Here is a 41853-nt window from a genome sequence, read left to right as displayed (position 1 = left end):
CCCCCCCCGCCCGGCCCCGCCGGGGGGGGTGGGCCCGCCCGGGGGCGCGCCCGGCGGGCGGGGTCGGGGGCTACCGGGTGCCCGCCTCTGCCGAGCTGGGCGCCCCACTACGGAATCCGCATGACACGCTTGCCGCTTGTCGCTGCGAAGTTGCTCGCAGAGGCTGGCCGGGCTTCGGGCTACGAGCTAGAAGCCTGCCCTCACGCAAAAGAAAAAGCGCCGGCATGCCGGCGCTTTTTCCAAACCCAAACCCTGAAAAGTCAGGCCTCCGGTGCGGCCGGTGCCACTGCTTCCACAGTGCCTGCTGCATCGTCTTCCAGCACCTCGTCCTCAGCATCGAGCGATGCATCCAGGCGTTCAACCGCCTGCAGCTTCTCTCCCTTGGACAGACGGATCAGGGTCACGCCCTGCGTGTTACGGCCGACGCGCGAGATCTCCGAACCACGGGTACGCACCAAGGTGCCACCGTCGGAAATCAACAGCACTTCATCGCCGGTACCCAGCAGCACCGCGCTGACCAACTTGCCGTTGCGCTCGCTGGTCTGGATGCCGATCACGCCCTGCGTGCCGCGACCCTTGCGCGGGTAATCCGCCAGCGGGGTGCGCTTGCCGTAGCCGTTCTCGGTCGCGGTCAGGATGTACTGCACGCCAGCATCGTCCGCAGCTTCGACGATCTCGCCGCCGTCCACTGCCACTTCCTCGACGCCATTGTCATCCTCGTTCTCATCCTCAACGCCGCCGGCACTTTCAGCGACGATCAGGCTGACCACTTCCTCGCCCTTGGGCATCTTGATGCCGCGCACGCCGGTAGCGGTACGACCCATCGAGCGGACCTTGTCTTCGCCGAAGCGAACGGTCTTGCCGTTGGACGCGAACAACACGATGTCACGCTCACCGTCGGTGAGGCCAACGCCGACCAGCGCGTCACCGTCATCCAGATTGATGGCGATCTTGCCGCGCGCCAGACGGAACGCGAACTCGCTCAGTGGGGTCTTCTTGACCGTGCCGTTGCGGGTAGCGAAGAACACGAAGTGATTCTCGTCGTACTCGCGTACCGGCAACACCGCCTGCACGCGTTCACCGTTCTCCAGCGCGATCCAGTTGATGATCGGACGGCCACGCGCATTGGAACCGGCTTCCGGCAACTGATGCACCGGCAACCAGAACACCTTGCCCGAGCTGGTGAAGGTCAGCAACGTGTCGTGCGTGTTGACCAACCACAGCTGTTCGATGAAATCCTCGTCCTTGGTCGCTGCGGCGCTGCGGCCACGGCCACCACGACGCTGGGCACGGTAGGCACTGACCGGCTGCCGCTTGACGTAACCGGCACGCGACAGCGTCACCACCACGTCTTCCGGCGCGATCAGATCCAGGATGTCCAGGTCTTCTTCGCTGTGACGGATTTCGCTGCGACGCGCATCGCCGAACTCGGAACGCACGTTCTCCAGCTCTTCGCGGATCACCTGCAGCAGTACATCCGGGTTCTCCAGGATGCGGATCAGGCCAGCGATGGTTTCCAGCAGCAGCTTGTACTCTTCGGTCAGCCTGTCCTGCTCCAGCCCGGTCAGGCGGTGCAGGCGCATTTCCAGGATCTGCGTGGCCTGGACTTCGCTGAGCTGGTAGTTGCCATTGACCAGGCCGATGCCCTTGGGCAGGTCTTCCGGACGCGATGCCTCGGCGCCGGCCGCGCCCAGCAATGCACCTACCAGGCCCGGCTGCCACACCTTGGAGAGCATGCGCTCCTTGGCTTCAGCCGGATTGGCCGAGGTCTTGATCAACTCGATCATTTCATCGATGTTGGCCAAGGCAACGGTCAGACCTTCCAACACGTGCGCACGCGCACGCGCCTTGCGCAGTTCAAAGATGGTGCGGCGGGTGACAACCTCACGGCGGTGGCGGATGAACGCCTCCAGCATTTCCTTGAGGTTCAACAGCTTCGGCCGGCCATCGACCAGCGCCACCATGTTGATGCCGAACACCGACTCCATCTGGGTCTGCTGGTACAGGTTGTTGAGCACAACCTCGGCCGACTCGCCACGCTTGATTTCGATGTAGATGCGCATGCCGTCCTTGTCGGACTCATCGCGCAGCTCGCTGATGCCTTCGAGCTTCTTTTCCTTGACCAGCTCGGCGATCTTCTCGATCAACCGCGCCTTGTTCACCTGGTACGGAATCTCGGTGACGATGATCGACTCGCGACCATTGTCGGCCACTTCGATATCAGCCTTGGCACGGATGCGCACGCGACCACGGCCGGTACGGTAGCCGGCGATGATGCCGGCAGTGCCATTGATGATGCCGGCGGTGGGGAAATCCGGGCCCGGGATATGCTCCATCAGGCCGTCAACGTCGATCGACGGATTGTCGATCAATGCGATGCAGGCGGTGATGGCTTCGGTGAGATTATGCGGCGGGATGTTGGTCGCCATGCCCACCGCGATACCGGCAGAACCATTGACCAGCAGGTTCGGGAACCGGGTCGGCATGACCGTCGGCTCCAGTTCCTTTTCGTCGTAGTTGGGCTGGAAATCGACGGTTTCCTTGTCGATATCGGCCATCAGCTCATGCGTCAGGCGCGACATGCGTGCCTCGGTGTAACGCATTGCTGCTGCCGAGTCGCCGTCGACCGAACCGAAGTTACCCTGGCCGTCCACCAGCATGTAACGCAGCGAGAATGGCTGCGCCAAACGCACCAGCGCGTCGTAGACCGACTGATCGCCGTGCGGGTGGTACTTACCGATCACGTCACCGACGATACGCGCCGACTTGAAGTACGCCTTGTTGCTGTGAGCACCCAGCTCATTCATCGCAAACAGGACGCGGCGATGAACTGGCTTGAGGCCATCGCGGGCATCGGGGAGTGCGCGGCCGACGATCACGCTCATCGCGTAATCGAGGTAGCTCTTGCGCATCTCGTCTTCCAGGTTGACCTGGATGATTTCCTTGGCGTTTTCTGCCATTCGGGTTCCGTTGTCAGGTAGCGATCCCGTCCGACGACAGCACCTTGACGGGCCACCTTGCCGGAAACTCGGATCAACCTGCGGAGTCTATCACAAAGGGCGGTTTTTCGCCTCCATTTAAGGGGCTTTTACCGGAAGAAATCAGGAACTTAGGGGCAGCCAAAGGGTAGAGCCGAGCCATGCTCGGCTGATGCCGTACCCGTAGCCCCTGCAGGAGCGGCGTAAGCCGCGAAACCACAGATCCAGCAGGCCGCAGCCCGATTCAACCTGTAGTGCCGAGCCATGCTCGGCTGGGGCCTTACCGGGAACGCCCTCTGCCGAGCATGGCTCGGCACTACCATCCAAGCTTTACCGGGAAAGCCTCTACCGAGCATGGCTCGGCACTACCATGCAGGCCTTGCCGGGAACGCCCTTGCCGAGCGTGGCTCGGCACTACAGGGTCAGTCGTTGAAGGCGGCGGCCATAGTGGCCAGGTCCGGCTTCAGGATCACGCCGCGTTCGGTGACGATGGCGTCGATCAGCTCGCCCGGGGTCACGTCGAACACCGGGTTCCAGGCAGCAATACCTTCGGCCACGGTGCGGACACCGCCCACGCCAAACAGTTCGCCCGGGTCACGCTGTTCGATTTCGATCTCGTCTCCATGGGCCGTACCCATGTCCACAGTCGAAGACGGGGCAACGACCATGAACTTCACGCCATGGTGGCGGGCAGCAATAGCCAACTGGTAGGTACCGATCTTGTTGGCGGTGTCCCCATTGGCACAAATACGGTCGGCGCCCACGATCACCCACTGCACCGCACCGGTCTTCATCAGGTGCGCAGCCGCCGAATCAGCAATCAAAGTGGCGTCGATACCGTCCTGTTGCAGCTCCCAAACGGTCAGGCGCGCGCCCTGCAACCACGGCCGGGTTTCTCCAGCAAACACCTTCGCTATGCGGTCCTGCGCCACACCCGCGCGTATCACGCCCAAGGCGGTGCCGAAGCCGGCGGTGGCCAGCGAACCGGTGTTGCAATGGGTCAGCACGCCGCTACCCGGTGCAATCAACGCTGCGCCCAAGGCACCCATATGACGGTTGGCAGCGAGGTCTTCATCAGCGATTGCCTGCGCTTCAAGCGCGGCGGCCAACTTCCAGTCCGAACCGGCGGCAGCGATAGCGCGGCGCATGCGTGCAAGCGCCCAGGCCAGGTTGACGGCAGTAGGACGCGAGGCATTGAGTCGATCCAAGGCCGGTGCCAATACCTGCAATGCAGCAGCACCGTCATCGGCCTGCACCTCGCGCGCCGCGAGCACTACCCCCCAGGCGGCAGCAATACCGATGGCGGGCGCACCACGCACGGTCAAGGCATGGATTGCTTCTGCAACCGCATCACTGTCATGGCACAGCACGTGCTCGACGATGAACGGCAGTTTGCGCTGATCCAGAAGCTCCAGGGCTTCGCCGGTCCAGCGGATCGGGCGGATATGGTCGTATCGAGCGTAATCAATGGCGGAGGTATCGTTCATCCGCACATTGTAATCGGCGCTGCCCGGCGCGGACCAATAGCCTTGAATCCGCCAGCGCTGCTCAATCGGCGGAGAACTCGCCGCGGCAGCCCTTGTCCACCCATATCCCGTTGTGGTCCCAGCCCCAGCTGTCCCCTTCCCGGCAGGCGGCTTTGGAAAGCTGCTCGACCAAGGTAACCCGGCGCGAAACGCTGACTCCGCATTCGCGTCGCAGCTCGCTCTTCGATTCGCAGGTCACCCGCCGCGGGACATCGACAAAGCCAGAGCCATCCTCGGCGCCGACCTCGAACACCCCTTGGCACCCCCGACTGACCCAGATCTCCTTGCCGCTGTATCCCCAGCTACGCCCTTCGCGACACGGCAACACCGACTGCTGCCGCAGCAAACGCACAGGCGCCCCGCGCAACACCACCGGGCAAACCTCCGTCCGTCCCTTCGATTCGCAACGTACCACCCGGCGTGTAGTACGGGTGGAAGCCTGCAGCCGCGCGAATTCAGCGCTGCAACCCCGGCTTACCCACACCGCGTTGCCTTCGATGCCCCAACTGGTCTCACGGATGCAATCACGCCTGGACAGCTGCCGCACCAGTTGCACGCCAGCACTGGTATCCATCGGGCAGAACACCCGCAGCTGATCACCCGATTCGCAGCGCACAACCTGCCGGTCCGCCGCTGTTGGCGCAGATTCCCGGGCTGCCAGTACGGTCGGCGCCAGCAATAGCAGCAAGCCGCAGACCCGCTTCATCAGACGCTCCCCTGTTCGGTCATGATGGGTTCCGATGATCACACACTGCCTGAGTCTTTGTGAGCAAAGCATCATCATCGTCTTTGGCAACATGCAGATCCTTGATCAAGCGCAAACCAGTATCAGGCGTTGGCGAAATCAAACGCCAATACATCGCCAATACGCGCCGTACCGGCCAAGGCCATCAGCAATCGATCCACACCAACCGCAACACCGGCGCAGGCAGGCAGCGCTGGCAGTGCAGCAAGAAAGGCCTCATCCAAGGGCGGCTGTTCAGCTCCGCGCGCCGCCCTGATCGCCAGGTCACGTTCGAATCGCTGACGTTGTTCAAATGCATCATTCAGCTCGTGGTAGCCATTGGCCAGCTCAAACGGACCCAGGTAAAGCTCGAAGCGTTCAGCCAATGGCGGCGTACCTGGACAAATCCTGGCCAGCGCGGCCTGGCTGGCCGGCCAGTCATGAATCACGGTAATGGCATCGACTTCGAACTGCGACTGGATGCGATGGCTCATCAGCAGATCCAGCCAGTCATCGCGGGTCAGGCCATCGGGCTGGATACCGACTTCACCCAGACCCGCTCGTAGCTGCACTTCGTCGGCCAGGAACGGATCCAGCGCCACCGCCTGCATGAACAGGTCGCGGTAGCTGACGATGCGTACCGATGCAGGCGGCCGCTGCACCAGCGCCAACGCTTCCTGCACCAGCGCAATGGTTTCTTCGATCAGCCGGTGATGATCCCAGCCAACCCGGTACCACTCCAACATGGTGAACTCGGGATTGTGGCGACCACCGGCCTCGCCGTTGCGGAATACCCGGCCCAGTTCATAGCAATCACCAACGCCGGCAGCCAGCAGCCGCTTGAGTGGATACTCCGGCGAAGTGCGCAGCCAACGCTGTGGCGAACCGGCATCGACGTGACCACTGAAGCGGGTATGGAAGCCCTCGATATTCGGCTCGGTATTGCCGGCAGCCGACATGATTGGCGTTTCCACTTCCAATACATCGCGCTCGGCAAAAAAGCCGCGGATCAATGCATTCAAGCGTGCGCGCTGACGCAGAGCCTCGATCACGAGTGCAAACGCCCGGAGTGCCCGTCCAATGACAAGGTCAGGATGTCGCGTTCATCGTCGCGGTAGCCAGCCGACAGATACAACGACTTGGCCTTGGCATTGTGGTGATTCACTTCCAGCCGGATCACCGCAGCGCCCTGCCCTGCAGCCCAGTCACGGGCCAGCGCCAAGGCCTGTCGACCCCAGCCACGACCACGCGCTGCCGGGCCCAGGTACAGCTCGTCCAACAATACGAAACGGCCGCCCTGCTCAACACTGAAGCACCACCCCAAGGTGATGTAGCCGACCACGCCGTCACCATCAAGCATCAGCAACGCCGCGCCACAGCTTGGCTGCTCCAGCAACGTGTGCAGGCCCGGCTCCACCCGTTCGGCGATATAGGGAATCTGATCCTCCACATAGAACTCGCGCACCATCGCGATCAGCTGCGGGAAGTCTTCCGGTTGCGCCAAGCGCGCCTTGATCTCACTCATGCCTGTTCTCCATGCTCGGCGAGGAAGGCAAGCAGACGCGCTTCGTCCCATACCTCCACACCAAGCTCATTTGCCTTGTCCAACTTGGAGCCGGCTTCGGTGCCGGCCACCACGAAACTGGTTTTCTTCGAGACGCTGCCGGCGACCTTGGCGCCCAAGGCCTCCAGCTTGGCCTTGGCCTGGTCGCGGCCCATCTGAGTCAGCGTGCCGGTCAGCACCGCCGTCTTGCCATCGAGCACACCGGCTACCTGTTGCTGTTCCACTGGCGTGATCGCCAGCAAACCTTCCAAAGCTGCACCAGCAGCACTGAACAGCTGCGCATTGGCATCGATGTTCAGCCAGGCGACCAGCGCATTGGCGGTTTCCGCCGGCAGACCAGCGGTCATGAAGTTGTGCGCTTCCTCATCCAGGATCGCCGCCGTGGAGCGGAACGCCTCGGTCAGCTGGCGCGCGCGCACCGGCGTGACCTTGGGAATTTCCAGGTCCGCCAACAAGGTCGCCAGATTCAGATCAGCACGCAGCTTTGCATTGGGCGCGTGCGTATCGCTGATCTGCACGCCACGCTCCAACAATGCATCAATTGCCTGCTGGTTACCCGGTTGTGCCATGAAGTGGCCAATCGAACGAGCCACTTCGCCACCGATGTCCGGCACGCGCTTGAACATCGGCCACGGCAGGTGACGGATCAACTCAAGATCACCGAACCATGCCGACAGGGCCTTGGCTGTGCTCTCACCCACGTGTTCGATACCCAGCGCAAACAACAAACGCTCCAACGTGGTGTTGCGGCTGGCAGCAATCGCAGCGATCAGGTTATCGGCCCACTTGGTGGCGATCTTCTTGGTGTTCCACTGGAAGCTGGCTGGCACCGACAAGGCCTGCGCACGCCAGGATGCATCGCTCGCATCCAGCTTGAGGATGCGATTGAGGGTGTCGCCGCTACCTTCGGGCTGCAGGTGCTGGCCGAGTTGCGAGGCGAGTGTTTCAGGTGAGTCGGCATCCAGCGCCAGCTTCAGCACCAACAACTGGTCGCGGTTGAGCGCATACAGATCGGCGACGCCGCGCACGATACCCGCATCAACCAGCACCTCGATGTACTTGTCACCCAGCCCGTCGATGTCCATCGCCTTGCGTGAGGCGAAGTGGGCAATGGCTTCCTTGCGCTGTGCTGGGCAGCTGAGCTCACCGGAGCAGCGCCACGCCGCCTCACCTTCCTCGCGCACGATTTCCGAACCACACACCGGGCAGGCGCGCGGCATCTGCCATGGCGTCGTGCTTTCCGGGCGGCGATCAACAATGACGCTGACAACTTCCGGGATCACATCACCGGCACGGCGCACGATCACCGCGTCGCCGACGCGCACGTCCAGGCGCGCGATCTGATCGGCGTTGTGCAAGGTGGCATTGGTGACGACGACACCAGCCACGTGCACCGGCTTCAACCGTGCAACCGGTGTCGCCGCGCCGGTACGACCGATCTGGATCTCGATGGCTTCGACCGTGGTGGTCTGTTCCTGCGCCGGGAACTTATGCGCGATCGCCCAGCGTGGCGCACGTGCGACGAAGCCCATTTCCTGCTGACCCTCACGGTCATCGAGCTTGTAGACCACGCCATCGATGTCATAGGCCAGACTGTCACGGCGCTCACCGATATCACGGTAATACGCCAACAGGCCTTCGGCGCCCTGCACTACCTTGCACAGGTCGCTGACCGGGAAACCCCATTGCGCCAGCTGCGCCAACGTTGCCGAATGCGTCCCGGGCAGCTCGCCACCGGACACTTCACCGAGCCCATAGGCATAGAAACTCAGTGGTCGCTGGGCGCTGACCTTTGGATCAAGCTGGCGCAGCGAGCCGGCCGCGCCATTGCGCGGATTGGCCAGCACCTTGCCGCCATGCAGGCGCGCCTGCTCGTTGTAACGCTCGAAGTCGGCGCGCGGCATGTAAACCTCGCCACGCACCTCCAGCACCTCGGGCCAACCCTGACCACTCAGCTGCTGCGGAATCACCTTGATCTGGCGCAGGTTGGCACTGACGTCTTCGCCGGTGGCACCGTCGCCACGGGTCGCGCCCTGCACGAACACGCCGTTCTCGTAGCGCAGGTTGATGGCAAGGCCATCGAGCTTGGGCTCTGCGGAGAAGAACAGTTCGCGGCGATGCAGACGTTCATCGATGCGCCGCACGAAGTCATGCACCTCGGCATCGCTGAAGGCATTACCCAGCGACAGCATCGGCACGGCATGCACGACTTCCGGGAAGCGCGATGACGGCTTGCCACCGATCTGATGGCTGGGCGAGTCGGCGCTGTCCAGTTCCGGGTGTGCGGCTTCGAGCGCTTCCAGCTCGCGCATCAACCGGTCGTACTCGGCGTCCGGGATGATCTGCTCGTCGTGCTCGTGATAAGCACGCGAGGCGTCGGCCAGCTGGCGGCGAAGTTCGCTGATGCGCTGGGTGGCGGCGGTGTTTTGATTCATGCGGCGATTTTACCTGCGCGGAGTGTTGGCGCGGTAAAAGCGGGGTGCTTGTGATTGATGCTTGCTGCGAACAGCACCCCACCCCGGCCCTCCCCTTGCCTGCGGCAAAGGGAGGGAGCCAAGCTCTGCCCCCTCCCTTTCGCGTAGCGAAGGGGAGGGTTGGGGAGGGGTAGCTCTTAGAGCTTCACCAACGCGGCGACTTTGTCAGCGGCGGCGCCTGATGCTGGCGATCGTATGCGCGCAGATCATCACGGATATGCGCAATGCGCTGACGGCCGAGGGCATTGCGGCTGTCATCCAGCACCACGCCATCCAGCAGTTCGCCCATGCGCTGCACGGTCGGCAGCATTTTCTCCCAGGCATCGAGCGCGGTCATCGGTGCCGGCAAGGTCAGGAAGAACGCGATGGCAGGGGTTTCCATCTCGCGGATGTTGGCCATGTCGAAACTGCCCGGCTTCATGATGCTGGCCATCGAGAAGATCGGGCCGCGCTCCGAATGCCCTTCCACCAGACGGTGGAACACATTCATGTAGCCGAAGACCAGACCGGTCTTCTCCGCCGCCACCACGATGTCCTCGCCACGCAGCACCTGCCCGGAACGGGCAGCCACGTACAGCGAGACGATCTTGTCGAAATCCTGGGTGGGCCGCTTACCGAGCTCACTCAGGTTGCCTTCGTCCACGTCAGGGAGGCCGAGCTCGGGCTGGCTGACGCTGTCGCCTTCTGCCCCGCCCTCACCCAGCTCGGCACCAACAGCGCCATCGCCCCCACCGAGCACCGGCTCGCGACGCGGCTGCTCGCCATTTGCAGGCTCCTTGCGCTTGCCTTGCGCCAGCCGCTTGGGCCGGCTGAAAAAGAAAATGGCCGCTACCAGCAAAACGCCGGCAACCAGAATGCCGATACGCAACAGTGCCGTGTCAGACATGCGCTGCAGTCTCCGGATTAATCGTTCAGGTGGTTAAAGGATGGCACGTCAGGCCGCGCCCGCCAATCGGGCAGCCTCTTCAAGATCAACACTGACCAGTCGGCTGACACCCGGCTCACGCATGGTGACACCCGACAACTGGTGCGCCGCCTCCATCGTCGCCTTGTTATGGCTGACGAACAGGAACTGCACCTTCTCGCTCATTTCCTTGACCATATTGGCCAAGCGACCGACGTTGGCCTCGTCCAGCGGCGCATCCACCTCGTCCAGCAGGCAGAACGGGGCCGGGTTGAGCTGGAAGATGGCAAACACCAGCGCCACCGCGGTCATCGCCTTCTCACCACCGGACAGCAGCGAGATATTGGATACACGCTTGCCCGGCGGGCGCGCCATGATGGTCACGCCGGTATCGAGCAGATCTTCGCCGGTCAGCTCAAGATAGGCATGGCCACCACCGAACAGGCGTGGATACAGCGCCTGCACGCCGGAATTGACCCGGTCAAAGGTGTCCTTGAAGCGGCCCCGGGTCTCGCGGTCGATCTTGCGGATGGCGTCTTCCAAGGTTTCCAGCGCGGTGTTCAGATCGGTGTTCTGAGCATCCAGATACTCCGAACGCTGCGAGGCCTCGCCGTATTCGTGGATCGCGGCCAGATTGACCGGCTCCAGCCGACGCATGCGGCCATCGATCTGGTGCACCGTCGACTCCCAATCCGACAGCCGCGCATCTTCGGGCAGCGTATTGATCACGTCCTGCAGCACGAAGCCGGCTTTCTCCACCGCTGCCGACAGCTGCTCGGCGCTAAGCACCAAGGCCTGCTGATCCAACTTGCGCTGCGAAATACGCTCGCGCTGCGCCAGCGACTGTTCGTCGCGCTGATGGCGGGTCTGCTCCAACCCACGCAACTCATGATCGATACCATCGAGCAAGGTACGCGCCTCGGCCAGCACGCGGTCGACGCGGACACGCTCAGCCAATGCGTTCTGGTGCTCGGTTTCAAGGCTGTGCACCGGCGTGTCGCCTTCGTCCAGCTGCGAATGCAGTTCGCCAAGGCGCGAGTCGAGCTGACCGCGCTGGCTGCCCATGCGCTCCAGGGCGTGGCTCAGCGAGCTGATCTGGGTGCGCTGCGACTCCAGCGTCAACGCCAATGCATGCATGCTGTCGCGCACATTGCGCGCCGCATCACGGGCTTGATCGCGGGCATCGCTCATCTGCCTGCGCTCGCTTTCCAGCGCGTGCCGGGCAGATTCCAGGTCGCCCATGCTGGACACCGCCTCATCCAGTCGCAGGCGCGCCTCGGTGGCCTGCTCGCGGCTGCCATCCAGCGTTTCCAGCAGCTGCGCCAACTCGCCTTCGATACGCTCGATGCGAGTGCGCGTGGATTCCAACTTGCCCTGCTGGCTCTGCAACTGCCCAGCCAACTCTGACCCGGCGCGGTGCGCCTGATGCAACGAACGCTGCACGTCTTCGCGCTGCTGCTCGGCGGCCAATAGCTGGTCACGCAAGGCGGCCAGCTGCTGCTCCAATGCGCCCTCACGTTCCTGCAGAGTTTCAATCTGCTCGCGTAGGGTGACGATCTCGCGCTCGCGCAAGAGCGCGCCCTGCTCTGCCGCGCCGGAGCGCGACAAGCGCACCCAGCCCTGCCCCAGACGCTCACCGTTGCGGGTGATCACCGATTCGCTGTGGCCGAGCGTGCGTTGCAGTTGCTGCGCCTGCGCCAGGTCTTCAGCGCCATGCAGATGCGCCAGCAGGCGACGGATCGCCAGCGGCCCCTGCACTTTTGCCGCCAATGAGGTTGGCGCGAAGTCCGCCTTGCCATCGGCGCTGGCAACGAGCGCGATGCGTCCTTCACCCAGCTCAGCGAGTGCATCGACCAGTGCCTCCGGTGCATCCACCAGCACGCCTTCGATCAGCTGGCCGAGCGCGCTTTCAACTGCGTTTTCCCAGCCACTCTCAACGGTGATGCGCTCGCCTGCGCGTGCGGCTGAATCCAAGCCGCGCGTTTTCAGCCATGCTGCGGCCGCGCCCTGCTCCTGGCCGAGTGCGGCCTGCTGCAGTGTTTCCAGCGACGACAACCGACCGCGTGCCGATTGCGCCTGCTTGCGCACATCGGCCAGTTCCGACTGCCCGGCACGCTGGTGCTCCTGCAGTGTCGCCACCGATTCCTTGCGCAGCTCGACCTGCTCACTCAAGGTTTCCAGCGCGGTCTTCTGCGTTTCATGTTCCACCTGCAGCTGTTCGAAGGCCTCGGCCAGCGCATCCAGGTCCAGACCGGCGCGCTCTGCCTGCAAGACCTCGCGGCGGCGATCGGCTTCGAGGACTTGTTTGTCCAGATAATCAACGCGGGTGCGCTCGACCTCGCCGGAGCGGGTCGCTTCGGAGGTGTTGCGGTTATGCGCTTCCCAACGCTGCTGCCAATCAGCCAGCTTGGCCTCGGCCTCGCGCAGCGCTTCCTGACGGATCTCGTTGTCTTCCTGCAACTGCTCCAGCTGCGGCTCGGCGCTCTCCACCGACTCACGCAACACCAGCAGCTTGGCCTCGTCGCCGCTGATGTGCTGGCCAAGTTCGGACAGCGCCTGACGAGTTTCGTCGTGCGCCTTGTGCAGGCGCTGCGCCAGTTCCCGCTGGTGGTGAATCTGCTGCTCAAGCCGGGCCAGGGTGCTGCCCACCTGGTACACATCGGCCTGCGCCTTGTTCAAATTCTCGGCCGCTTCTTCGCGGCGCACGCGGCCGGTTTCAATCCGGCTCTCGGCATCGCGCTGCTCGGCGATCAGCTGTTGCAGCTTGGTCTCTTCACGCGACAGCGCTTCGCGCAGGCCGCCCAGTCGGCCGTCGAGGCCACGGTATTCCAAGGCCTTCCATTCCGCATCCTTGACCCGGCGTTCTTCCTGCAGCGCCTGGTACTGTTCGGCCTGCCGCGCCTGACGCTTCAGGTGTTCGAGCTGTTTACCGATTTCTTCGCGCAGGTCGTTGAGGCGATCGAGGTTTTCGCGGGTGTGACGGATTCGGGTTTCGGTTTCCTTGCGGCGCTCCTTGTACTTGGAGATGCCGGCGGCTTCTTCCAGATACACGCGCAGGTCTTCCGGGCGCGCCTCGATGATCTGACTGATCATGCCCTGCTCGATGATCGAGTAGCTGCGCGGGCCAAGCCCGGTGCCCAGGAACAGATCGGTGATATCGCGGCGGCGGCACTTGGTGCCATTCAAGTAATAGTTGCTGCTGCCATCACGGCTGACCGTGCGCTTGACCGAGATCTCGTTGAATGAGGCGTACTCACCGGAAATCGTGTGGTCGGCGTTGTCGAAGATCAGCTCCACCGTCGCCTGCGACACCGGCTTGCGCCCGGCCGAACCGGAGAAGATCACGTCGGTCAGCGAATCGCCCCGCAGGCGGCTGGCCGAGCTCTCGCCCATCACCCAGCGCACCGCATCGATGATGTTGGACTTGCCACAGCCATTGGGACCGACGACGCCGGTCATATTGGTTGGCAGGTGCAAGGTCGTCGGATCGACGAACGACTTGAAACCGGAGAGCTTGATCGTGGATAGACGCATGGAATCGGGCTGTTGGCGGACATCGGCAGCAACTGCCGACATCCGGAATGAGGTTCCGGAGGTTCCCTTCCCGCACTCAAGCCATTGATATCCCGGGGAATTCAACGATCAAAGCACGGCACTGGCAACCGAGTATAGCGACACCCACGGCCATCGGCGGGCAGACCCACCAGACGGCCAAAAGAAACGGGCGCCTTGCGGCGCCCGTTCTTTACAACCAGTGCGGCAGGATCAGGCGTCGGCTTCGACGATGACCTTGACGGTGGTTTCCACATCGGCGTGCAGCTTGACGATGACGTCGAACTCGCCGACGTTGCGGAAAGCGCCTTCGCCCAGGATCACTTCGCTCTTGCTCAGCTCCAGGCCGGCAGCGGTGAAGGCTTCAGCGATATCGCGCGGGCCAACCGAACCGTACAGCTTGCCTTCGGTCGAAGCGTGCGCACCGATGGTGACGCTGGCGCCTTCGAACTTGGCAGCGCGGGCTTCGGCATCGTTGTGCGAGGCCTGGGCCTTGGCTTCGTACTCAGCGCGCTTGGCTTCGAACTCGGCGATGTTGCTGGCGGTGGCCGGAACGGCCTTGCCCTGCGGCACGAGGAAGTTACGGCCGTAGCCCGGCTTCACGTCAACCAGGTCGCCCAGGCCGCCGAGGTTGGTCACTTTCTGGATAAGAATCAGCTTCATGGTGTAGCTCCGTTATTCGTTAGCGGCGCCAATGGCTCCGCAACGCTTGCTGTCCGAATAGGACGGTGGATGCGGAAAATCCGGCCAAGGCCGGATTTCCTGTCGAGAACCCGCAACTGATGCGGGTTCTTCCGAAAAATCGGATTAGACGTCGTGGTTGTCCGTGTACGGGATCAGGGCCAGGAAACGGGCGCGCTTGACGGCCGTAGCCAGCTGGCGCTGGTACTTGGACTTGGTGCCGGTCACGCGGCTCGGAACGATCTTGCCGTTCTCGGTCAGGTACTGACGCAGGGTGTTGAGATCCTTGTAATCGATCTCTTTCACGCCTTCAGCGGTGAACTTGCAGAACTTACGACGGCGGAAGAACTTGGACATGAAAGTGCTCCTTATTCAGCAGAAGCGGCGTCGTCGCCGGCTTCGTCATTGTTGGAAGATGCACCTTCTTCGTCGTCACGACGACGGCGCTCGCCACGCTCGGGCTTGTCACCCTTCTCGTCCTTGCTCTTCATGATCAGCGACTGCTCGGTGTCAGCCTCGTCACGCTTGATGACCAGGTTGCGCAGCACGGCGTCGTTGAAGCGGAAGCTCTCGGTCAGTTCGTTCAGAACTGCCTGGTCGGCTTCGATGTTCAGCAGAACATAGTGAGCCTTCACCAGGTTCTGGATCGGGTAAGCCAGCTGACGACGGCCCCAATCTTCCAGACGGTGGATGGTGCCGTTGCCGGCTTCGACCAGCGCCTTGTAGCGCTCGATCATGGCGGGGACCTGTTCGCTCTGGTCCGGGTGGACCAGGAACACGACTTCGTAATGACGACTCATGTTTTTATACCTTTCGGATATAGCCCTGACGGGCTGGACAGCCCCCCGCTGTGTATCGCGGTGGGGCAAGGGATCCTGCACTTGGAGCGCAGGAAGCCGGGCATTATCCACTGGAAGTGAACTGGAGGCAAGTTGCCCCGGCCCGTGCAACACAGTATCCGGCGCTGGAGCAGACCTCGGCGGCTGCGGATGCTGCGTCGCAACAGTACACTATGTAACCGATTCCACGCCCTCCCCGGACCGCCCGAAGTGAATTCCACGCTCTCCCTGGCAGCGCAGCTGACGCCGCGCCAGCGCACTTTCATTCTCATTGCGCTCTCACTGGGCGGTTTTGCCATCGGCACCAGCGAATTTGCCAGCATGGGCCTGATGCTGGAAATCAGCCGCGGCCTGGCAATCAGCGAAGCCCAGGTCGGTCACCTGATCAGCGCCTACGCCATCGGCGTGGTGGTCGGCGCACCACTACTGGCCTTTGCCGGCGCCAGCCTGCGCCGCCGCAGCCTGCTGCTGTGGCTGATGGGCTTCTACGCCATCGGCAACCTGGCCAGTGCACTGGCCCCGAGCTATCACACGATGCTGCTGGCGCGTTTCGTCGCCGGCCTGCCGCATGGCGCCTATTTCGGCGTGGCCATGCTGGTCGCCGCTTCGATCAGCCCGCCAGAACAGCGCGGCGCGGCCGTCTCCAAAGTGTTGCTGGGCCTGTCCATCGCCATCCTGCTGGGCAACCCGCTGACCACCTGGCTGGGCCAGCAGTTCAACTGGCGCAGCGCCTTCGTACTGGTCAGCCTGCTGGCTCTCGCCACGGTGACGATGGTTGCCCGCCAGCTGCCAGCCGATCCCAGCGAGGTCCGCACCTCGCCGCTGCGTGAAATGCGCGCCTTCAATACCAGCCAGGTGTGGCTGGCACTGGCCATCGGCGCGATCGGCTTTGCCGGCATGTTCTGCGTATTCACCTACCTCGCACCAACCCTGGTCAATGTCACCGGCATCAATGAGCGCTGGATGCCGGTCGCGGTCGGCCTGTTCGGCGTCGGCGCGATCATCGGCAACGTTGCTGGCGGCAAGCTGGTCGACCGGTTGCAGTTCCGTGCCGCCGGCGTGCTGCTGGCATGGTCCATCGTCGTGCTGATGCTGTTCCCGCTGGCCGCGAACTCGGCCTGGGCAATGGTCCCGGCGATCATTGCCGTGGGCACGATGGGCGCGTTGGCCGTGGCCCTGCAGACCCGCCTGATGGACGCCGCCGGCGAGGCCCAGACCCTGGCCGCCGCCTCCAACCATGCCGCCTTCAACACAGCAAACGCGCTCGGCCCGTGGCTGGGCGGCATGGCGATTGGCGCGGGTTATGGCCACGCCTCCACCGGCTATGTAGGCGCGGCGACGGCAGCGGTTGGTTTGCTGCTGTGGGGTATCGCGGTGATGTTGCAGCGCCGCCAGGACGCGCCCGCGCAATTGGCAGCCGACTGAATGTAGTGCCGAGCCATGCTCGGCAGGGGCTTTCCTAGCAAAGCCAGCCTGTAGTGCCGAGCCATGCTCGGCAGAGGCCTTATGCACAATCCCGGACATCACCGGGAATGCTCCAGCCGAGCATGGCTCGGCTCTACAGAGAGCGCAGCCTGCGTCAGCGGTGCATGTCGTCGGTGGTGAAGCTCTCGCCGCAACCGCATTCGGCCGCCGCATTGGGATTCTTGAAGGTGAAGGTCTCGCTCAGGCCCTGCTTGCCGAAGTCGATCTCGGTGCCATCCACCAGCGGCAGGCTCTGTGCGTCCACGTAGATGCGCACGCCGTCCTGCTCGAACACGGTGTCGCCTTCGCGCTCATCCTTGGCCAGGTCGGTAATGTGGCCCCAGCCCGAGCAACCGGTGCGGGTCACGCCAAAACGCAGGCCAAGCGCACCCGGGGTGCCGCTGACGAAGCGCTGCACGCGGGAATGGGCGATGGGGGTCAGATGAACAGCCATGGTAGGGCGACTCCAGCAGAATTACGGTCCAATTATAGATGGAGGCGGTCCGCCGGACTGCAAGCGTTGATAAATGCTCGCCTGCCCGGGCGTTGAGCCGCTAAAATCTCGCATTCACAGATCGAGTCGATCAACAGAGGATTCAAGTCATGACGGTGGTCAGCGTTGCACACGCCCTTGCCGGGAAATTCCCGGAAGGCGGAGAAGTCACAGTCCGCGGGTGGGTCCGCACGGTGCGCGGCTCGGCTGGACTGGCCTTCGTCAACGTCAGCGATGGCTCGGGCTTCGCCGCGATCCAGGTCGTGGCCACCGAAGCGCTGTCCAATTTCGAAGACATCAAGAAGCTGACCCCGAGCTGCTCGGTGATCGCCACCGGCACCCTGGTCAAGTCGCAGGGCAAGGGCCAGAGTTTCGAGATCCAGGCACAAAGCCTCGAGATCGTCGGCTGGGTCGAAGACCCGCTGACCTACCCGATCCAGCCCAAGCCGATGTCGCCGGAGTTCCTGCGCGAAGTGGCGCACCTGCGCCCGCGCACCAACCTGTTCGGCGCGGTTACCCGTATCCGCGACTGCCTGTCCAAGGCCGTGCACCGTTACTTCCACGAGAACGGCTTCTACTGGATCAGCACGCCCATCGTCACCACTTCCGATGCCGAGGGCGCAGGCCAGATGTTCCGCGTCTCGACGCTGGACATGGCCAACCTGCCGCGCACCAGTGATGGCCAGGTCGACTTCAGCCGTGACTTCTTCGGCAAGGAAACCTTCCTGACCGTGTCCGGCCAGCTCAACGTCGAGGCTTACTGCCTGGCACTGAGCAAGGTCTACACCTTCGGCCCGACCTTCCGCGCCGAGAACAGCCACACCACCCGCCACCTGGCGGAGTTCTGGATGGTGGAGCCGGAAATCGCCTTCGCCGACCTGGCCGAAAACGCGCGTGTGGCCGAAGAGTTCCTGAAGTACCTGTTCCGCGCCGTGCTCGACGAGCGTGCCGACGACATGGCCTTCATCGCCGAGCGCGTGCAGAAGGACGCCATCACCCGCCTGGAAGCCTTCGTCAATGCACCGTTCGAGCGCATCGAGTACACCGATGCGATCAGCCTGCTGCAGAAGTCCGGCAAGAAGTTCGACTACCCGGTCGAATGGGGCCTGGACCTGCAGACCGAACACGAGCGCTGGCTGACCGAAGAACACGTTGGCCGCCCGGTGGTGGTCACCAACTATCCGGAACATTTCAAGGCCTTCTACATGCGCCTGAACGATGACGGCAAGACCGTCGCCGCGATGGACGTGCTGGCCCCAGGCATTGGCGAGATCATCGGCGGCAGCCAGCGCGAAGAACGCCTCAACGTGCTCGACGCGCGCATGGCGCAGTTCGGCCTGGATCCGGATCACTACCAGTGGTACCGCGACTTCCGTCGCTACGGTTCGGTGCCGCACGCCGGTTTCGGCCTGGGCTTCGAGCGCCTGGTGGTTTACGTCTGCGGCCTGTCCAACATCCGCGATGCAATCCCCTACCCGCGCGCACCGGGTTCGGCGGAGTACTGATTCATCTGACCCAGTAACAGGAGGCGGTGCCGTTGACCTTGTTCTTCGCTCTTTGCTTCGTTGGCGTGGCCATTGCCGGCCTCAGCGCCTTCCTGATTTTCTGGCCGTTGACGCTGGTCCATATACGCGACCGGCATCCGGCGCTGGCATCCGAATTTGGTGCCGGCGCCTTTCTCAAACCAGAGTGCCTGCGCTGGCTGCTGGGCCGCGGCTTCAACGGCATCGCCGACCGCTCGCTGTCCGGGTTGGCCACACCCGCCCGCATCGCCCTGCTGGTGATGCTCGGCGGATTGGGCATGGCACTGCTGTTGTGGCTTTTTTCGCAGGTAATGAAATGACTGATTTCGAGAACATTCCCGACCAGTGGTGGCTGGCACAGCTCGGCGGCACCCTGATCTGGGCGCGCCTGCGGGTCCGCCCGGGCGGCACCGCCGAGATCCTGGACAGCGACGGCAACACGCTCAGCTACGACAGCGAAGACACCGCCCGCGCACAGCTGTTCGACGCCGAGTTCGTTGCCTTTGATGGCCTGGACGAAGAAGACGCACTGCATCGCGGCTTCTCGCTGCACGAAGTGGCACCGCCGCAAGGCGATGACGACAGCTTGCGCGAGCGCATGGTTCAACTGCTCGGCACCCGGGTCTAAGCACTCCGTGTTCGCCCAGCGCGTTTTTGTAGAGACCGACCTGCTCTGGCTGGACCGCCTGCTGGACCGCGACCCGTTCGTGACCTTGCTGACCACCGGCGACGATGGACTGCCCGAACTGACCCGGCTGCCGGTGCTGTACCGGCGCGAAGGGCACAAGGTCGAACTGATCGGCCATTGGGCTAAGGCCAACAAACAGTCGCGCCACCTCGGCCGCGCCAAGGTATTGGTCAACGGCCCGCAATGCTATGTCTCGGCCAGCTGGTATCCGGACAAGGAAAGCGCTGCGCGCGTGCCTACCTGGAATTACGCCGCCGCTGAACTGGTCGGCGAACTGCACAGTTTCGACGACACGGCGGCATTGGCCCAGTTGCTGACAGACACCAGCCAGTTCTTCGAGGCCAGCGTCGGCCAGGACTGGCAGTTCGATGCCAGCCTGGACGATCACGCCCCCTCGCTGCGAGCCATCGTAGGCTTCCGTCTGGACGTGCAACAGATCCAGATCAAGCTGAAGCTGAGCCAGAACCACCCGCAGGCAAACCAGCTGGCGGTGATCGAGGCCTTGCAGGCCCTGGACACCCCCGATGCCCGCGAACTGGCGCAGTGGATGCAGCTTTACCGCAGTGAGCACGGCGATCAGCACGATGGCTGAGCTGCGCCCCGTTTCCCGCGACGCTGCCATGCAAACGCGCAGCAGCGCCCTACCCCTCAAGATCGCAAGGGAAGCTTCACCATGAAAGACATCCATAACCTGCTGCAGAAGAACCGCGAATGGGCGGACCGGATCGAGAAGGAAGATCCCGAGTTCTTCCATCAGCTGGCCAAGCAGCAGAGCCCGGAATACCTGTGGATCGGCTGTTCCGATTCGCGCGTACCGGCCAACCAGATCATCGGCATGGCACCGGGCGAGATCTTCGTCCACCGCAACATCGCCAACGTGGTGGTGCACACCGACCTGAACTGCCTGAGCGTGATCCAGTACGCCGTGGACCAGCTCAAGATCAAGCACATCCTGATCGTCGGCCATTACGGCTGCGGCGGCGTGCATGCGGCCTTGAACAAGGTGCGTGTCGGCCTCGCAGACAACTGGCTGCGCCATGTCGGCGATGTCGCGCAGAAGCACGACGACATCCTGTCGCAGATCGACGATCCCGACCTGCGCCACGCGCGCCTGTGCGAGTTGAACGTGATCGAACAGGTGGTCAACGCCTGCCGCTCGACCATCGTCCAGGACGCCTGGGCCCGCGGCCAGAAACTGATGGTGCACGGCTGGGTCTACAGCCTGCGCGACGGCCGCGTCAGCGAGATGGGTATTGATGTGGGTTCGCCGGAGGAGTTGCAGCCTGCGTATGAGAAGGCGTTGTCGTTTGTGCCGCGGAAGGGCAAAAGGCACTGAGCGGAGGAAGGCACTGCCGGAGCTAGGCTTCCCTAAACCCGGCCGGAGCTAGGCTTCCTCCCCTCTCCCGCTTGCGGGAGAGGGGCTGGGGGTGAGGGCCTACCGCCCCAGCCAAGTCAAAACCATGCCCTCATCCGCCCTCCGGGCACCTTCTCCCGCATGCGGGAGAAGGGACAGAGCAGAAGCCAGAGCAAAGCCAAAGCCAAAGCCAAAGCAACAGCCAAAGCAACAGCAACAGCAACAGCAACAGCAAGAGCAAGAGCAAGCCCAAAGCCGCAGCAGCACCCCTCCAAAACACCCCCAGCCCCTCACCAAACAGGCCCCGCATGCTCCCCCTACCCCTGAACCTGCTCGGCTGGATCGAAGAACACCGCCATCTCCTGAAGCCGCCGGTCGGCAACAAGATGATCGAGAACGGTGACTTCATCGTCATGGTGGTTGCCGGCCCCAACAGCCGCAACGATTACCACTGGGACGAAGGCCCGGAGTGGTTCTTCCAGCTCGAAGGCGAGATGGTGCTGCGGATACAAGAAGACGGCGCGGTGCGCGACATCCCTATCCGCGCCGGCGAGATCTTCCTGCTGCCGCCGCGCGTGCCGCATTCGCCGCAGCGCATGCCCGGCTCAATCGGCCTGGTGGTCGAGCGCAAGCGCCTGGACCACGAGCTCGATGGCTTCATGTGGTTCTGCCAGCAGTGCAATCACAAGATCTACGAAGAGTTCTTCCATCTGAAGAACATCGAGACCGATCTGCCCAAGGTCTTCGACCGGTTCCATGCGTCCATCGAACACCGTACCTGCCGCCAATGCGGGGCCGTGCATCCACTGCCTAAACCGGTCACGCCAGAGGCCTGAGTGGCCGGGCGCGGTTACACTGCGGGTACATCCTCGACGTGTCCGCACCGATGAACGAAACGCTGTCACCCGCTCACGCCACCGCACTTGATGCTGCCGATCCGCTGCGCCATCTGCGCAGCCAGTTTCTGATCCCGCAGCACCAAGGCACCGATCAAGCCTATTTCGTCGGCAACTCGCTGGGCCTACAGCCACGCGGTGCGCAGGCGATGGTGCAGGAGGTGATGGATCAATGGGGCCGCATCGCTGTCGAGGGCCACTTCACCGGGCCGACGCAGTGGTTGAGTTATCACCGCCTGGTGCGCGATTCGCTGGCCGGCGTGGTCGGCGCGCTGCCGCACGAAGTCGTCGCGATGAACACGCTGAGCGTGAACCTGCACCTGATGATGGTCAGCTTCTACCGCCCCAGCAGCGAGCGCCCGGCAATCCTGATGGAAGCAGGCGCCTTTCCGACCGACCGCCACGCGGTCGAGGCACAGATCCGCTTCCATGGCTTCAACCCGGCCACCGACCTGATCGAAGTGCAGCCGGACGAAGCCAACGGCACCATCTCGATGCAGGCCATCGAACAGGCCATCAGCGAACACGGCAAGCGCGTCGCACTGGTGCTGTGGCCGGGCGTGCAGTACCGCACCGGCCAGGTCTTCGATCTGGACGCGATCACCCGCCTGGCACGCGCGCAAGGCGCCAACATCGGCTTCGATCTGGCCCACTCGGTTGGCAACGTACCGTTGAACCTGCATGAGGTCGCACCCGACTTCGCGGTGTGGTGTCACTACAAATATTTGAATGCCGGTCCGGGTGCGGTTGCTGGCGCCTTCGTGCACGAACGCCACGCCAAGGACACCTCGCTGCCACGCTTCGCCGGTTGGTGGGGCCATGAGCAGGCGACCCGCTTCCAGATGGCCCCGGAGTTCGTGCCCGAGCTGGGCGCCGAAGGCTGGCAGCTGAGCAATCCACCAGTGCTCGGGCTTGCTCCGCTGCGTGCATCGCTGGCGCTGTATGACGAAGCCGGCATGGACGCATTGCGCACCAAGTCGCTGAAGATCACCGGCTACCTGGAAACCATGGTGCGCGCACGCCTGGACCATGTGCTGCAGATCATCACCCCTGCCGAACCCGAGCGCCGCGGCTGCCAGCTGTCGCTGCGCGTGGCCGGCGGTCGCGCGCAGGGCCGCTCGCTGTTCGAATACCTGCAATCTGTCGGCGTGCTCGGCGACTGGCGCGAGCCCGATGTCATCCGCATCTCGCCCACGCCCCTGTACAACCGCTATAGCGATGTTTACCGCTTCGTCGACGAAGTGGAAACCTGGGCTGGCGTCTGACCAACGGAATCCTGTGACTTGAACACCCCCACCCCACGCAGTCTCACCTTGATCGGCGCCGGCCTGGCCGGCTCCCTGCTCGCCATCCTGCTGTCGCGGCAGGGCTGGAAAATAACGGTCTACGAACGCCGCGGTGATCCGCGCATCGCTGACTATGAGTCGGGCCGGTCGATCAATCTCGCACTGGCCGAACGTGGTCGCAATGCCTTGCGCCAGGCTGGCGTCGAAGACGAGGTGATGGCCAAGGCGGTGATGATGCGCGGCCGCATGGTGCACCCGCGCGAAGGCGAGCCTGATCTGCAGCGCTACGGTCGCGACGACAGCGAGGTGATCTGGTCGGTGCACCGCAAAGACCTCAACACCACCTTGCTGCAGCTGGCCGAGGAAGCGGGTGCAACCGTGCATTTCCACCGCCGCCTGCACACCGTGGACTTCGATGCCGGCTATGCACGCTTCATCGATGACCGCGACGACCAGCCACACGACATCCACTTCAATACGCCGCTGATCGGTGCCGATGGTGCCGGTTCGGCGCTGCGTGCAGCAATGAACCGCAAGCTGCCGTTGGGCGAGCGCATCGAGTTCCTCGATCATTCGTACAAGGAACTGGAGATCCCGCCGGCCGCCGACGGCAGTTTCCAGATCGAAGCCAATGCCCTGCACATCTGGCCGCGCGGCAACTACATGTGCATCGCCCTGCCCAACGACGAAGGCACCTTCACCGTCACCCTGTTCCTGCCCAATGAGGGCGAGCCCAGCTTCGCCACCGTGCGCAACGGAGCCGAAGCGGAAGCCTTGTTCCAACGCGACTTCGCTGATGCGCTGCCGTTGATACCGGACCTGCGCGCTGACTGGGAACAGCATCCGCCCGGCCTGCTCGGCACACTGTACCTGGAACGCTGGCACCAGCGAGGCAAAGCGGTGCTAATCGGCGATGCCGCACATGCGATGGTGCCATTCCACGGCCAGGGCATGAACTGCGCATTCGAGGACTGCGTGGTGCTGGCGCGTTGCCTGGCCGAGCATCCCGGCACCGAACAAGCCTTCGCCGCATTTGAAGCCGAGCGCAAACCCAATGCCGCCGCCATCCAGCAGATGGCCCTGGACAACTATCTGGAGATGCGCGACCGCGTCGCCGACCCAAGCTACCTGCTGCAGCGCGAGCTGGAGCAGGCCCTGCAGGCACGCTGGCCCACCCGTTTCGTGCCGCATTACACGATGGTTACCTTCCTGCACACGCCATATGCGATTGCGTTGGAGCGTACGCGTCTGCAGCAGACCATTCTTGCCGACGCCACCGCAGGCCACGACTCGCTGGACAATATCAACTGGGCCGGGCTGGAGCAGATCGTCCATGCTCAGCTGCCGGTGCTGGAAGGAGCCCACTGATGGCCGAGAGCTTCCTGTTCTACGACCTGGAAACCTTTGGCCAGGACCCGCGCCGTACCCGCATCGCCCAGTTCGCCGCGGTGCGCACCGATGCCAACCTGAAAGTCATCGACGAACCGGTCAGCTTCTACGTCAAGCCGGCCGATGACCTGCTGCCCTCGCCCATCGCCACGCTGATCACCGGCATCACCCCGCAGCATGCGCTGGCCGAGGGTGTCAGCGAGGCCGAGGCCTTCGCCCGCATCAACGAGTTGATGAGCAAGCCACAGACCTGCACGCTTGGCTATAACACCCTGCGCTTCGATGATGAGTTCGTACGTTACGGCCTGTTCCGTAACTTCCACGATCCCTACGAGCGCGAATGGCGCAGCGGCAACTCGCGCTGGGACCTGCTCGACATGCTGCGGCTGATGCACGCACTGCGCCCGGACGGCATCAACTGGCCCAAGCGCGAAGACGGCGCCACCTCGTTCAAGCTGGAACACCTGGCGCTGGCCAATGACGTACGCGAAGGCGATGCCCACGAGGCGCTGTCCGACGTCTACGCCACTATCGGCATGGCGCGGCGCTTCCGCGAGGCACAGCCGCGCATGTGGGATTACGCACTGCGCCTGCGCGACAAACGCTACGTCGGCAGCCTGCTCGACGTGGTGGCGATGGAGCCGGTGCTGCACATATCGATGCGCTACCCGGCCAGCCGCCTGTGCGCCGCACCGGTGCTGCCATTGGCCCGCCACCCGCATATCAACAACCGGGTGATCGTGTTCGACCTGGAAGGTGATATCGAACCGCTGCTGGAACTGCCGGTGGAAGAGATCACCGCGCGTCTGTACACCCGCGCCGCCGACCTGCCCGAGGGCCAGCAACGCATTCCGCTGAAGGAAGTGCATCTCAACAAGGTGCCGGCACTGGTTGCCTGGAACCATCTGCGCGATGCCGACTTCGAGCGCCTGGCCATCGACCCGGCGGTGATCGAAGCCAAGGCCGAGAAGCTGCGCGCGCTTGCTCCGCAGCTGGCCGAGAAGGCCCGCCAGGTGTTTGCGCGTGAACGCACGAACGACGGTCCGGTCGACGCCGACGCCTCGCTGTACGACGGCTTCCTGACTGAAGGCGACAAGGGCCTGCTGAGCAAGGTGCGCACTGCGCCGCCAGAAGCACTCGCCGAGCTGGAGCAGCGCTTCCGCGATCCGCGCCTGCCCGAACTGCTGTTCCGCTACCGCGCCCGCAACCATCCGCAAACCCTGGACGCGACCGCACGCTCACGCTGGGACGCATATCGTCAGCAACGTTTCACCACTCCTGGCATGGCCGAGCAGACCTTGCCGGAATACGTCGCGCAGATTGCCGAATTGCGCGAAGAACACAAGGACAACCCGGCCTCACTGGCCTTGCTGGATGCTTTGGACCAGTGGCGCCATACCTTGCAGGACACACCATGACCCAGTATTTCAGCGATGCCAGCTTCAAGTTCCTGAAAGCGTTGGCACGCCATAACGACAAGACCTGGTTTGCCGAGCACAAGCAGCAGTACGAAGATCATGTACGCCAGCCCTTCCTGCGCCTGATCACCGACCTGCAGCCGGATCTGAGCGAGGTCAGCACGCATTTCCAGGCCGATCCGCGCACCGTCGGCGGCTCGCTGTTCCGCATCTACCGTGATTCGCGCTTCTCCCACGACAAAGCACCCTACAAGACCTGGCAGGGTGCACGTCTGTTCCATGAGCGCCGCAAGCAGGTGCCAGCGCCGTCGTATTACATCCACCTGGCACCGGGCGAGAGCTTTGTTGGTGCTGGCATCTGGCACCCGGAACCGGACGTACAGCGCCGCCTGCGTCAGTTCATCCTCGACAACCCCGGCAGCTGGAAGGCGGCCGCGCATGCGCCGACCACGCGCAAGCGCTACGAGTTCGAAAGCAGCGAAAAACTGGTGCGGCCACCGCGCGGTTTCCCGGCCGACTTCGAGTTCATCGACGACCTCAAGCACCGCAATTGGGTGCTATGGCGCTCGTTGGACGACGAGGTGATGACCGGCCCGCGCCTGCGCCAGACCCTGGCCAAGGACCTGGCCGCACTCGGTCCGTTCGTCGACTACCTGTGCGCCGCCCTGGACCTGGAGTTCTGATTGGCGCGGGCTTCACGCAAACCAACCTGGTTTGCGGCACGCTTGGCGGCAACCTTCGACAGGAAGCCGCCATGACCAGCATCCACCTGCAAGTCTGGATCGATGCCCCGCTGACCACCGTCTACAGCGGCCTGGCCAGCGCCGAGGGACTGAGCCACTGGTGGATACCGCACCAGCAATCGCTCATCGACGGCGACACGGTGATCAGCCACAACCCTGGCTCGGGCCATGGCGTGGTCGCGCTGAAGGTACTGGAGATCATTCCCGAGCGCTGCATCCGCTGGGAGGTGATCAGCCGCCACCCGCCGCAAAGCCCGGCCTCGGCCTGGACTGGCACCGAGATCCGCTTCGGCCTGTCACGCCGGGCCAGCCCCGGTGCCTGGCGCGGCCTGCCGCACGAAGGCGAGCCGATGACCGTGCTGGAGTTCCATCACCTGGGCTGGAACGGCGACAGCGAGTACCTGGGCTTCTGTAGCCAGGCCTGGGCCGAAACCCTGGTGATGCTGCGCCGCTGGGCCGAAGCAAGCATCCCCGCACACTCCTGATATCGAGGACCGCAACGCAATGAAGAAATGGATACTGCCCGCCGTTATTGCTGCGCTGGTGCTGCTGGCCGCTTACGTGATCGGCGGCCCCTATCTGGCAATCCGCGGCATCAGCCAGGCGATCGAACAGCGTGACACCGGCAAGTTGGCGCGACACGTGGACTTCGGCGCGGTACGGGTCAACATCAAGGCGCAGATCAACGATTACATAGTGCGCCGCGCCGGCAGCGACATGCAGTCCAGTCTGTTCGGCCAGGTAGCCTTGGGCATGGCTGGCAATCTAACCGGCGCCGGCGTCGATACCTTCGTCACCCCCTTGGGTATTGCCGCGCTGTTGCAGGGTGACAGCCTGTGGAAGCGCGCCATCGGTGACACCGTTGGTGGCGATACCTGGGCACCGCCCTCCCCAGCCAAGCCGCTGGCCAATACCACCGGCCATTACGAGTCGCTGTCGCGCTATACCGCCACCACGCACCTGGAAGATGGCCGCGAGGTCGTGTTCGTACTCAGCCGCCAAGGGCTGCGCTGGCGGCTGACCAATATCGTGCTGCCACTGGGACAGGCGCCGGACTGACCGGCGCCGGTTCCGTCAGGCAATCTTGCGCGGCGCCTCCTCGACCTCGCTGTCCAACAGGAAGGCTTCCAGTGAATCATCCATCGCCTGCATCCAAGGCGTGTGGTGCAGCGGCGCCTGCGTGCCGGTCAGCACCGAGCGATAGCTGTAGTTGCGATAGCCGAGGATGTCGCCCTTCTTGTCGCGCTTCCACTGCTTGAACAGCGTGGCCACGGCCTCGACATTGAAGTCCGGATAGTCAGTGGCATCGAGCAGATCGCGCACATACTCTGTCTGGAAGTCGATGTCCTGCGCCGCCGAGGTTGTCGCCTCCTCACGCGCCAGCCAGGTTTCGCTATCTGCACGCATTGCATCGCTCGCCGGCAGCGTGATCCTGCCAAGGATCACATCGCGCGCATACCAGGCCTGCGCATCGAACATGTTGAAGGTGTAGTACTGGTCCTGCATGCCCAGATAGATCAGCTTGGGGTTGTCGATCCAGAACACACCCTTGTACAGATCACCGGGGTACAGACGGTTGCGGGTGCGCAGGGTCAGCGCATCGGGCAGGAACGGGAAATGGTGCTGGTAGCCGGTGCACAGCACGATCGCATCCACATCCTTGCTAGTACCATCGATGAAGTGCGCTGTATTGCCCTCGACACGCTGCAGCAGCGGCTTTTCCTCGAACGCAGCCGGCCAGTCGTAGCCCGTTGCCGCGCTGCGATAGCTGAAAGTCACCGATTTGGCGCCGTATTTGTAGCACTGCGTGCCAATGTCCTCGGCCGAATAGCTGCTACCTACCAACAGCAGATCCTTGTCGGTGAACTCGCAGGCATCGCGGAAGTCGTGTGCATGCAGCACGCGCCCGGGGAAACGATCTACGCCTTCGAAGAACGGCGCGTTCGGCGTGGAGAAATGCCCGGTGGCAACGATTACCCGGTCGAACTCCTCGGTCAGCAGCTCGTCTTTCTTCAGGTCGCGCACGGTGACGGTGAAGCGCTCGGTCTCTTCCGAGTAGTCGACCCATTGCACCGCCATGTTGAAGCGGATCTGATCACGCACGCCGCTCTTTTCGATGCGGCCCATGATGTAGTCGCGCAGCACGGCGCGTGGCGGATAGGAGGCGATCGGGCGGCCAAAATGCTCTTCGAAACTGTAGTCGGCAAACTCCAGCGCTTCCTTCGGGCCGTTGGACCAGAGGTAGCGGTACATGCTGCCATGCACGGGTTCGCCATAAGCATCCAGCCCGGTACGCCATGTGTAGTTCCACATCCCGCCGAGATCCGATTGCTTTTCAAAGCAGACGATCTCTGGCACTTCAGCCCCACCTCGACGGGCGGATTCAAAGGCACGAAGTTGCGCCAAGCCGCTCGGGCCGGCTCCAAGAATGGCGATACGCATGGTCATTCGGGTTGTTTCTCCTGTGTAGCTGCAATCGCGTAAACGCGACGGCACTGCGCAAGGGCGCGTTATGCGCCGTGCAGGAGAGACAATGCGTCCAGTCCCGCGCGGCGCGCGAAACACCCGGCCGCCACGCAAGGCAGCGCGAAAGGGAATGGCAGGTACATGACGCTACCGGTCGGGGAACAGGCCCCGCCCCTGGATCACCGGGTGGGTGCAGTGCGGGAGGGATCTGCTGCATTCGTGCAGATCAGGACGCGGCGGGATTGCCGCTGGTTCAGCTTGGAACCCGCGAAAGCGACTTCATCCTAGCATGCGACGCTTTTGTAGGAGCGGCGTAAGCCGCGAAGCCACAAATGTTACTGAAGCGGCATTGGCTGCAATTGCAGGCAGCAAGCATTCGGTCTTGTCACCAGCTTCGCGGCTTACGCCGCTCCTACAAACAACCGGTTCAATCCGGATTGGCTACACCATGCGGCACATGGCCAGCAGCCACGTGCTGACGTGCGCTGTCGATGTTGTGCTGCGAATCGTCGAAGAAGATATCCGCACCGAAGGCTTCAAGGAACGGGCCCTTGTGGCGGCCGCCGAGGAACAGCGCTTCATCCAGACGCACACCCCACTCGCGCAGGGTGCGGATAACCCGCTCATGCGCTGGCGCCGAACGTGCGGTTACCAGCGCGGTGCGGATGGGCGCGGCTTCGCCGGCCGGGAACGCCGCCTGCAAGGCATGTAGTGCGGACAGGAAGTTGCGGAACGGGCCACCGCTGAGCGGCTCATGCGCGCGTTCGCGCTCATGGCGACCGAACGCCTCCACGCCCTGCTCGCGCGAGATGCGCTCGCTTTCATCACCAAAGATCACCGCGTCACCATCGAAGGCGATGCGCAGCTGGGTCTTGGAGCGGCCGGTATCGGTAGCCGCTGCCGAAGCAGCAGCTACCTCCTGCGCGCTCTGCGGCAGGATCGTCGCCGCAGCGATGCCGTTGACCAGCGCACGACGCACCGAGTCCGGGTTGGCCGAGAGGAACAGATCGGTACCAAACGGCTTGACGTAAGGCCAGGTCGGCTCGCCAGCAGTGAAGGTTGCCCGCACGATATCCAGCTTGTAATGCTGGATGGAATTGAAGATGCGCAGGCCGGTATCAGCGGAATTGCGCGATAGCAGGATCACCTCGACCCGCGGCGTTTCCACCGGTGCGCCGTCATTCAATGCCAGCAACTTGCGCACCACCGGGAAGGCCACACCCGGCTTGAGTACATCGTCTTCGTGCGCTCGCTGGTAGGCGGCATAGGCCTCCAGACCTTCGCGTTCGAACAGGGCGTGGCCTTCTTCGAGGTCGAACAGTGCGCGCGAAGTAACCGCGACAGTGAGCAGCCGGGGAGTGTTGTCACCCATGGACGATGAACCCAATACGATCAAGGAACGGGACCCAGTCTACCCGGAAGCGGCCCCGCTGCTGCCATTCCGGCATTCAGACCATGAACTGTTCGCTCAGGATGCGTTCTTCGAGGTTGTGCTCGGGGTCGAACAGCAGGGTCACCTGGCGCTCGCGCGACTCACGGATGGTCACTTCCACCACGTCACGGGTTTCGTGCGAATCGGCTGTAACGCTGACCGGACGTTTGTAAGGATCGAGTACGCGGAAGCGCACTTCGGTCTCGGCCTTGAGAATGGCGCCGCGCCAGCGCCGCGGCCGATACGGGGCCAACGGGGTCAAGGCAATGGTGTTGGAGCCCAGCGGCAGGATCGGGCCGTGCGCCGAGTAGTTGTACGCGGTGCTGCCGGCGGGTGTGGAGACCAGCACGCCGTCGCAGATCAGTTCTTCCACCCGTTGCTGGCCATTGAGGTCAATACCGATATGCGCGGCCTGTCGGGTTTGCCTTAGCAGTGACACGTCGTTATAGGCCAGCGAGCCGGTGGTGGTGCCTGATTCGGTCTGCGCGATCATTTCCAACGGCCGCAGATAGGCCGGTTCGGCCAGGGCCAGGCGCTCGATCAGATCATCTTCGCGATGGTGGTTCATCAGGAAGCCGACGGTGCCCAGCTTCATGCCGAATACCGGTTTGCCCTTGCCGCCGTGGCGATGCAGGGTCTGCAACATGAAACCATCGCCGCCGAGCGGGCAGATCACGTCCGCGTCTTCCGGGTTGTGATCGCCATAGCGGGCAGCCAGGCTGACACGGGCCTGCTGGGCAGTCTCGACGGTGCTGGCGAGGAATGCGATTCGGGGGGACACGGGCGCGTCTTTTCGTTCGGCTTGGAGGGCGAGGATAACCTGCTGGTGTGTTGGCTGGTGCTTTCGTTTGCTTGGAAACTGAAGGCCAACGACAACAGCTTGCCCTCACCCCAACCCCTCTCCCGCAGGCGGGAGAGGGGCTGAAGCTGCAATTGCACGCGGTGCTCGCGCTCGCAGATCGCGGGCCCGTCTCCCGGGCGCGGGTGTGGGGTTGGGGTGAGGGCAAGCTCTTGATTTCCCCAAAAGAAAACGGGCCCAAAGGGCCCGTTCTCCAAAACAAAAACCTACCGGCTTAAGCGCCGTGCGCAGCCAACTGCCCCAAACGCTGCACCGCCACCGACACCGTCGGGTAGTCCAGCGTCTTCTGCTCGGCCAGCTCGGCCAGCATCGCCAGGGTGAAGCGCAGGCCACTGTCATCGCGGCCCAACCACGCAGCCACCTTGGCCTCGGCGGTCGCGCCCTTCATCGACAGCACCTGGCCAGCCAGTGCACGCTGATGCGCAGCCAGCTCGTCGCGCAGCACGCCACGGGCAACCGCATGCCAACGGCCGTTGACCTCCAGCGCATCGATCTGCTCGAACAGCCACGGCATCTGCAGGGCTTCGCCCAGGCGGAAGTGGACCTTGGACACATCCACCGGCTTGAGCTTGCGCGGACGCGCCAGCTCAATGATGTCGAACGCCGGTTCCAGGAACTGCAGTTCGGAAAGCTGCTGCGCCAGTGCCGCCGGCAAGCCCTTCTCCTTCCACGCCGCGACGCTGGCCTCATAGGCCGGGCGCTGCGAATCAGGCAGCACGCCCGAGGCAACACGGATGTCGTTGAACGGGCCCTGGTAGCGATCCACTGCGGCGGTGATGCCCGGCATCGCGCCCGGGCGGGTCAGCAGCCAACGCACGAACGAACGCTGCAGCTTCCAGATCACTTCCAGTGCGTCCACCTGCACCGCTTCCGGCAAGGTGCCGTCGAGCGCGTCGATCTGCGTCCACAGTGCACGTGCGTCCAGCGTTTCGCGGCTGATGGTGTAAGCCTTGGCGACCTCGGCCACGGTGCGGCCGGTGTCTTCCTGCATGCGCATCAGGAAGGTGGCGCCCATGCGGTTGATGGTCTGGTTGGTCACCGCCGTGGCGATGATTTCACGCTTCAGGCGGTGACGCTCCATCGCGTCGGCGTACTTCTTCTGCAGCGGCTGCGGGAAATAACGCAGCAGCTCCTTGGACAGGTACGGATCTTCCGGGATGTCCGACTCCAGCAGCTGCTGGAAGGCGACGATCTTGGAGTACGACAGCAGTACCGCCAGCTCCGGACGGGTCAGGCCCTGGCCGCGCAGCTTGCGTGCCGACAGCTCGGCATCGGACGGCAGGAACTCGATCTGGCGATCCAGCAGGCCCTGCTTCTCCAGCGTGCGGATGAAGTGCTGCTTGGAGCCCAGACGCTTGCTGCTCATCCGTTCCATCAGGCTCAACGCCTGGTTCTGACGGTAGTTGTCCATCAGCACCAGCTCGCCGACCTCGTCGGTCATCGAGGCCAGCAGCTTGTTGCGCTGCTCCACGGTGAGCTTCTTGGCGCGCACCACGTCGTTGAGCAGGATCTTGATGTTGACTTCGTGGTCGGAGGTATCCACACCGGCCGAGTTGTCGATGAAGTCGGTGTTGAGCAGCACGCCAACCTGCGCAGCCTCGATGCGGCCGAGCTGGGTCATGCCCAGGTTGCCGCCCTCGCCCACGATCTTGCAGCGCAGCTCGCCGCCGTTGACGCGCAGGCCGTTGTTGGCGCGGTCGCCGACATCGGCATTGGTCTCGGTCGCCGACTTGACGTAGGTACCGATGCCCCCGTTCCACAGCAGGTCAACCGGTGCCTTCAGCGCGGCATTGATCAGGTCGGTCGGGTTCATCGCCTTGATGCTGGCGTCGATGCCCAGTGCTTCACGCACTTCCGGGGTGATCTCGATCGACTTGAGCGAACGCGGGTAAATGCCGCCGCCCTTGCTGATCAGCTTGCTGTCGTAGTCGGCCCAGCTCGAACGCGGCACCTTGAACATGCGCGCGCGTTCCTTGAACGAGCTGGCAGCCACCGGGTTCGGGTCGAGGAAGATGTGGCGGTGGTCGAAAGCGCAGACCAGGCGGATGTGCTCGGACAGCAGCATGCCGTTACCGAACACGTCGCCGGACATGTCGCCAACACCGACCACGGTGAAGTCCTGCTTCTGGCAGTCCTGGCCCAGCGCACGGAAGTGGCGCTTGACCGACTCCCACGCACCACGCGCGGTGATGCCCATGCCCTTGTGGTCATAACCAACCGAGCCACCGGAAGCAAACGCATCGTCCAGCCAGAAACCGTGCGCACGGGCAATGCCGTTGGCGGTGTCGGAGAACGTGGCGGTGCCCTTGTCGGCAGCGACGACCAGGTACGGATCGTCCATGTCATGACGCACCACACCCTGCGGCGGCACGATCTTGTTGTTGACGATGTTGTCGGTGATGTCCAGCAGGCCGTTGATGAAGCGCTTGTAGCAGGCCACGCCCTCGGCGAACCAGGCATCGCGGTCCACCGCCGGGTCCGGCAGCTGCTTGGCGAAGAAGCCGCCCTTGGAGCCGACCGGCACGATCACGGTGTTCTTGACCATCTGTGCCTTGACCAGACCCAGCACCTCGGTGCGGAAGTCTTCGCGACGGTCCGACCAGCGCAGGCCACCACGGGCGACCGGGCCGAAACGCAGGTGGGTACCTTCCACGCGCGGGCCGCACACGAAGATTTCGCGGTACGGACGCGGCTTGGGCAGGTCCGGCACCTTGGCGGCGTCGAACTTGAAACTGATGTAGTCGGCCGGGCCGCCATCGGCGCGCACGCCGTCCTTGCGGACCATGTAGTAGCTGGTGCGCAGGGTGGCTTCGATCACGCCGATGAAGCTGCGCAGGATGCGGTCTTCGTCCAGGCTGGACACGCCGTCAAGCAGCTTGATCAGCACTTCGTGGACCAGCGCCATGCGGGCGGCACGGTCGCTCTTGCGCGCCTTGACCACGCCATCGAGCAGCTTGACGGTGGCGGCATCGTCACCGGCCAGCTGCTTGAACTGGGCCAACTGCGCGTCCAGCACCGCCTTGTCGGCCGACGGGGTCGGCTCGAAGCGGGCTTCGAACAGCTCCACGATCAGACGCGCCAGCAGCGGGTAGCGGTTGAAAGTGCCTTCCACGTAGGCCTGCGAGAACGGCACGCCGATCTGCAGCAGGTACTTGCAGTAGCCACGCAGCATCGACACCTGGCGCCAATCCAGACCTGCACCCAGCACCAGACGGTTGAAGCCGTCGTTCTCGGCATCGCCGTGCCAGACGCGGGCGAAGGCATCGCTGAAGGAGGCATTGGCGCTGGCCGGGTCGATCGCACCGATGGTGGATTCGACTTCGAAGTCCTGCACGTAGACCGGCGCTTCGTCGACCATCAGCTTGTACGGGCGCTCGGCGATCACACGCAGGCCCATGTTCTCCATCATCGGCAGCACGTCGGACAGCGGAATGTCTTCCAGCTGGCGGTACAGCTTCAGGCGCAGGCCATCGACCTCGTCACGGCGGATTGCCTGCAGGCTCAGGCGCAGGTCGTCCGGACCGGTCAATGCATCCAGCTGGGCGACGTCGGCCGCGGCGATTTCAGCGCTGGAGTCTTCGATGTAGCCAGCAGGCAGTGCCTTGCCGATACGCGAGGCAATGCGCAGGCCTTCGCCTTCGCCATGGCTGGCGACCAGCGCTTCGCGCAGATCGTCCTGCCAATTGCGCAGCACGTGGGCCAGGCGCTTCTCCATGCCTTCCACGTCCAGCTCCAGGCTCTGCCCGGCCTTGGGACGCACGATCAGGTGCACCTGCGCCAGCGGCGAGTCACCCAGCACCACGCTGGAGTCGACGTATTCCCCCTGCAGGGCATCCTTGAGCATGCTTTCAACACGCAGGCGCACGTCGGTGTTGAAGCGCTCGCGCGGCAGGAACACCAGCGCCGAGATGAAGCGGCTGAACTTGTCGCGGCGCAGGAACAAGCGGCTACGCACGCGCTCCTGCAGGCCGAGCACACCCATGGCGGTACGGAACAGTTCGTCCTCGCTGGACTGGAACAGTTCCTCGCGCGGCAGCGACTCCAGGATGTGGCGCAGCGCCTTGCCGCTGTGGCTGGACAGGCTCAGGCCCGAACGCGCCATCACGTTTTCATAGCGCTGACGCACCAGCGGGATTTCCCACGGGCGGCGGTTGTAGGCGCTGGAGGTGAACAGACCGAGGAAGCGCTGTTCGCCGATGATCTTGCCCTTGGCGTCGAACTCAAGCACGCCGATGTAGTCCATGTAGCCGCCGCGGTGGATATGCGAGCGCGCATTGGTCTTGGTCAGGATCAGAGCATCATGCAGGCTGCTGGTGGCGTTCAGGCCTTCGGCGGCCAGACCCTTGACCGGGCGCGCGACCATCGTGTCCTTGCCGCGCATCAGGCCCAGGCCGGTGCCGTTCTGGGCGACCAGCACTTCTTCCTTGCCCTTCTTCTCCACTTTGTATTCGCGGTAACCGAAGAAGGTGAAATGATTGTCGGCGGCCCAGCGCAGGAATTCCTGCGCCTCGGCGCGCGAAGCCTTGCTGACCGGCAGCGGACGCTTGCCCAGGTCATCGGCCAGTGCCACCGCCTTGTCGGTCATCGGCTGCCAGTCATTGACGATGGCGCGCACGTCTTCCACGGCACCGCTGACGCGCTTGGCAACGGCATCCAGTGCATCGGCCGGCTGGCGATCGATCTCCAGCAGCATCACTGATTCCAGCTTGCCCTCGCCCACGCCGCTGAGCTTGCCAGCCTTGTCGCGCGCGATACTGATGACCGGATGGCCAAGCACGTGCACGCCAATGCCCTGCTCGGCCAGTGCCAGCGTCACCGTGTCCACCAGGAACGGCATGTCGTCGTTGACGATCTGCAGCACGGTATGTGCCGATTCCCAACCGTCGGCCTTCAGCGCCGGGTTGAAAACGCGCACATTGGCCTTGCCCGGCTTGCGGGTGCGAGCGAACTCGAGCATGCCCGCAGCCAGCACCGCCCAATCATCGGCCGAGTGCAGCTTGAATTCATCGGCTTCCATGCGCTTGTAGAACGCCGTAGCAAAAGCCACTGCCTGCGCCTGCGCGGCCGCAGCGGGATAACGCTTCCGCAAGGCTGCAAATACCGGTTCTAGCGAGAGGCCAGCTTCCGCGATGTTCTGCTTCACAGCTGGTTTGGATTTCGTCTTTGCGGACTTGGCAGCACTGTTTTGCGATTTCATGGCAGAGCTTTGGGTGTTGCTCGTTTGGAGAAACCGCGATTGTATCGCTGGTAACAAAAAGAACCTTGCTGCAGGGCCGCATTATCTGCATCGCAATTTTCTGGCGAGCGCCAGCAACGGCCATGGTTTTACTGGTAGACGATCAGCAAACGATGTCCGCCACCTGAATCTCATTCGCTCACCAGGCACAGTGAAAGACGAATTACGTTGCGGTGTTTCTAAACTGGACGGTATAGTCCACCGCTTATGCAAACCCCCTCTGCCACCCCCGCGCCCACCGACGCGCGTGACCAGCGCGTGCTCGAAGCGGTGCGTGAGCTATTGGCCAAACAAGGCATACGCCTAAGTATGGATTCGATAGCAGCCGCAGCGGGTTGCTCCAAGCAGACGCTCTATAGCCGCTACGGCAGCAAGCGCGAATTGCTGCGGCAGGCGATGCAACTGCACGTGTCCACCGCGACCGCAGCGTTATCTGTATGTGAAGACAAGCCGCTGCAAGAAACGGTGCTCGACTTTGCTGTCGGCTACCTTGAGCACCGCAACAAACCCAATGTCCGCCGTACCGCGCAATTGATCGGGGCCAGCGTCCATGAGTTCCGCGACGAAGCGCAGTTCATGTACCTGGGAAGCAACGAGGCACTCCGCAAGCATGTTGCTGAATGGATGCAAACCGAAATGCAACGTGGTCGCCTCAAGCATGACGACCCGCAGTTCATGGCCGAGCTGTTGATCAGCATGATTGCTGGCCAGGATTTTGAAAGACAGCGCTTTCACACCCCTTACCGCGATGATCCACAACAGCGTCGCCGCTGGGCCGAATTTGCCACCGACGGCTTCCTACGCGCCTTTGCCTGCACGTACCAAGCCGCCGCAGCTCCAAATAAAAACAACACCCGGAGTTTCTCCTGATGACCGCCCCACTGCGTCTTCTCGCTCTCACCTGTGCAGCGACACTGAGCCTTGCCGCCTGTAAAAAACCGCAGGAGCAAGCCGCACCGCCTCCGCAGGAGGTCGGCGTAGTCGACGCCAAACCGCAGACCCTGCCGCTGCAGCGCGAGCTGGTCGGTCGTCTTTCGCCGTTCCGCTCCGCAGATGTCCGCGCCCGCGTGGCCGGCGTGCTGCAGAAGCGCGTCTATGAAGAAGGCAGCGCGGTCAAGGAAGGCCAGGTGCTGTTCCTGATCGACCCGGCACCGCTGCAGGCCTCGCTGGCTTCGGCCGAAGGTGCGCTGGCGTCGGCCCGCGCCACGTACGCCAACGCCCGCGCCACCGCCAACCGCGCCCGCTCGCTGGCACCGCAGAGTTATGTGTCCAAGTCCGACCTGGACAGTGCCGAGGCCGCCGAGCGCTCTTCCGCCGCTGCCGTGCAGCAGGCCGAAGCAGCAGTCACCACCGCCCGCATCAACCTCGGCTATGCCCGCGTCACTGCACCAATCGCAGGTCAGGCCGGCAAGCAGCAGGTCACTGAAGGTGCGCTGGTTGGCCAGGGCGATGTGACCCTGCTGACCACCGTCGACCAGATCGACCCGCTGTATGTGAACTTCTCGATGACCGCCGACGAACTGAGCCTGCTGCGCGCAGCCCAGGACAAGGGCGCGGTGGCACTGGCCGGCGACGGCAAGACCACCGTGCAGGTCAACCTACCCGATGGCAGTGCCTACGGGCACGAAGGCACCCTGGATTTCTCCTCAACCACGGTTGATCCGGCCACCGGCACGGTGTCGCTGCGCGCGCAGCTGCCCAACCCGGACCACATCCTGTTGCCGGGCTCGTTCGTCAGCTTCAAGGCCAACCTTGGCGAGCGCCACAATGCTTTCCTGGTTCCGCAGGCGGCTGTGCAGCGCGATACCCAGGGCGGCTATGTGCTGATCGTCGGCAAGGACGGCAAGGTCGTGCGCAAGAACGTCGTTCTGGATAACCAGCAGGGCGGCAACTGGCTGGTCTCCTCCGGCCTGGCCGCTGGCGACCAGATCATTGTTTCGGGCGTGCAGAAGGTCAAGGAAGGCGCACCAGCCACTGCCAAGCCGTGGCAGCCCGACGCAGCCAAGCCCGCCGCTGGCGCGCCGGCAGCAGCCCCGGCAAAAAAGGAATAACGGGACTCCGCCATGCCTAAATTTTTCATCGAGCATCCCGTCTTCGCCTGGGTGGTGGCGATCCTGATCTCGCTTGGTGGCGTGATCTCGATCCTCAATCTGGGTATCGAGTCCTACCCCAGCGTGGCGCCACCGCAGGTGACCGTCACCGCCAACTATCCGGGCGCCAGTGCGTCCACCGCGGAAAAATCGGTCACCCAGGTGATCGAGCAGCAGCTGACCGGTATCGACAACCTGATGTACTTCAGTTCGTCGTCGTCATCGACCGGCCGCGTCACCATCACCCTGACCTTCGACAGCGGCACCGATGCCGACATCGCCCAGGTGCAGGTGCAGAACAAGGTGTCGCTGGCGACCCCGCGCCTGCCCTCGGAAGTGACCAAGCAGGGTGTGGTGGTGGCCAAGGCCAACGCCGGCTTCCTGATGGCCATCGGCGTACGTTCGGATGACGGCACGGTCGACCGCGATGCGCTGAACGACATCGTCGGTGCGCGCGTGCTGGAACAGGTTTCGCGTGTTCCCGGCGTCGGCAGCACCCAGCAGTTCGGTTCCGAGTACGCGATGCGCGTATGGCTGAACCCGGAAAAGCTGCAGGGATATCACCTGTCGGCAACCGATGTATACAACGCCATTGGCACCCAGAACCTGCAGTTCGCTGCCGGTTCGGTGGGTGGCGACCCTGCGCCCAACGGCCAGGCATTCACCGCCACCGTTGCCGCCGAAGGCCGTTACAGCTCGCCGGAAGAGTTCGAGAACACCATCCTGCGGGCCAACAATGACGGCAGCGTGGTCAAGCTGAAGGATGTCGCCACGGTTTCCTTTGGTGCGTCCAACTACGGCTTTGACACCAAGTACAACGGCAAGCCGGTGGCAGTGTTCGCCATCCAGCTGCTGCCCGGTGCGAACGCGCTTGATGTATCCGAAGCCGTGCGCGCGAAGATGGACGAGCTGGCCCCGAGCTTCCCGCCCGGCGTGAGCTGGTTCACTCCGTACGACAGCACCACCTTCGTGACCATCTCGATCGAGGAAGTGGTCCACACCCTGGTCGAGGCCATCATCCTGGTGTTCCTGGTGATGCTGGTGTTCCTGCAGAACTTCCGCGCCACCATCATCCCCACGCTGGTCATCCCGGTCGCCCTGCTCGGCACCTTCATGGGCATGCTGGCCATTGGCTTCACCATCAACCAGCTGACCCTGTTCGCGATGGTGCTGGCGATCGGCATCGTGGTCGATGACGCCATCGTCGTCATCGAAAACGTCGAACGCATCATGACCGAGGAAAAGCTCGATCCGAAGCCGGCGACGCAGAAAGCCATGGGCCAGATCACCGGCGCGGTGGTGGCCATCACCGTGGTGCTGGCAGCGGTGTTCATTCCGTCTGCGCTGCAGCCGGGCGCCTCGGGCGAGATCTACAAGCAGTTCGCGCTGACCATCGCCATGGCGATGGCATTCTCCGCCCTGCTGGCACTGACCTTCACCCCGGCGCTGTGTGCGGCCTTCCTCAAGCCCACCCACAACGACAATCCGAACTGGGTCTACCGCACCTTCAACAAGTACTACGGCAAGCTGGAAAAGAGCTATGTCGGCACCGTTGGTGGCGTCATCAAGCACGCCCCGCGCTGGTTGATGGTGTTCGCCCTGTTGCTGGTGCTGTGCGGCTTCCTGTTCACCCGTCTGCCGGGCAGCTTCCTGCCGGAAGAAGATCAGGGCTATGCACTGGCCATCGTGCAGTTGCCGCCGGGTGCCACCAAAACCCGTACCAGCGCTGTGTTCGATCAGCTGCTGGGCACCTTGCAGGACGAGGAAGCCTTTGAAGGCCTGATGCAGATCACCGGCTTCAGCTTCATCGGTGCCGGCGAGAACGTAGGCATGGCCTTCGTCCGCCTCAAGGACTGGGACGAGCGCAAGGAAACCGCACCCGAGTTCATCCAGAAAATGAACAAGAAGGCCTACGGCATCAAGGATGCGCAGATCTTCTTCGTCAACCTGCCGACCGTGCAGGGTCTGGGTCAGTTCGGTGGTTTCGACATGTGGCTGCAGGACCGTACCGGTGCCGGCCAGGACGCCTTGATGGATGCGCGCAACACCTTGCTGGGAGCAGCCGGCCAGGACAAATCGCTGGTTGGCGTACGCCCCAACACCCTGGAAAACGCGCCCCAGCTGCAGTTGAAGGTTGACCGCGTGCAGGCCCAGGCCATGGGCGTGTCGGTCAATGATGTGTATACCGCCATCCAGATGATGCTGGCACCGGTCTACGTCAACGACTTCTTCTATGGCGGCCGCATCAAGCGCGTCAACATGCAGGCCGACGCGGCATACCGCACTGGTCCGGAATCGCTGAACAGCTATTTCGTGCCGAGCTCGCTGAGCAAGGATGCAACTGGCCAGCCGGCGATGATCCCGCTCAGCGCGGTGGTCAAGTCCGAGTGGATCTATGCGCCGCCGGCCCTGAACCGCTACAACGGCTATTCCGCGGTCAACATCGTCGGCGCACCGGCACCCGGCGGCAGTTCCGGCCAGGCCATGAGCACCATGGAGCGGCTGGTGCATGATGACCTGCCGGTAGGCTTCGGTTTCGACTGGTCGGGCATGTCCTATCAGGAAATCCTCGCCGGTAACGCCGCGACGCTGTTGATGGTGTTGTCGATCGTGGTGGTATTCCTGTGCCTTGCTGCGTTGTATGAAAGCTGGTCGATCCCGGTCTCGGTGCTGCTGGTGGTGCCGATCGGCATCCTCGGTGCAGTGGTGTTCTCGCTGCTGCGCGGCCTGCCGAACGATCTTTACTTCAAGATCGGCATGGTGACGGTGATTGGCCTGGCGGCGAAGAACGCGATTCTTATCGTCGAGTTCGCAGTGGAGCAGCGTGCCGCCGGCAAGACCCTGCGTGAAGCGACCATCGAAGCGGCGCATCTGCGTTTCCGCCCGATTCTGATGACCTCGTTCGCCTTCATCCTGGGCGTGCTGCCGATGGCCATCTCCACTGGTGCCGGCGCCAATGCCCGTCACTCGCTGGGTACAGGCGTGATCGGTGGCATGTTGTTCGCCACCGTGATCGGCGTGTTGCTGATTCCGCTGTTCTTCGTAAGCGTGCGGCGCATGCTCGGTGACAAGCTGGACGAACAGTCCAAGGAGTTCATCGAACAGCACAAGGTGCATGCGATCCAGAAGGACCGCTGATACGAAAAGCCCCGGCACAGCCGGGGCTTTTTTTGGTCTGTCCTGTAGTGGGGGGGGGGGGACGGGGGGGGCGGGTGGCGATTTGGCGCTGACCCCCGGCGGGGGGCGGCACACGCGCGCAGCCCGGCCCCGGGGG

31 protein-coding genes and 1 pseudogene are annotated in these 41853 nt (G+C 63.4%); 16 read left to right on the top strand and 16 right to left on the bottom strand.

All coding sequences use genetic code 11. The features are described 5' to 3' along the window. Window positions 1-260: 260 nt before the first annotated feature. From gyrA to rpsF, 11 genes are all read right to left on the bottom strand, one after another. On the bottom strand, window positions 261-2960 hold the full coding sequence (gene gyrA / locus ACVOLS_RS16190) for a DNA gyrase subunit A (protein ID WP_481546466.1): 2700 nt from the start codon (window positions 2958-2960) through the stop codon (window positions 261-263). A gap of 440 nt (window positions 2961-3400) precedes the next feature. Beyond that, the gene (gene mtnA / locus ACVOLS_RS16185) at window positions 3401-4465 is read right to left on the bottom strand and encodes an S-methyl-5-thioribose-1-phosphate isomerase (RefSeq protein ID WP_481546465.1); all 1065 of its coding nucleotides are present in this window, start codon (window positions 4463-4465) and stop codon (window positions 3401-3403) included. A gap of 61 nt (window positions 4466-4526) precedes the next feature. Continuing rightward, the gene (locus ACVOLS_RS16180; RefSeq protein ID WP_481546464.1) at window positions 4527-5210 is read right to left on the bottom strand and encodes a DUF3011 domain-containing protein; all 684 of its coding nucleotides are present in this window, start codon (window positions 5208-5210) and stop codon (window positions 4527-4529) included. Window positions 5211-5332: 122 nt separating this feature from the next. After that, window positions 5333-6280: an EF-P lysine aminoacylase EpmA gene (gene epmA, locus ACVOLS_RS16175; protein WP_481546463.1), complete on the bottom strand. Its 948-nt coding sequence runs from the start codon at window positions 6278-6280 to the stop codon at window positions 5333-5335. Further along, window positions 6277-6753, bottom strand: a complete 477-nt coding sequence (locus ACVOLS_RS16170) for an N-acetyltransferase family protein (protein WP_481546462.1) — start codon at window positions 6751-6753, stop codon at window positions 6277-6279. Before ACVOLS_RS16170 ends, epmA begins: the two co-directional genes overlap by 4 nt. Beyond that, window positions 6750-9227, bottom strand: coding sequence for an NAD-dependent DNA ligase LigA (gene ligA, locus ACVOLS_RS16165; protein WP_481546461.1), 2478 nt, complete (start codon window positions 9225-9227; stop codon window positions 6750-6752). Before ligA ends, ACVOLS_RS16170 begins: the two co-directional genes overlap by 4 nt. Before the next feature lie 184 nt (window positions 9228-9411). Beyond that, window positions 9412-10152, bottom strand: coding sequence for a cell division protein ZipA (gene zipA / locus ACVOLS_RS16160; protein WP_481546460.1), 741 nt, complete (start codon window positions 10150-10152; stop codon window positions 9412-9414). A gap of 48 nt (window positions 10153-10200) precedes the next feature. Further along, window positions 10201-13704, bottom strand: a complete 3504-nt coding sequence (gene smc / locus ACVOLS_RS16155; RefSeq protein WP_481546467.1) for a chromosome segregation protein SMC — start codon at window positions 13702-13704, stop codon at window positions 10201-10203. Window positions 13705-13935: 231 nt separating this feature from the next. Beyond that, window positions 13936-14385, bottom strand: coding sequence for a 50S ribosomal protein L9 (rplI, locus tag ACVOLS_RS16150; RefSeq protein WP_481510371.1), 450 nt, complete (start codon window positions 14383-14385; stop codon window positions 13936-13938). A gap of 144 nt (window positions 14386-14529) precedes the next feature. Continuing rightward, the gene (rpsR, locus tag ACVOLS_RS16145; protein WP_002804494.1) at window positions 14530-14760 is read right to left on the bottom strand and encodes a 30S ribosomal protein S18; all 231 of its coding nucleotides are present in this window, start codon (window positions 14758-14760) and stop codon (window positions 14530-14532) included. An 11-nt stretch (window positions 14761-14771) separates the two neighbouring features. Next, window positions 14772-15203: a 30S ribosomal protein S6 gene (rpsF, locus tag ACVOLS_RS16140; protein ID WP_282266085.1), complete on the bottom strand. Its 432-nt coding sequence runs from the start codon at window positions 15201-15203 to the stop codon at window positions 14772-14774. A gap of 249 nt (window positions 15204-15452) precedes the next feature. Between rpsF and ACVOLS_RS16135 the strand changes: the two genes are divergently transcribed. Beyond that, a complete protein-coding gene (locus tag ACVOLS_RS16135; RefSeq protein WP_481546459.1) occupies window positions 15453-16667 on the top strand; it encodes an MFS transporter in 1215 nt (404 codons plus the stop codon). Between the two features lie 154 nt (window positions 16668-16821). Here ACVOLS_RS16135 and ACVOLS_RS16130 read toward each other — a convergent pair whose 3' ends face one another. Then, a complete protein-coding gene (locus ACVOLS_RS16130) occupies window positions 16822-17160 on the bottom strand; it encodes a HesB/IscA family protein (protein WP_481532009.1) in 339 nt (112 codons plus the stop codon). Window positions 17161-17309: 149 nt separating this feature from the next. Between ACVOLS_RS16130 and asnS the strand changes: the two genes are divergently transcribed. The 12 genes from asnS to ACVOLS_RS16070 all read left to right on the top strand — a co-directional run bounded on the left by asnS (window position 17310) and on the right by ACVOLS_RS16070 (window position 27555). After that, the gene (gene asnS / locus ACVOLS_RS16125; protein WP_481546458.1) at window positions 17310-18704 is read left to right on the top strand and encodes an asparagine--tRNA ligase; all 1395 of its coding nucleotides are present in this window, start codon (window positions 17310-17312) and stop codon (window positions 18702-18704) included. Window positions 18705-18736: 32 nt separating this feature from the next. Continuing rightward, entirely contained in the window at window positions 18737-19042 is a 306-nt protein-coding gene (locus ACVOLS_RS16120; RefSeq protein WP_481546457.1) for a hypothetical protein, read from the top strand. Next, a complete protein-coding gene (locus ACVOLS_RS16115) occupies window positions 19039-19350 on the top strand; it encodes a hypothetical protein (RefSeq protein ID WP_481532012.1) in 312 nt (103 codons plus the stop codon). The genes ACVOLS_RS16120 and ACVOLS_RS16115 overlap by 4 nt, the downstream gene beginning before the upstream one ends. A 7-nt stretch (window positions 19351-19357) precedes the next feature. Then, a complete protein-coding gene (locus ACVOLS_RS16110) occupies window positions 19358-20002 on the top strand; it encodes an FMN-binding negative transcriptional regulator (RefSeq protein WP_481546456.1) in 645 nt (214 codons plus the stop codon). 81 nt (window positions 20003-20083) lie between these two features. Further along, on the top strand, window positions 20084-20746 hold the full coding sequence (gene can / locus ACVOLS_RS16105) for a carbonate dehydratase (protein ID WP_481546455.1): 663 nt from the start codon (window positions 20084-20086) through the stop codon (window positions 20744-20746). A gap of 326 nt (window positions 20747-21072) precedes the next feature. Continuing rightward, on the top strand, window positions 21073-21600 hold the full coding sequence (locus ACVOLS_RS16100; protein WP_481546454.1) for a 3-hydroxyanthranilate 3,4-dioxygenase: 528 nt from the start codon (window positions 21073-21075) through the stop codon (window positions 21598-21600). Window positions 21601-21650: 50 nt separating this feature from the next. Further along, window positions 21651-22925: a kynureninase gene (gene kynU / locus ACVOLS_RS16095; protein ID WP_481546453.1), complete on the top strand. Its 1275-nt coding sequence runs from the start codon at window positions 21651-21653 to the stop codon at window positions 22923-22925. Between the two features lie 18 nt (window positions 22926-22943). Then, window positions 22944-24314, top strand: a complete 1371-nt coding sequence (locus ACVOLS_RS16090; protein ID WP_481546452.1) for an FAD-dependent oxidoreductase — start codon at window positions 22944-22946, stop codon at window positions 24312-24314. Continuing rightward, window positions 24314-25753 (top strand): exodeoxyribonuclease I, encoded by a 1440-nt coding sequence (gene sbcB, locus ACVOLS_RS16085; protein ID WP_481546451.1) that lies wholly within the window; start codon window positions 24314-24316, stop codon window positions 25751-25753. The genes ACVOLS_RS16090 and sbcB overlap by 1 nt, the downstream gene beginning before the upstream one ends. Beyond that, window positions 25750-26436, top strand: coding sequence for a DUF2461 domain-containing protein (locus ACVOLS_RS16080; protein WP_481546450.1), 687 nt, complete (start codon window positions 25750-25752; stop codon window positions 26434-26436). The genes sbcB and ACVOLS_RS16080 overlap by 4 nt, the downstream gene beginning before the upstream one ends. Before the next feature lie 71 nt (window positions 26437-26507). Beyond that, a complete protein-coding gene (locus ACVOLS_RS16075) occupies window positions 26508-26981 on the top strand; it encodes an SRPBCC family protein (RefSeq protein WP_481546449.1) in 474 nt (157 codons plus the stop codon). Window positions 26982-27000: 19 nt separating this feature from the next. Continuing rightward, window positions 27001-27555 (top strand): DUF2939 domain-containing protein, encoded by a 555-nt coding sequence (locus ACVOLS_RS16070; protein WP_481546448.1) that lies wholly within the window; start codon window positions 27001-27003, stop codon window positions 27553-27555. 15 nt (window positions 27556-27570) lie between these two features. Here ACVOLS_RS16070 and ACVOLS_RS16065 read toward each other — a convergent pair whose 3' ends face one another. The 4 genes from ACVOLS_RS16065 to ACVOLS_RS16050 form a co-directional block, all read right to left on the bottom strand. Beyond that, entirely contained in the window at window positions 27571-28944 is a 1374-nt protein-coding gene (locus tag ACVOLS_RS16065; RefSeq protein ID WP_481546447.1) for an NAD(P)-binding domain-containing protein, read from the bottom strand. Window positions 28945-29389: 445 nt separating this feature from the next. After that, complete coding sequence (locus ACVOLS_RS16060) at window positions 29390-30334, bottom strand: 5'-nucleotidase (protein ID WP_062166142.1); 945 nt, start codon at window positions 30332-30334, stop codon at window positions 29390-29392. Window positions 30335-30410: 76 nt separating this feature from the next. Further along, window positions 30411-31175 (bottom strand): NAD kinase, encoded by a 765-nt coding sequence (locus tag ACVOLS_RS16055; protein WP_481514158.1) that lies wholly within the window; start codon window positions 31173-31175, stop codon window positions 30411-30413. Between the two features lie 292 nt (window positions 31176-31467). Then, complete coding sequence (locus tag ACVOLS_RS16050) at window positions 31468-36450, bottom strand: NAD-glutamate dehydrogenase (protein ID WP_481546446.1); 4983 nt, start codon at window positions 36448-36450, stop codon at window positions 31468-31470. A 246-nt stretch (window positions 36451-36696) separates the two neighbouring features. Between ACVOLS_RS16050 and ACVOLS_RS16045 the strand changes: the two genes are divergently transcribed. The 3 genes and pseudogenes from ACVOLS_RS16045 (at window position 36697) to ACVOLS_RS16035 (ending at window position 41717) form a co-directional block, all read left to right on the top strand. Then, window positions 36697-37359, top strand: coding sequence for a TetR/AcrR family transcriptional regulator (locus tag ACVOLS_RS16045; protein ID WP_481546445.1), 663 nt, complete (start codon window positions 36697-36699; stop codon window positions 37357-37359). Further along, a pseudogene (locus ACVOLS_RS16040) lies at window positions 37359-38528 on the top strand (efflux RND transporter periplasmic adaptor subunit); the annotation flags it as partial. The gene ACVOLS_RS16045 and the pseudogene ACVOLS_RS16040, both read left to right, overlap by 1 nt. A gap of 24 nt (window positions 38529-38552) precedes the next feature. Beyond that, window positions 38553-41717, top strand: a complete 3165-nt coding sequence (locus ACVOLS_RS16035) for a multidrug efflux RND transporter permease subunit (RefSeq protein ID WP_481546444.1) — start codon at window positions 38553-38555, stop codon at window positions 41715-41717. The last annotated feature ends 136 nt before the right edge of the window (window positions 41718-41853 follow it).

Source organism: Stenotrophomonas sp. STEN038 (assembly GCF_056759895.1).
The sequence above is the reverse complement of the archived record's forward strand: the minus strand, read 5'-3'. Positions and strand labels throughout refer to the sequence as shown.

Excerpts from the sequence above, each read along its gene's own strand:
- ACVOLS_RS16070 (WP_481546448.1), top strand. The coding sequence starts at position 27,001 with ATGAAGAAATGGATACTGCCCGCCGTTATTGCTGCGCTGGTGCTGCTG.
- ACVOLS_RS16065 (WP_481546447.1), bottom strand. The coding sequence starts at position 28,944 with ATGACCATGCGTATCGCCATTCTTGGAGCCGGCCCGAGCGGCTTGGCG.
- ACVOLS_RS16075 (WP_481546449.1), top strand. The coding sequence starts at position 26,508 with ATGACCAGCATCCACCTGCAAGTCTGGATCGATGCCCCGCTGACCACC.
- ACVOLS_RS16100 (WP_481546454.1), top strand. The coding sequence starts at position 21,073 with ATGCTCCCCCTACCCCTGAACCTGCTCGGCTGGATCGAAGAACACCGC.
- rplI (WP_481510371.1), bottom strand. The coding sequence starts at position 14,385 with ATGAAGCTGATTCTTATCCAGAAAGTGACCAACCTCGGCGGCCTGGGC.
- ACVOLS_RS16180 (WP_481546464.1), bottom strand. The coding sequence starts at position 5,210 with ATGAAGCGGGTCTGCGGCTTGCTGCTATTGCTGGCGCCGACCGTACTG.
- ACVOLS_RS16130 (WP_481532009.1), bottom strand. The coding sequence starts at position 17,160 with ATGGCTGTTCATCTGACCCCCATCGCCCATTCCCGCGTGCAGCGCTTC.
- kynU (WP_481546453.1), top strand. The coding sequence starts at position 21,651 with ATGAACGAAACGCTGTCACCCGCTCACGCCACCGCACTTGATGCTGCC.
- rpsF (WP_282266085.1), bottom strand. The coding sequence starts at position 15,203 with ATGAGTCGTCATTACGAAGTCGTGTTCCTGGTCCACCCGGACCAGAGC.
- ACVOLS_RS16060 (WP_062166142.1), bottom strand. The coding sequence starts at position 30,334 with ATGGGTGACAACACTCCCCGGCTGCTCACTGTCGCGGTTACTTCGCGC.
- ACVOLS_RS16050 (WP_481546446.1), bottom strand. The coding sequence starts at position 36,450 with ATGAAATCGCAAAACAGTGCTGCCAAGTCCGCAAAGACGAAATCCAAA.
- ligA (WP_481546461.1), bottom strand. The coding sequence starts at position 9,227 with ATGAATCAAAACACCGCCGCCACCCAGCGCATCAGCGAACTTCGCCGC.
- rpsR (WP_002804494.1), bottom strand. The coding sequence starts at position 14,760 with ATGTCCAAGTTCTTCCGCCGTCGTAAGTTCTGCAAGTTCACCGCTGAA.
- can (WP_481546455.1), top strand. The coding sequence starts at position 20,084 with ATGAAAGACATCCATAACCTGCTGCAGAAGAACCGCGAATGGGCGGAC.
- ACVOLS_RS16035 (WP_481546444.1), top strand. The coding sequence starts at position 38,553 with ATGCCTAAATTTTTCATCGAGCATCCCGTCTTCGCCTGGGTGGTGGCG.
- asnS (WP_481546458.1), top strand. The coding sequence starts at position 17,310 with ATGACGGTGGTCAGCGTTGCACACGCCCTTGCCGGGAAATTCCCGGAA.
- ACVOLS_RS16080 (WP_481546450.1), top strand. The coding sequence starts at position 25,750 with ATGACCCAGTATTTCAGCGATGCCAGCTTCAAGTTCCTGAAAGCGTTG.
- ACVOLS_RS16115 (WP_481532012.1), top strand. The coding sequence starts at position 19,039 with ATGACTGATTTCGAGAACATTCCCGACCAGTGGTGGCTGGCACAGCTC.
- sbcB (WP_481546451.1), top strand. The coding sequence starts at position 24,314 with ATGGCCGAGAGCTTCCTGTTCTACGACCTGGAAACCTTTGGCCAGGAC.
- zipA (WP_481546460.1), bottom strand. The coding sequence starts at position 10,152 with ATGTCTGACACGGCACTGTTGCGTATCGGCATTCTGGTTGCCGGCGTT.
- mtnA (WP_481546465.1), bottom strand. The coding sequence starts at position 4,465 with ATGAACGATACCTCCGCCATTGATTACGCTCGATACGACCATATCCGC.
- smc (WP_481546467.1), bottom strand. The coding sequence starts at position 13,704 with ATGCGTCTATCCACGATCAAGCTCTCCGGTTTCAAGTCGTTCGTCGAT.
- gyrA (WP_481546466.1), bottom strand. The coding sequence starts at position 2,960 with ATGGCAGAAAACGCCAAGGAAATCATCCAGGTCAACCTGGAAGACGAG.
- ACVOLS_RS16170 (WP_481546462.1), bottom strand. The coding sequence starts at position 6,753 with ATGAGTGAGATCAAGGCGCGCTTGGCGCAACCGGAAGACTTCCCGCAG.
- ACVOLS_RS16045 (WP_481546445.1), top strand. The coding sequence starts at position 36,697 with ATGCAAACCCCCTCTGCCACCCCCGCGCCCACCGACGCGCGTGACCAG.